The organism is Sphingobacteriales bacterium (genome assembly GCA_016711285.1).
Lineage (GTDB): Bacteria > Bacteroidota > Bacteroidia > Chitinophagales > UBA2359 > JADJTG01.
Genome location: JADJTG010000017.1, coordinates 115343 through 173013, shown reverse-complemented (window position 1 = coordinate 173013; position 57671 = coordinate 115343). Strand labels below are relative to the sequence as shown.

General features: G+C 42.3%; 47 protein-coding genes, 1 tRNA gene and 4 pseudogenes (2 of these 52 running past the window's edge). 30 read left to right on the top strand and 22 right to left on the bottom strand.

Going from position 1 to position 57671, the window contains the following annotated elements; genetic code table 11:
• Nucleotides 1-556, bottom strand: the 5' portion of a protein-coding gene (locus IPL35_16740; protein ID MBK8444945.1) for a hypothetical protein. 452 nt of this gene lie to the left of the window's left edge; only the first 556 of its 1008 coding nucleotides appear in the window; its start codon is at nucleotides 554-556; its stop codon lies beyond the left edge, outside the window.
• Between the two features lie 331 nt (nucleotides 557-887).
• Here IPL35_16740 and IPL35_16735 point away from each other — a divergent pair.
• The 3 genes from IPL35_16735 (at nucleotide 888) to thiL (ending at nucleotide 2908) form a co-directional block, all read left to right on the top strand.
• Nucleotides 888-960 (top strand) — tRNA-Phe (locus tag IPL35_16735).
• A gap of 91 nt (nucleotides 961-1051) precedes the next feature.
• On the top strand, nucleotides 1052-1825 hold the full coding sequence (locus IPL35_16730) for a cyclase family protein (protein MBK8444944.1): 774 nt from the start codon (nucleotides 1052-1054) through the stop codon (nucleotides 1823-1825).
• 48 nt (nucleotides 1826-1873) lie between these two features.
• Nucleotides 1874-2908, top strand: a complete 1035-nt coding sequence (thiL, locus tag IPL35_16725) for a thiamine-phosphate kinase (GenBank protein ID MBK8444943.1) — start codon at nucleotides 1874-1876, stop codon at nucleotides 2906-2908.
• On the opposite strand, the gene folP is transcribed toward thiL, so the two are convergent.
• The 5 genes and pseudogenes from folP to IPL35_16700 form a co-directional block, all read right to left on the bottom strand.
• Nucleotides 2909-3703 (bottom strand): dihydropteroate synthase, encoded by a 795-nt coding sequence (gene folP, locus IPL35_16720; protein ID MBK8444942.1) that lies wholly within the window; start codon nucleotides 3701-3703, stop codon nucleotides 2909-2911.
• 92 nt (nucleotides 3704-3795) lie between these two features.
• The gene (locus IPL35_16715) at nucleotides 3796-4731 is read right to left on the bottom strand and encodes a PKD domain-containing protein (GenBank protein MBK8444941.1); all 936 of its coding nucleotides are present in this window, start codon (nucleotides 4729-4731) and stop codon (nucleotides 3796-3798) included.
• A 122-nt stretch (nucleotides 4732-4853) separates the two neighbouring features.
• Nucleotides 4854-5087: pseudogene (locus IPL35_16710) on the bottom strand (PKD domain-containing protein).
• A 21-nt stretch (nucleotides 5088-5108) separates the two neighbouring features.
• Nucleotides 5109-5342: pseudogene (locus tag IPL35_16705) on the bottom strand (PKD domain-containing protein).
• 21 nt (nucleotides 5343-5363) lie between these two features.
• Nucleotides 5364-5885: pseudogene (locus tag IPL35_16700) on the bottom strand (PKD domain-containing protein).
• A 198-nt stretch (nucleotides 5886-6083) separates the two neighbouring features.
• Between IPL35_16700 and IPL35_16695 the strand changes: the two are divergent.
• The 8 genes from IPL35_16695 (at nucleotide 6084) to IPL35_16660 (ending at nucleotide 16570) form a co-directional block, all read left to right on the top strand.
• On the top strand, nucleotides 6084-6647 hold the full coding sequence (locus tag IPL35_16695; GenBank protein MBK8444940.1) for a peptide deformylase: 564 nt from the start codon (nucleotides 6084-6086) through the stop codon (nucleotides 6645-6647).
• Nucleotides 6648-6809: 162 nt separating this feature from the next.
• Nucleotides 6810-7238, top strand: coding sequence for an Hsp20/alpha crystallin family protein (locus IPL35_16690; protein MBK8444939.1), 429 nt, complete (start codon nucleotides 6810-6812; stop codon nucleotides 7236-7238).
• A gap of 231 nt (nucleotides 7239-7469) precedes the next feature.
• Nucleotides 7470-9878: a penicillin-binding protein gene (locus IPL35_16685; protein ID MBK8444938.1), complete on the top strand. Its 2409-nt coding sequence runs from the start codon at nucleotides 7470-7472 to the stop codon at nucleotides 9876-9878.
• Nucleotides 9879-10020: 142 nt separating this feature from the next.
• Entirely contained in the window at nucleotides 10021-11100 is a 1080-nt protein-coding gene (locus IPL35_16680; protein ID MBK8444937.1) for a hypothetical protein, read from the top strand.
• Nucleotides 11101-11131: 31 nt separating this feature from the next.
• Nucleotides 11132-11803 (top strand): DUF2490 domain-containing protein, encoded by a 672-nt coding sequence (locus tag IPL35_16675; protein MBK8444936.1) that lies wholly within the window; start codon nucleotides 11132-11134, stop codon nucleotides 11801-11803.
• Between the two features lie 184 nt (nucleotides 11804-11987).
• Nucleotides 11988-13085, top strand: coding sequence for a tRNA 2-thiouridine(34) synthase MnmA (mnmA, locus tag IPL35_16670; GenBank protein ID MBK8444935.1), 1098 nt, complete (start codon nucleotides 11988-11990; stop codon nucleotides 13083-13085).
• 221 nt (nucleotides 13086-13306) lie between these two features.
• The gene (locus tag IPL35_16665) at nucleotides 13307-15376 is read left to right on the top strand and encodes an OmpA family protein (GenBank protein MBK8444934.1); all 2070 of its coding nucleotides are present in this window, start codon (nucleotides 13307-13309) and stop codon (nucleotides 15374-15376) included.
• Nucleotides 15377-15634: 258 nt separating this feature from the next.
• On the top strand, nucleotides 15635-16570 hold the full coding sequence (locus tag IPL35_16660; GenBank protein ID MBK8444933.1) for a DUF58 domain-containing protein: 936 nt from the start codon (nucleotides 15635-15637) through the stop codon (nucleotides 16568-16570).
• Nucleotides 16571-16806: 236 nt separating this feature from the next.
• Here IPL35_16660 and IPL35_16655 read toward each other — a convergent pair whose 3' ends face one another.
• The 3 genes from IPL35_16655 to IPL35_16645 form a co-directional block, all read right to left on the bottom strand.
• Entirely contained in the window at nucleotides 16807-19254 is a 2448-nt protein-coding gene (locus IPL35_16655) for a hypothetical protein (protein MBK8444932.1), read from the bottom strand.
• 238 nt (nucleotides 19255-19492) lie between these two features.
• A complete protein-coding gene (locus tag IPL35_16650) occupies nucleotides 19493-20188 on the bottom strand; it encodes a T9SS type A sorting domain-containing protein (GenBank protein MBK8444931.1) in 696 nt (231 codons plus the stop codon).
• Nucleotides 20189-20229: 41 nt separating this feature from the next.
• Complete coding sequence (locus tag IPL35_16645; GenBank protein ID MBK8444930.1) at nucleotides 20230-21723, bottom strand: oligosaccharide flippase family protein; 1494 nt, start codon at nucleotides 21721-21723, stop codon at nucleotides 20230-20232.
• A gap of 69 nt (nucleotides 21724-21792) precedes the next feature.
• On the opposite strand from IPL35_16645, the gene rnr reads away from it, so the two are divergent.
• Nucleotides 21793-24030, top strand: coding sequence for a ribonuclease R (gene rnr, locus IPL35_16640; protein ID MBK8444929.1), 2238 nt, complete (start codon nucleotides 21793-21795; stop codon nucleotides 24028-24030).
• A 72-nt stretch (nucleotides 24031-24102) separates the two neighbouring features.
• Here the strand turns inward: rnr and IPL35_16635 are convergent, their stop codons facing one another.
• From IPL35_16635 to IPL35_16595, 9 genes and pseudogenes are all read right to left on the bottom strand, one after another.
• Nucleotides 24103-24651, bottom strand: a complete 549-nt coding sequence (locus tag IPL35_16635; protein ID MBK8444928.1) for a hypothetical protein — start codon at nucleotides 24649-24651, stop codon at nucleotides 24103-24105.
• A 31-nt stretch (nucleotides 24652-24682) separates the two neighbouring features.
• Nucleotides 24683-25123 (bottom strand): hypothetical protein, encoded by a 441-nt coding sequence (locus tag IPL35_16630; protein ID MBK8444927.1) that lies wholly within the window; start codon nucleotides 25121-25123, stop codon nucleotides 24683-24685.
• Between the two features lie 345 nt (nucleotides 25124-25468).
• A pseudogene (locus tag IPL35_16625) lies at nucleotides 25469-27977 on the bottom strand (copper-translocating P-type ATPase).
• A 323-nt stretch (nucleotides 27978-28300) separates the two neighbouring features.
• Nucleotides 28301-28684 carry a hypothetical protein gene (locus IPL35_16620; GenBank protein MBK8444926.1) on the bottom strand — a complete coding sequence of 128 codons (384 nt, stop codon included), beginning with the start codon at nucleotides 28682-28684 and terminating at the stop codon, nucleotides 28301-28303.
• Nucleotides 28681-30942, bottom strand: coding sequence for a hypothetical protein (locus IPL35_16615; GenBank protein MBK8444925.1), 2262 nt, complete (start codon nucleotides 30940-30942; stop codon nucleotides 28681-28683). The genes IPL35_16620 and IPL35_16615 overlap by 4 nt, the downstream gene beginning before the upstream one ends.
• A 317-nt stretch (nucleotides 30943-31259) precedes the next feature.
• Entirely contained in the window at nucleotides 31260-31586 is a 327-nt protein-coding gene (locus tag IPL35_16610) for a hypothetical protein (GenBank protein ID MBK8444924.1), read from the bottom strand.
• Nucleotides 31587-31640: 54 nt separating this feature from the next.
• On the bottom strand, nucleotides 31641-32198 hold the full coding sequence (locus tag IPL35_16605) for a universal stress protein (GenBank protein MBK8444923.1): 558 nt from the start codon (nucleotides 32196-32198) through the stop codon (nucleotides 31641-31643).
• Nucleotides 32158-32442 (bottom strand): universal stress protein, encoded by a 285-nt coding sequence (locus tag IPL35_16600; GenBank protein MBK8444922.1) that lies wholly within the window; start codon nucleotides 32440-32442, stop codon nucleotides 32158-32160. Before IPL35_16600 ends, IPL35_16605 begins: the two co-directional genes overlap by 41 nt.
• 141 nt (nucleotides 32443-32583) lie before the next feature.
• On the bottom strand, nucleotides 32584-33594 hold the full coding sequence (locus IPL35_16595) for a glycosyltransferase (GenBank protein MBK8444921.1): 1011 nt from the start codon (nucleotides 33592-33594) through the stop codon (nucleotides 32584-32586).
• Between the two features lie 347 nt (nucleotides 33595-33941).
• Here IPL35_16595 and IPL35_16590 point away from each other — a divergent pair, with 347 nt between their 5' ends.
• The 13 genes from IPL35_16590 to IPL35_16530 all read left to right on the top strand — a co-directional run bounded on the left by IPL35_16590 (nucleotide 33942) and on the right by IPL35_16530 (nucleotide 51497).
• On the top strand, nucleotides 33942-35381 hold the full coding sequence (locus IPL35_16590; protein ID MBK8444920.1) for a serine/threonine-protein kinase: 1440 nt from the start codon (nucleotides 33942-33944) through the stop codon (nucleotides 35379-35381).
• 138 nt (nucleotides 35382-35519) lie between these two features.
• Nucleotides 35520-36479, top strand: coding sequence for an FHA domain-containing protein (locus tag IPL35_16585; GenBank protein ID MBK8444919.1), 960 nt, complete (start codon nucleotides 35520-35522; stop codon nucleotides 36477-36479).
• A gap of 168 nt (nucleotides 36480-36647) precedes the next feature.
• Complete coding sequence (locus IPL35_16580; protein MBK8444918.1) at nucleotides 36648-37367, top strand: MotA/TolQ/ExbB proton channel family protein; 720 nt, start codon at nucleotides 36648-36650, stop codon at nucleotides 37365-37367.
• Nucleotides 37368-37504: 137 nt separating this feature from the next.
• Nucleotides 37505-38602, top strand: a complete 1098-nt coding sequence (locus IPL35_16575; protein MBK8444917.1) for an Mrp/NBP35 family ATP-binding protein — start codon at nucleotides 37505-37507, stop codon at nucleotides 38600-38602.
• Between the two features lie 171 nt (nucleotides 38603-38773).
• Nucleotides 38774-39037: a NifU family protein gene (locus IPL35_16570; GenBank protein MBK8444916.1), complete on the top strand. Its 264-nt coding sequence runs from the start codon at nucleotides 38774-38776 to the stop codon at nucleotides 39035-39037.
• Between the two features lie 127 nt (nucleotides 39038-39164).
• Nucleotides 39165-40184: an FAD-binding oxidoreductase gene (locus tag IPL35_16565; GenBank protein ID MBK8444915.1), complete on the top strand. Its 1020-nt coding sequence runs from the start codon at nucleotides 39165-39167 to the stop codon at nucleotides 40182-40184.
• A gap of 415 nt (nucleotides 40185-40599) precedes the next feature.
• Nucleotides 40600-41055, top strand: a complete 456-nt coding sequence (locus IPL35_16560; GenBank protein ID MBK8444914.1) for a hypothetical protein — start codon at nucleotides 40600-40602, stop codon at nucleotides 41053-41055.
• A gap of 496 nt (nucleotides 41056-41551) precedes the next feature.
• The gene (locus tag IPL35_16555) at nucleotides 41552-43042 is read left to right on the top strand and encodes a hypothetical protein (protein MBK8444913.1); all 1491 of its coding nucleotides are present in this window, start codon (nucleotides 41552-41554) and stop codon (nucleotides 43040-43042) included.
• 100 nt (nucleotides 43043-43142) lie between these two features.
• Entirely contained in the window at nucleotides 43143-44900 is a 1758-nt protein-coding gene (locus IPL35_16550; GenBank protein ID MBK8444912.1) for a hypothetical protein, read from the top strand.
• A 52-nt stretch (nucleotides 44901-44952) separates the two neighbouring features.
• The gene (locus IPL35_16545) at nucleotides 44953-46605 is read left to right on the top strand and encodes a hypothetical protein (protein MBK8444911.1); all 1653 of its coding nucleotides are present in this window, start codon (nucleotides 44953-44955) and stop codon (nucleotides 46603-46605) included.
• Entirely contained in the window at nucleotides 46547-46876 is a 330-nt protein-coding gene (locus IPL35_16540) for a hypothetical protein (protein ID MBK8444910.1), read from the top strand. Before IPL35_16545 ends, IPL35_16540 begins: the two co-directional genes overlap by 59 nt.
• A gap of 80 nt (nucleotides 46877-46956) precedes the next feature.
• Nucleotides 46957-47988, top strand: a complete 1032-nt coding sequence (locus IPL35_16535; GenBank protein ID MBK8444909.1) for a DUF11 domain-containing protein — start codon at nucleotides 46957-46959, stop codon at nucleotides 47986-47988.
• A gap of 608 nt (nucleotides 47989-48596) precedes the next feature.
• Nucleotides 48597-51497, top strand: coding sequence for a S8 family serine peptidase (locus tag IPL35_16530; GenBank protein ID MBK8444908.1), 2901 nt, complete (start codon nucleotides 48597-48599; stop codon nucleotides 51495-51497).
• A 146-nt stretch (nucleotides 51498-51643) separates the two neighbouring features.
• Here the strand turns inward: IPL35_16530 and IPL35_16525 are convergent, their stop codons facing one another.
• The 3 genes from IPL35_16525 to IPL35_16515 all read right to left on the bottom strand — a co-directional run bounded on the left by IPL35_16525 (nucleotide 51644) and on the right by IPL35_16515 (nucleotide 53801).
• Nucleotides 51644-52192: a hypothetical protein gene (locus IPL35_16525; protein MBK8444907.1), complete on the bottom strand. Its 549-nt coding sequence runs from the start codon at nucleotides 52190-52192 to the stop codon at nucleotides 51644-51646.
• Nucleotides 52193-52377: 185 nt separating this feature from the next.
• On the bottom strand, nucleotides 52378-53214 hold the full coding sequence (locus IPL35_16520; GenBank protein MBK8444906.1) for a PKD domain-containing protein: 837 nt from the start codon (nucleotides 53212-53214) through the stop codon (nucleotides 52378-52380).
• Between the two features lie 17 nt (nucleotides 53215-53231).
• Nucleotides 53232-53801 (bottom strand): hypothetical protein, encoded by a 570-nt coding sequence (locus IPL35_16515; GenBank protein ID MBK8444905.1) that lies wholly within the window; start codon nucleotides 53799-53801, stop codon nucleotides 53232-53234.
• A gap of 145 nt (nucleotides 53802-53946) precedes the next feature.
• Between IPL35_16515 and IPL35_16510 the strand changes: the two genes are divergently transcribed.
• From IPL35_16510 to IPL35_16490, 5 genes are all read left to right on the top strand, one after another.
• Complete coding sequence (locus tag IPL35_16510) at nucleotides 53947-55032, top strand: lytic transglycosylase domain-containing protein (GenBank protein ID MBK8444904.1); 1086 nt, start codon at nucleotides 53947-53949, stop codon at nucleotides 55030-55032.
• Between the two features lie 72 nt (nucleotides 55033-55104).
• Nucleotides 55105-55245: a hypothetical protein gene (locus tag IPL35_16505; GenBank protein ID MBK8444903.1), complete on the top strand. Its 141-nt coding sequence runs from the start codon at nucleotides 55105-55107 to the stop codon at nucleotides 55243-55245.
• A 44-nt stretch (nucleotides 55246-55289) separates the two neighbouring features.
• Complete coding sequence (locus IPL35_16500; protein MBK8444902.1) at nucleotides 55290-55670, top strand: hypothetical protein; 381 nt, start codon at nucleotides 55290-55292, stop codon at nucleotides 55668-55670.
• 186 nt (nucleotides 55671-55856) lie between these two features.
• Nucleotides 55857-56156 (top strand): DUF1905 domain-containing protein, encoded by a 300-nt coding sequence (locus IPL35_16495; protein MBK8444901.1) that lies wholly within the window; start codon nucleotides 55857-55859, stop codon nucleotides 56154-56156.
• A 34-nt stretch (nucleotides 56157-56190) separates the two neighbouring features.
• A complete protein-coding gene (locus IPL35_16490; protein ID MBK8444900.1) occupies nucleotides 56191-56901 on the top strand; it encodes an SIMPL domain-containing protein in 711 nt (236 codons plus the stop codon).
• Nucleotides 56902-57109: 208 nt separating this feature from the next.
• Here the strand turns inward: IPL35_16490 and pckA are convergent, their stop codons facing one another.
• Nucleotides 57110-57671, bottom strand: partial view of a phosphoenolpyruvate carboxykinase (ATP) gene (gene pckA, locus IPL35_16485; protein ID MBK8444899.1) — the final stretch only. Its footprint extends 1049 nt past the window's final position; only the last 562 of its 1611 coding nucleotides appear in the window; its start codon lies off the right edge, out of view; it ends in the stop codon at nucleotides 57110-57112.

Genomic DNA, 57671 nt, shown 5'->3' with positions numbered 1-57671 from the left:
CTTTGGTATATAGCGTAGGATTGGCGAGATAAATGGCGTTTTTTTGCGCTATATCAAAAGTAAGCTGCGAAATAGCGGAATAGGAAGAACTCACATACACCTGAAAATGAATATGTGCGATACGCCCATTGTACCAACCCGGAAAAATCGTCAGAAATTCCACTTCGCCGTTGGCATCGGTAAACTGGTATCCTCTCAAAAAAGTGCTACCCGCCGGTGCGGGGTTCATATTGCTGCTGTATCCCGAATAAAGTCCGTCTTTGGAACAATGCCATATATTCACGCGCACATTTTGCATCGGCTCACAATTATCCGTTCCGATAATTTTCAAACGAACCGTAAAAGGCACTCCTGTTTCCGTTTCGCGTATATCCTGCCTGAAAAAAGTAGTATTTTCGGTCAAATCCAACGGAAAAGGTCCGGCGGTTTCGGTCGGAATAAGGGTGCAACTGCTGCTGCCGGCAGGTACAGACGGAGCAGTAGCCGACAGACCGTCGGGTATTGCCAAGCCCAAACCCGCCAAACTCGCACCTTTTAAAAAATCCTTTCTTTTCATTGTCTAAAAAAATAAAATGTGATAATAGAATATGATAAATGAATATTGATAGATAAAAAAGCAAACCTTACTTACTTTAATCAAAGGTAGAATAAAAAAAGACACCTCTTTATATCTTTTAGTTTTAAAATAAACAAAAAAACATAAATAATTCTGCTGCCTTTGGTAGGTATCCTTTGTACCAAAGTAGAAGTAGATGATTTTTTTTAAAATAAATTTGCTCAACTATTGGGTTTTAAAAAAAACAGTGTAACTTTGTGCCGCTTTTGAAAACAAACCTATTGCTTGTAGGTCAATTTCAAAAAGGTGTTATGATATGTCATAGCGAGCTGGTACCTTAGCTCAGTTGGTAGAGCAAAGGACTGAAAATCCTTGTGTCCCTGGTTCGATTCCTGGAGGTACCACTTTTTCATTTTGTCATTTTTTGTTTTTTTAAGTGTCGGCAAAAAAAATTTGTTGACACTTTTTTGCTTTTATTGCTACGCTACGTTTTTTATGCAAGCCACGCTTCATCATCAGCACCGTGCCTATACCATTGATTTGAGTTGCCCGCTTTGTATTGCGCTGCCTTTGCGGGCGGGTTTTCAAAACCCCAATTGCTTTTACGCACCCCTGCCCGAAATTACACCCGTCAAAAGTGGCGATTTTGTCGGCGATACGCAGCAGGGCGGTGCGGTGAATTTCAAAAATGTACGCCTTAATCCGCACGGCAATGGCACACATACCGAATGTGCGGGGCATATTGCCAAAGAAAGCTGGGTATTGAGCGATTGCTTACAGCAGTATTTTTTCAAGGCAGAGTTGATTTCTTTATACCCACAGCTACTCGACAACGGCGACCGCCTCATTTTGCGCGAACACCTCGAAGCATTTTGCAGCGATTTGAATGCCGAAGCCCTCATTATTCGCACTTTGCCCAACAGTGAAGACAAAAAAACGATGCAATATTCAGGTACTAATCCGCCCTATTTAGATGCTGCCGCTGCCGCTTTTTTAGTAGAAAAAGGAGTGGAACATTTGCTCTTGGATTTGCCTTCCATTGACCGCGAAGAGGACGGCGGCACATTGGCGGCACACCATATTTTTTGGCAATATCCACAACATACGCGCCGTCATTGCACCATCACCGAACTCATCTATGTACCCGACTTCATCAAAGACGGCAGCTATTTTTTGCAAATGCACATCACACGCCTGCAATTAGATGCCAGCCCTTCTATGCCGGTATTATATACCATTTTGGAGGAGCAGGTGGCAAAAATGAAATGAAAAACCAAAGACTTTTACGCAATTTTTAATTCATAACTTATAATTTATATGTCGCTCACTCCCATTAGCCAACTCGGCGAATTTGGTTTGATAGAACGCCTCACTACCAATTTTCCTCACCGCCAGCCCTCCACTGTTTTGGGCGTAGGCGATGATGCTGCCATTCTCGATCACCGCTCGCATTTGACGCTCATTAGCACCGATTTATTGATGGAGGGCGTACATTTTGACCTCACTTATGCGCCCCTGAAACATTTAGGCTACAAGTCGGTAGTGGTTAATCTGTCGGATATTTATGCTATGAATGGCACGCCGCAGCAGGTGTTGGTGTCTTTGGCATTGTCCAGCCGTTTTACGGTAGAAGCGATAGAAGAACTGTATGATGGTATTCGTACTGCTTGCAAACTTTATCAGGTGGATTTGGTAGGCGGCGATACAAGTGCTTCGCAGCGCGGTTTATTTATCAGCGTTACGGCTATTGGCAGCGGCGAAGCTGAAAATATAGTGAGGCGCAGTGGCGCGCAGCCCGACGATTTGATTTGCGTAAGTGGTGATTTGGGCGCAGCTTATTTGGGCTTGCAGGTATTGGAGCGCGAAAAGCAGGTGTTTTTGGAAAACCCGACAATGAACCCACAATTAGACGAATACGCCTATTTTGTAGAGCGACAACTCAAACCCGAAGCCCGCCGCGATATTATTGCTCAACTAAAAGCCTTGCAACTCGTGCCTACCGCGATGATGGATATTTCAGATGGTTTGTCATCGGAGTTGCTCCATATTTGCCGCCAATCACGCACAGGCTGCATCATATTTGAAGAAAATATCCCTTTGCACGCCGATGCTACGGCTTTGGCGATGCAATTCAATTTGTCGCCGGTAACTTGTGCCCTCAACGGCGGTGAAGACTATGAATTGCTTTTTACGGCAAAAAAAGAGGCACTACCGCAGATAGAGCAAATGCCGAATGTGCGCGTCATCGGAAAAATACTGCCCGCCGAGCAAGGAAAAACCTTCGTAGCCCGCGATGGCAACCGCTACGAACTGATAGCGCAGGGTTGGAACGCCCTACGCAAACCATCATAGCTATTCGGCGGCAACAGAAGAAGGATATAATTGTTGATACAAAGCGATGGTTTCGCGGGCAGCCCATACATCATGCACTCGCAAAATTTTAGCTCCTTGCAGTAGGGCAATCATGTTCAGGGCGGTCGTTCCGTTGAGGGCGGTTTCGGGGCTGCCGTGCAGGGTACGCCATATCATAGATTTGCGCGACACACCCGCCAACAGTGGATATCCCCAAACCGTAAATTCCCGCAGGCGGCGCAATAATTCAAAATTATGGACGGCAGTTTTTCCGAAGCCGAAACCCACGTCCAAGATAATATCCTGAATATCTAATTGCTGTAACTGCTGTATTTTTTGGATAAAATAATCGGTAATATCCAATACTATATCATCGCCGTAGGTGGGATTTTTCTGCATAGTTTGCGGTGAACCCTGCATGTGCATCAAAATATAAGGCACTTGCAATTCGGCAACGGTAGGCAAAAGATCTTTATCTAATACCCCCCCCGAAATATCATTGACGATACTTGCACCCACACCAACGTCGGCTCGTGCTACGGCAGCGCGATAAGTATCAATAGAAAAAACAGCATCGGGAAAAGAACGCACCAATATTTCTATCAAAGAAACACTGCGCTGCAACTCCTCTTCGAGGCTCACCGCCTGTGCCTGTGGGCGCGACGATGCCCCGCCGACATCTATAATACTTGCACCTTCAAGCAGCATTTTTTCACATTGTTTCAAAGCGGCATCGTGCTGCATCACACGGCTGCCACTATAAAAGGAATCGGGCGTTGTATTCAAAACCCCCATTACCAAAGGCTGCGACACATCTAAGAGCTTTTCTTTGCAGCGCAACAATGTTTTTTCGGTGTATATCAAAATAAAGGCGAATGAGTATGGATTTAGGGCAGTTTATAAAACTTGTTGGTCGCCATTTTATTTTTACCAAAATCTATTTTAATAATATAGCAGCCTTGTGCTAAAAATTTCGTATCCAATTCGTATAGCTGTAGTCCGACTGATTGATAATTTAGCTTTTCCTGATAAATCAGTTGCCCCAAAGTATTGTAAATCTGTAAAGAAGCAGTTTTGTTTTCGTTGGCGGTTGACCAGTTCAGATTCATTTTTTCCTGAATCATATTAACGGGTAATTCTATGGCATCGGCGGCGGGTATCTCTACAGCTTCGCAAATCATGTTGGTGCAGCCCTCAGTGTTCGTAACACTTAAACATACCGAATTTACACCGGATTGTATTTCGGTAGCAGGGGTTGAATTATCGGAGAAAACCACATTGTTCAATGTCCAAAGCCACGATGCAGCGTTGGCAGTGGTGGATTGCAGCGAAATGATATTTCCATTGATTTCGTAAGTAAAAGCGGCTACAAAGTTGGTACAATTGATTTCAGGAATTTGCACGGTAATCATCTGACAAAATTCATCTTCGCAGTTGTTGGCATCATTCCACACGACCAAACACACATTATACACGCCGCTTTGTGCGTAAGTGTGATGAGGAGTTGCACCGTCGCTGGTCGTTCCATCTCCCCAATACCAAATATAGCCCTGTGTGCCGCCCGACACTTGGCTGCTTGTTCCATTGACAAAAAGCTGTCCGAGGTTGGAGATTTCATATACAAAATGAGCGGTACATTCGGAGGTAGGAATTTGCACGGTAATCATCTGACAAAATTCATCTTCGCAGTTGTTGGCATCATTCCACACGACCAAGCACACATTATACGCGCCGCTTTGTGCGTAAATGTGATTAGGAGTTGCGCCGTCGCTGATAGTTCCATCGCCCCAGTGCCAGACGTAGCCCTGCGTGCCGCCCGACACTTGGCTGCTTGTTCCATTGACAAAAAGCTGTCCGGTGTTGGAGATTTCATATACAAAATGAGCGGTACATTCAGGAGTTCAGGAACTTGCACGGTAATCGTTTGACAAAATTGATCTTCGCAGTTGTTGTCATCATTCCACACCACCAAGCACACATTATATACGCCGCTTTGTGCGTAAATGTGATTAGGAGTTGCGCCGTCGCTGGTCGTTCCATCTCCCCAGTGCCAGATGTAGCCCTGTGTGCCGCCCGACACTTGGCTGCTTGTTCCATTGACAAAAAGCTGTCCGAGGTTGGAGATTTCATATACAAAATGAGCGGTACATTCGGAGGTAGGAATTTGGACGGTAATCATCTGACAAAATTGATCTTCGCAGTTGTTGTCATCGTTCCACACGACCAAGCACACATTATACGCGCCGCTTTGTGCGTAAATGTGATTAGGAGTTGCGCCGTCGCTGGTCGTTCCATCACCCCAGTACCAGATGTAGCCCTGTGTGCCGCCCGATACTTGGCTGCTCGTTCCATTGACAAAAAGCTGTCCGGTATTGGACATTTCATATACAAAATGAGCGGTACATTCGGGAGTAGGAATTTGGACGGTAATCATTTGGCAAAATTCATCTTCGCAGTTGTTGGCATCATTCCACACGACCAAGCACACATTATACGCGCCGCTTTGTGCGTAAATATGATTAGGAGTTGCGCCGTCGCTGGTCGTTCCATCACCCCAGTGCCAGATGTAGCCCTGTGTGCCGCCCGACACTTGGCTGCTTGTTCCATTGACAAAAAGCTGTCCGGTGTTGGATATTTCATATACAAAATGAGCGGTACATTCTGTTTCAGGAATTTGCACGGTGACTAATTTGCAGGTTGTACTGTTGCACCATTCCGATTGAATTGTAAGGCATATTTCATATTGTCCACTTTCGCTGTAAATATGCGTGGGATCAAACAGCGATGAAGAAGTGCCATCGCCAAAAGTCCATAGACTTTGTCCGAAATTTCCACTTGAATTGTTATCAAAAATCAAGGTGTTGCCGTTGCTGATTTCAAAAGCAAAATTTGCAGCAAAATTTGCGCAAGGGTCGCCTTGTGCGAATAAGGCAGTACTCAAAAACAGGTAGAATATAAGGTGTAAAGTATATTTCATAAAACATTAAAAATTGAAAGAATACGAAAAATAGGACAACTCAAATATAAAATCATTTTTTGAATGATATGTCATATTTTATATTTGTTGCTTATAGAAGCACAATTTTCGTATATTTTTTGCACAAAAAATCATTTACCTTTGCATTTTTCATTTTATTCATCACACTTTTTAGAAGCGTATTGTTTTATAAAAAATATGACCTATCCCATTGTAGCACTCGGCGACCCTATACTCAGAAAAGTGGCACAAGCCATCAATCCCGACGACCCGAACATCTCCGAAATTATTGCTAACATGTACGAAACCATGTATAATGCCAAAGGCGTAGGGTTGGCGGCTCCGCAGGTGGGTTTGTCGCTACGGCTGTTTGTGATTGACAGCACTCCAATGATGGACGAGGAGGAAGAAGAGCAGCAGGAGCAACCCCTAAAGAAAATTTTTATCAATGCACAAAAAATAGAGGAATATGGTGAAACGTGGTCTTATGCGGAGGGTTGTTTGAGTATTCCGGGTATTTCGGAAAATGTGATGCGCCCCGATACCATTCGTTTGCGCTATTATGATGAAAATTTTCAGCAACACGAGGAAGTGTTTACCGGCTTAAATGCGCGGGTCATTCAGCACGAATACGACCATATTGAAGGCATTTTATTTATTGATTACCTCAAACCACTCAAACGCCGGCTTTTACAAAGCAAACTGGAACGCATTACCAAAGGTATTGTAAGCACGAAATACAGAATGCGTTTTGCCAAATAGACCTATTTTTAAATGTTTTTGTCATTTTGACATATTTGTTTTTGTAAAAAAGACAATTTGTCATTAAAAATCAGCCCCAAAATCCATTGGCACGCCGATTGAAGCAGAAAGGGTATCAAACAAAAAATAATTGTTTAACCCTTTTAAATATTAATTAAAACTATGTCTTACATTGCAAAAAGAGGTCATTATGTTCCTGCCTTATTCAATTTAGCAGATGATTTTTTTCGTACACCTGCAAATGCATGGGAGCAAAGAAGTAAAATAGCTCCCTGCAATATCGTTGAAAACGAAGGTAACTACGAAATTAAATTAGTTGCTCCGGGTTTTGCCAAAGAGAACTTTAATTTGAGTGTGGAGAAAAATATGCTCTCCATTAAAGGTATAATTGAAAATAAACAAGAAGAAAGCAACGAAAAATTCACCCGCCGCGAATTTGTGGTTCAATCTTTTGAACGCTCTTTTACCTTGCCCGAAATCGTAGATGGTGACGCTATCGGTGCTACTTACGACAACGGTATTTTGAGCGTTGTGCTTCCTAAAAAAGAAGAAGCCAAAGCCAAAGAACCCCGTGCTATCGTAGTAGCCTAAGAAAATATTCGGACGATAAAATAGCGGATTAAAAAAGCGAAAAGGCAGCCTCACGAGGCTGCCTTTTCGCTTTTTGTTCGACAAATACAAAACAAGACAGCGAAAGAGACAGAAGAATAATTGCTGCTGCAATTATTTTCTCTACTGCTGTTTTATTTTTCCATAGCAGAAGCAAAATTTTACAACTAACTTTGTCGTTCCAATAAAAATATCGGCAGTTTTCAGCGTATGATGAATCGCATCTATCAATATCTCACGGCTTTATTTCCCAATAATGCACCCACTCCGCAAGCGGCAGCACGGTATCGCCGCTTCAAACGTTATTTTTGGGGGCTGCTCGGCTATGGCATTATCGGTATATTTTTGTTTTTTCTTGCCATTCGTTTGGGGCTGTTGGGTGCTTTGCCCTCCTTCCGCGAATTGGAAAATCCAGACAGCTCTCTGGCAACACAGGTATATACGATGGACGGAAAGGAATTGGGGAAATTTTATATACAAGACCGCACCAATGTGCGCTACGAAGATTTGCCCGTACATTTGGTAAATGCGCTCATTGCCACCGAAGACGAGCGTTTTTATCAGCACTCCGGTATTGACGGCAAAGCCTTGGCGCGGGCGGTGTTTCGTTTTGGAAAAGACGGCGGCGGCAGCACCATCACCCAGCAACTCGCACTCAATTTATTCCATTCGCGCGCCAGCAACAAACTGATGCGTATTATTCAGAAATTTAAAGAATGGATTATTGCCCTGCAATTAGAGCGCAATTATACTAAAGAAGAAATTATTATGATGTATCTGAACACTGTGCCGTTCAGCTACAATGTACATGGCATCAAATCGGCAGCGAAAACCTACTTTAATACCACTCCGCAAGAACTTACCATTCCGCAGGCGGCGGTGCTCGTGGGTATGCTCAAAGGCAACACACTTTATAATCCAGTGCGCAATCCCGAAAACGCCACCAAACGCCGAAATGTGGTAATAGACCAAATGCACAAAGCCGGACTTTTGGGCAATTTTGATTTGGACTCCCTCAAACGCGAGCCGCTTATCGTGAAATTTACGTCATCGGCACACGACGAAGGCAGCGGCACTTACTTCCGCGAGCACCTGCGCGCTTGGCTCAAAGACTGGGCTGCCAAACGCGCCAAAATAGACGGCTCTGACCCTTTGGACGTACACAAAGACGGGCTTAAAATTTATACTACCATCGACTCCCGCATGCAGGCTTATGCCGAAGAAGCCGTAAAAATCCACATGGCAGATTTGCAAAAAGATTTTGACGAACACTGGAAAGATAAAGACCCTTGGTTTGATGACGAACCTTCCAAAGTATATAAAGGAGAAACCGAACTCATTGAGCGCGCCATTAAAAACTCCAACCGCTATCAGGAGCTAAAAAACCTAAAAATGAGCGAAACAGATATATGGAAAAACTTTAATACACCTATCCCGATGACCGTGTTTGAATATAAATACGAAAAAGAAAAAAATGAAAAAGGGAAAATGGTGGATAAATTTATAGATACAGGCGGCAAAGATACCACGATGAGTCCTTTGGATTCTATCAAATACTACAAACGCCTCTTGAATACCGGATTTTTGGCAATGGAGCCGCAAACAGGCTATGTAAAAGTATGGATAGGGGGGGTGGATTATAAATATTTTAAATACGACAATGCCCGCGAAAGCAGCAAAAAACAGGTAGGCTCTACTTTTAAGCCTTTTGTATATACGGTTGCCATACAAAACGGCTGGTCGCCCTGCCAATATGTTGCCAATGTGCCGGTGACCTTCAACAAAAAAGACTGCAACTTGGATTTGCCCGAACCCTGGACACCCAAAAATGCCGACAACTCGCTCAATGGTCAATCGCTGACGCTCAAAAAAGGACTGGCAAAATCAGTCAATTATATCACCGCCTACTTGATGAAAGAAGTGTGCCCGCAAGCGGTAGTGGATCTGGCACACAAAATGGGTATCGTGAGCCATTTAGATCCTTATCCCTCCATTGCTTTGGGAACAGCAGATATTTCACTCATAGAAATGATAGGGGCTTACGGCACTTTTGCCAACAAAGGCACTTGGATAGAACCCATTTTTGTAACGCGCATAGAAGACAAAAACGGCATCGTGTTGGAAGATTTTACACCAAAAATGAAAGAAGTATTGAGCGAACAAGATGCTTATGTGATGATACAGATGTTGCGCGGCGTGGTGGATATCGGTACAGCCATTCGTTTGCGTGGCAAATATGCTTTCAGGGCAGAAATAGCGGGCAAAACCGGCACCACCAACGACCACTCAGACGGTTGGTTTATGGGGGTTGTGCCGAAATTGGTAGCCGGTGCGTGGACAGGCGGCGATGAAAAACGGATTCACTTCCGCGAATTGAGTTTGGGGGCGGGCAGCAATATGGCATTGCCCATTTGGGGCGAATTTATGCAGCGCGTATATGCCGACACCACTTTGGGCATCACCGAAGATGATGTATTTGAACAACCCAAATATTTAGGTATAGAACTCAATTGCGGTGCTTATGAAATGTATGACCCTACGAGTCCGTTTCGCAGTGCGCCTACCGAAACTACCAACGAATACAACGACCGCACCCCCGATGCAGAAGAGGATTTCTTTTAAAGAAAATAAAAAATATTGTTGTTGTTTATTGTAAATAAAAAAACAATAAATAAAGATAAATATAGCGTTTTGTATTATAAAAGAGGCTAATTTTATGGCTTGTTAAAGTTTATTTTTCACCTTTTTTCTATCATAAATAAAAATGAAACTACAAAAAATCTTTATCGCTGCTACCATTTTAGCCGGTATAGCCGCCAATACTTCCTGCAAAAAAGATCACGAAAAAGTATATGAAGTGCCTGCCATTATTCAGCCATACGTAGATGATTTTAAGGCGGAGGCGGCAGCACGCGGCATCAATTTGGTGGTAGATGATTTGATTGTAGAATTTAGAGAAAATTTAGAAAGTCAAGGTAATGAAGCGGCGGGATTGTGTCATTTCGGCACTAAAAACAGCTCGCCTTTTGTGGAGTTGGATACCACCTCCAACAACTGGACAGCCGGTGCAAACTCGCGCGAATTGCTTGTTTTTCACGAATTGGGGCATTGCCTACTCAATCGTCAGCACAAAGAAGACCTGCTGCCCAACGGACAATACGCCAGCCTGATGAAAGCGGGTGGCGACATTTTATACGCCGATTTCAGCAATTACAAACGCGATTATTATTTGGACGAACTCTTTCACGAAAACACACCTACTCCAGATTGGGTACTCAATCTGCCCGCTTACAACGATTATTCTGATTCTCAAAAAACCGACATTTTCGACGAAGAATTTACCAACAATTTCGGCGGTTGGGGTGTAGGAACAGGCGTATCTATCCGCAAAATAGAAAACGGTACTTACTATTTTGAATCTACCAACAGCACTATGTTTTATACCGCTGTCACCAAAAACATCAATACCACCCGCGACTTTGAAATAGAAACCAAATTTAAAATAGAAAAAGGCGATTATTTAGCCTCTTTACTTTTGTGGGGCGGCGATGATGCACCCAATCTGGATTTTATGTTTATCGGCAACAACGCCCAAAAAGCCTCGCTCATCGGCACTTTTACTACACAGGAAGAGGTGGGCAGCCTCAAAAACCCGCTCAATGACACCGGCGAATACAACACTTTTACGGTGCGCAAAGTGGGTGACCAATATCAGTTTTTTATCAACGAAACTTATTACGAACATTTTCCTTTTTTGGCTTTCAACGGCAACCAAATTGGTTTTGCAGTAGCACCCGAATCAGCCATACGCATTGAGTATGTACGAGCCGCTTATCTGGATTAAAAAAATAAAAACTCGCACAACATACTTAGCAGTGCTGTTATGGTATTGTTGGGTGCAGCCTTTTGTAGCACAGTCGCAAGAACTCGGTTCTTGGAGCAGTTGCGGTATCAAATATAACCTAAACGAGCGTTGGAGTGTATTTGCCGAAGCACAATTGCGCTCCCTGCATTTTTATAATAATTTTCATTATTACGAATACAAAGGCGGCATCAATTACAAAATTACACCTCATTTTATCATCACCTTTGCTTTGGGTGATTACGATACTTATCAAGAAGGCGGCAACTTTATAGTACCCAAAAACAACGATGAATTTCGGATATGGAATCAGTTGGTTTTATTGCAAAATATCGGAATATTTAAAATAGAACAACGCTATCGTTTAGAGGCGCGTTATACGCAAAATGGCTATCGCAATCGTTTTCGCTATCGTGTGCAAGTGGCATATCCTTTTGGCAATACTACCCGCAAAGGATATGCACCATTTCAGGTGGCGGCTGCCAACGAGATATTTTTTACAGACAAAGAACCCTACTTTGAGCGCAATCGTATCTCAGCAACTTTGGGCTATAAAATTGCTCCTTATTGTACTGTCTCTTTGGGGTATTTACAACAATTTGATTATAAAATTAATGACAAAATCGGGCGCGATTTTTTGCAGGCATCTGTGTTGTTTGAATTTTCAGGCGCAAAAAAAAATTAAATAATTCCGACTGCTTCAAACAAGATTTTTGCAACTTTGTTGTTTCAATAGCTCTATTTTTTTGGTAGTGTTAAATATTGAATGATCATCAAAGATATAAATCATTGAAAATTGCATACTTAACTAACAATTAATCATTAAAAACTAAGCACTATCTGTTTTTTTTTACACTACACGAAAAAAAATGCAAAAAGAAAAAGTATTGGTAGCTATGAGTGGCGGCATTGATAGCACAGTGGCGGCGATGCTCCTGCACGAACAAGGCTACGATTTGGTGGGCATTACCATGAAAACGTGGGACTATGCAAGCAGTGGCGGCAGCAAAAAAGAAACCGGCTGCTGTAGTTTGGACGCTATCAACGATGCGCGGGCAGTGGCGGTGGATTTGGGATTTCCGCACTATATTATTGATATACGCGATGAATTTGGCGAGTCGGTGATAGATTATTTTGTGAATGAATACATTGCAGGGCGCACCCCAAATCCTTGTGTAATGTGCAATACGCATATCAAATGGAACGCTTTGCTCAAACGTGCCGATGCACTCGGCTGTCGTTATATTGCCACCGGACACTACGCCCAAACCCGCCTGCTGCCCTCCGGTCGTTGGGTTATTGGCTGCGGCAACGACCGCCACAAAGACCAAAGCTATGTGCTGTGGGGCTTGAGTCAGGAGAATTTGTCGCGCAATCTTTTTCCGGTGGGTAAATACGAAAAATCGCAAATCCGACAGATGGCTGCCGACCGAGGCTATACAGATTTGGCTAAAAAAGCCGAGAGCTACGAAATTTGTTTTGTTCCCGACAACGACTACCGCAGTTTCCTCAAACGCCGCATACCCGACTTGCAGGAGCGCGTAGCAGGCGGTAATTTTGTAAACAGCGCGGGCGAAATTATCGGCAAACACGAAGGCTATCCTTTTTATACCATCGGTCAGCGTAAATTAGGGCAGGCTTTCGGCAAAACGATGTATGTAAAAGAAATTGTTGCCCACACCAATACCGTAGTGTTGGGCGAACTCCACGAAATAGAGCGCAACGGTATGTGGGTGGGGCAGGCGAATTATATCAAATACGCCGACTTGGAGCAGGGAATGGAAGCCATTGTAAAAATACGCTACAAAGACCCCGGCACGCCCGCTTTGATACGGCAGGAAGGCGATAAAATACGGGTAGAATTTTTTGATAAAGTAAATGCCATTACACCCGGGCAAAGTGCTGTTTTTTATGAAGGCGATGATGTAATCGGTGGAGGCATTATTGAAGGGAGTTTTGAAATATAATGCAGAAAATGATTATTTTGCACTGCCGAAAATAGCCGTTTTAAAAGAAATATTTGATGGTTTTGTGTGAATAAAAATACTTGATAATCAAATGTTTATATCAATTTATAGCTTGTAATTAGTCATTTGCGGCTACTTCTAAAAACCCGTTTGCGGGTATATTACAATGGAATAAATTCGGTGCGGATACGTTTTTTTATAAAAATACTTTTTTAAGTTATTTGAAAATCATGCCCTCCATCAAAATAAATACTGTCCGGCTGTACAGCATAACAGCAGTCATCTTATTGCTATGCGGCAATATTTCCTGTACCAAATTGTTTGTACCACCTGTGGACGGACAACAGGCTTTTGACAATAAAAGCTACCATTTGGCGGCGCAACTTTTGGAAAACGACTACAACAAAAGCAGCGACAATACAGCGCGCGCCACCTTAGCCGAAACCATCGGCGATGCCTGCCGCCTCAGCAACCAAACCGCCGCCGCCGAAAGTTGGTACGCCAAAGCCGCCGAACACAGCAGCAACCCCGAACTGCCTTTTAAATACGCTCTGATGCTCAAAAGCAACGAAAAATACGAGCAAGCCCTTCAACAATTTAAAGAATATGCCGCCAACAACCCCGTTGAGCGCGCCAAAGCAAAAGCGCAAATCATCGCCTGCCAACAGGCTTTGCAGTGGCTCAAAGAAAAAAACGCTTTCATCAGCGACAACCTCATTTCTGTTAATTCGCCCGCTTCCGATTTTGCACCTGTTGTTTATAATCGCAACAGCCTCGTATTCACTTCGGCACGCGCCACCGCACAAGGTAGTACCTACGACTGGACTGGCGAGCAACACAGCGACCTCTTCGTTGCCGACCGCAACGGTGCTGCCGACCTCTATACGGCGGCGGTGGCTTTTGGCGATTCCCTCAATACACCCTACAACGAAGGTACGGCGACTTTTAGTGCCGACAACAACACTGTATATTTTACCCAATGCGGCAGCGAAAACAAAAATGACGACTATTGCCATATTTACCGCGCTTTCCGCAAAGAAAACAACCGTTGGAGCCGCCCCGAACTTGTACTGCTTTTTGAAGCCGACAGCATCAACACAGGGCAACCTTTTTTGAGTACCGATGGCAAACTGCTGTATTTCGCCGCCGCCCCCCCCGATGGTTTCGGCGACAAGGATTTATACGTCAGCGAATTGCTCAAAGACGGTTCGTGGGGCTATCCGCGCAATTTGGGAGCTGATATTAATACGGCGGGCTACGAAGGATTTCCGTATATAGACAAAAACGGTACGCTCTATTTTGCTTCGGACGGACACGACGGTATGGGTGGTTTGGATATTTTTTCGGCAGAAAAAAACGGCAAACGCTGGACAAATGTTCAAAATCTCAAAGCACCCCTTAATTCGGGGGCAGATGATTTCGCGCTCACGCTCATTGCGCCACTCAATACGGCTGCTCTTGCCAATAAAACACCTTTGGGCTATTTTTCTTCTTCGCGCAGGGGCGGTATGGGCAATGATGATATTTATGTGCTCTCTAATCAAATTCCTGCCACGCCGCCGCCCACAGATACCATTCCGGCAAAAATAGATACTTTGCCGCCGGCTATTGCCATTTATTTAAAAGGAGAAATACTGCAAAAAGTATTTGAAGACGATACCAACCCGCAAAGTCGTTTTTTGCACAATGCTCCTTTGCCAAATGCAGCCGTACAAATATTGGGGCTGAATTTGGAAAGCACCTTATCCACACGTTTTACAGCTGACGAAAACGGACGTTTTTTTCTGCCCGTAGAAGCCAATAGTGAGTATCGCGTGTTTGCCGAAGCACCTACTTTTTTCAGTCGTTCCGAAACCGTAAAAAGCGGCGCACAGAGCGATACTATTGAGGTACAAATTGTTTTGGACAGAATATTCAAGCAGCAGCAAGTCGTTATTCCCAACATTTACTACGATTTGGATAAATCCGATATTCGTGCCGATGCGCAACCAGTTTTAGATGAGGTGGTGAAATTGCTCCAGGAAAACCCGCGCATCGTGGTAGAGTTTGGCTCACATACCGACTCGCGCGGCTCTGATGCCTACAACGAGGAGTTGTCGCAGGCGCGGGCGCAGGCGGTGGTCACTTACCTGAGCAGCAAAGGCGTTGATGCCCGCCGATTGTTGGCACGCGGCTATGGCGAAACACAATTGGTGAATCGTTGTGCCAATGGTGTTGCTTGCAGCGAAGAAGAACATCAGGAAAACCGCCGCACCACTTTCAAAGTGTTGTCGGACAATTTCAGGGAATAAAGTTGCTGAAATTACGGGTGAAATACTGATGTGGAAAAAAACTTGATACCTTTAAATGAAATGATAAATATTAACTACTCATCTAAGGGGATATTTTTTTTCTTCTCCTTGTTGAAAAATATTTTCAATCTTTCTTTAAACTGTATTTATTGAATTTAAAAGTAAAAAAAACAAATACCAATTAAACATGGCAAGGATTTAGCGGTTTTTTTTGAAACCGTGCTTTTTACAGCCTTGTTTTTTTGATTTATATATAATATGAATACCAATTTCGTCACCCTCAACGAACTGCACCAATTTGACAGCCTCGAACTGCTTGCCCGTCAGGTAGTGGAAGGATTTATGATAGGTTTGCACAAAAGCCCTTTTCACGGTTTTTCGGTGGAATTTGCCGAGCATCGTCTGTATAATATCGGCGATTCGCTCAAAAATGTAGACTGGAAAGTGTATGCCCGCACCGATAAAGTATTTGTAAAACGCTACGAAGAAGAAACCAATTTGCGTTGCCAGTTGGTGATAGATTGCTCCTCTTCTATGTTTTATCCCGAAAATCCCGAGCAGCCGCATTTGAAACCCATCAATAAATTTCGTTTTTCGGCGGCGGCGGCGGCGGCGGTGATGCACCTGCTCAAAAAACAACGCGATGCGGTGGGCTTGTCTTTGTTTTCGGACGAAGTGGAGGCACATACGCCCTGCAAGTCTACGACCATACACCACAATTTGCTCATAAGTACCTTGGAGCGATATTTGGAGAAGCCGCCCACACAGCGAAAAACATCAGCCGCCAAATGCCTGCACGAAATAGCCGATAATATCCACAAACGCTCTTTGGTACTCATTTTTAGCGATATGCTCGATGAAGGTACTGAAAATGAAGCCTTATTTGCGGCTTTGCAGCATTTGAAATACAACAAACACGAAGTAGTGCTTTTTCATGTAGTAGATGGCAAGCACGAAATAGAGTTTGAATTTGAAAACCGTCCTTATCGTTTTATTGATATGGAAAACGGCGAAGAAGTGCGTCTGCAACCCAATCAGGTGCGAGGTTTTTATGTGGAGCAAATGGAAAAATTTAAGAAAAATCTACAGCTCAAATGTGCGCAATATCGTATAGACTTTGTAGAAGCCGACATCAATAAGGATTTTACACAAGTGTTGTTGCCATATCTGTCCAAGCGTACTAAATTGGCATAATACAAAAAAACAAAAAAGGGCTGTGAGTTTTTTTACCTCACAGCCCTTTCTGTTTTTTTAATACTATACCTCTTTCATAATAGGTAAGTGCTAATTCACATTTATTTGCGATTTATTTAATTGATGACTAAATAATTTAACTAACTGAAAATCAATTTTTTGATAGTAAAATTTTGATTAAAAATAATATAAACTAAATAAAACCAACTACTTATGCTAAAATATTTTCGCTTTAATCAAGGATTATTTTGTTGTATCTGAACAGTGCCGACAGCTCCGTTGTTCCATAATACTTCTATGGTATTAGTACCTTGCCCCGACTGAATAGTACCTCCACTCACTGTCCAATTGTAAGTAGCACCCGATACCGCCGCTACTTGATAAGTATAAAATTGATTGGCACACACGGAACTGTTGCCGGAAATAGCAGGTTCAGGGGCTATACAATCTATATTGCCTACACGCAACCCATTGCCAAAATTTGTAACCCAAACTTCGGTTTCCTTATATGGATTAAAAAATACACGTTGAGGATGGTGGAAAGGATAATTTGTTTGGGTAAATGTGGGATTAGTATCATTGATGTTTTCCGAAAACCAAAGCCCCTCTGTTTCCGTACAAACATACATTTGGTTGGAATTGTTAGGATTGATAGAAGCAGAACCTACATATTCAAATGCGCCGATTTCTGTCCATGTAGTACCGCGATCGGTTGTTTTAAACAGCCCGCCCGGTCCGCTGGTCGTACCCCAACTTTTATAAACACAGGCATACCAAGTATTTTGTAAAGTATCAAAAGGATCTATCACCACGTCTCTTGTCCAGTAGCGCATAACAGAAGTGCTTTTATCTTGCCAAGTATTGCTGACAGGGTCATATAAGAAAATACCGGAACTGGAAGTAAAATCAGGGTTGCGGCGTGCTGAATACGAAACAAGAACTTTATCGTCATTTAAAACTATGATATTAAAAGGTCGTCCTTGTGTATTCGGAGGATTGGGCAATTTGCTCCAAGTGCTGCTTGCACCTAAATTAATGTTATTGGATACCCACACTCCGCCATTGCCATTTACGCTATTAACTACACTTGCATACAGTTGATTTGAATTATTCGGATTGGTAGCAACCCAGGCAACAATATCGCTGAAATTATGCAGGGTTTGCCAAGTAGCCCCATTATTGCTTGAATAGAGCACTTCGCCCGTGTTGGCAGTAGCATCTAAGGCACTGCCCAATCTTGTGCTTTCATAAAGGTCGTGTACGGATGAGGTAGCAAGATACAAGGTATTGTTGGCGATATTTTTGACAACACGATAAGAAGAATTATAGGGCTGTCCTGTATAATTAAAATTGTGCGAATAAGCCCCGTCATTGCTTCTAATGCCGCGAATGTCTGAATAACAAGTCCATGTATTTAAGCTGTCAATCCAAAATATTTGCCAACTGCTTGTATTTTCCAAGCCGATAGAGTGATAATCACTTCCCTTAGGAGTAATACTACCCACCGCATTTTGGTCGGCTGCATCGTTATAAGCTTGCTGCCATGTAATTCCTCCATTGGTACTTGTATGTACAAAACCATAATCTGCTATTACTATTTTGTTCGCATTATTAGGAGCAACATCCATTGTTAGAACCAATTCAGCCCAACCCCAAGCAAAATCACCATTTTGACCGCAGTAGCCGGTGGCAATATTTTGATTATTGGCACTTAAGAATATGTGAGACCAACTATTGCCACCATTAGAAGTTTTTAGAACAATAGGATTGCTATTCCCTCCTCCAACATACGCAATAGACGTGTCATTGACAGCACAGCGTATAAAATATAGCATATCAGCAGACTGTACGCCTGTGTTTTTTAAGGTCCAGTTGCTTTGATTTGATTTTTTTGTATAAATTTTTGATACTTGATTGCTAAAATCATAAGGCACGACACCTGCATAAATATCACCTGCACTGGCGGTCACACACCAAAATTTAGTTTCTGTACCTTCTTTGGCAGCGGCAAACGATAATAATACTTCTCCGGCACCAAAACCAGTGGGAGCACTTAAAGAAAATGTTGTTCCTCCATTCGTGGACGTTATTATTCCAAAGGTAGTGGCTATATAAATATTATTATTGTTGTCCCAAAAAGCACCCCCCACATGGATACCTGCACCTGCACTTTCGGTACTGTTGGTAGTATATTTCAACGAAAAGGTGCTTCCGCCATCGTTTGAAAAGTATAAATTCCAATAGTCTGTAATAATAAGCTCGTTGGTGTTATAAGGATTTGCCAACAAATGATATGCACTATTGTCGCCGGTGGGGTCGGTAATAGTGCTCCATGTAATACCTCCATCTATGCTTTTTTTAGGAAAATGTCCACCATTTACAGGGTCGCTGCTTAAGATATAGCGCACCAAAGGGTCGTTGGTATATTGCACGACAGAAAGCGGATTTGCTCGTACCTCTTCAAAATGTACCATTTCGTAGCTTAATCCAAAATTATCGGTGCGATATAAGCCGGTCATATCCGTGCCCAAACAAAATTCGTTATCATTTTGAGGGTTGATGCTGACACCAAACCAAGCTCCGCCACCACCTATACCACGCGCTTCCCAAATTTGGGGATAATTTTGCGCAAACAAGGCAATAGATGACAGATACAGAAAAAACGAGAACAAAATCTTTTTCATTTTCATTAATTTATTTTTAGTGTTTTGAAGAAATAGCAAATAGTGGATAGTTTTTAGTAATTAATTTTTAGTTTTTACAAATAATTGATTTGCAATTATTTGTAAAAAAATATACTATAAACTAAATTTAAATGATTGCTTATGAAAAGTACATATACCGTTACCAAGGCAACCGCGATACTGGTCACCACAGTTGTTTTGGCTTTATTAGGAAGATAATCTTAAAAATATAAAATCTTTAAGGCTGCTGCACTATCAATTTCAGGTTTTTAACAATATTTTCCTGTACATAGCGCACTACATACACACCCGAAGGCAGCGATTTGAGGGGTACTTGAAACTGATGTATGCCGGCTTCTGTATTGCCCGAAAATATTTCGCGTGTCAGTTTTCCTTGTATATCGAAGAGTTGCACCAAAGCAGTACCCGCCTCCTGCACCGTAATGCTGATGTTTACTTCATCGTGGGCGGGGTTGGGGAAGGCAGACAAGGCGGCAGTTGTTGGTGTTTCGGCGGCAGGGTTTTGTGTTTTGGCGACGGCAGGCACTTCACTCAAAATTGGTTCGGCGGTATCGGTGGGTTTGAGCACACCGCCGCAACCATCGGGATAGGCACGGAAAAAACTGCCGGATTTTGCCCAGAACCCCGGATTGAGGCGCACATAGGAAGTAATGCCGCAATCATAAACGATAGTAGCTCCGGCATTGATAACGTTGGTTGCCGTGATATTGCCCGAAGATTCATTTTCTACATTGTTGCCACTGATATAATCGTTGGAGCCATTCACAAAGTTGAGGCTGGCAGGGCAGGTGCAGGGCGCAATGCTTACAGTGAGCGTGGCAGTGCCTACACAGGTTTGTGCTGTCACTAAAGAATGGCTGGCAGCAATACTCAATAAAGTAAATAAACTATTATGTAAAAATAATTTTTTCATATAAAAAAGAAGGTTATGAGGTTAATTATTTTAAATATGCTTTATATGTTTAATAGAAAGTGATATATTTTTTTTCCTTTCGGAAATTTTTCAATCACTTGTCGGTACATCGTAATATCTAACCAACGGATTTTTAACAAAAATACATAAATTAAAGATATGTAGATGAAAAAGGATAAAAATATCATATAAAAATTTTCAGAATACTGGTAATTAATCTGCAAAGAAACCCAAGAAAGCAGCAATGCGATGAATATCAGAAATGAAAGTTTTTTAATATCTGCAAAAAAATACAGCGCAATGCCCGTATGAGCCGCTACTGATAATAAAAGTATGATTAAAGCAATGCCGTTGGCAAGTGTTACTGTGATAATAGCTCCTTTGAGTGCGTAGTGCTGTACTGCAAAATATCCCGCCACGCTCACCATCGCCACTATCAGGGCATACACCGCCATAATCCGCGAACTTTTGTGTAAGGCAATTAATATATCATTAAAATCCCAAAGCCTGATAAAAAGAATAAAATTGAACACAATGAATATAAAAACCGAAGCCTGAAAAGCAGTGCCCAAATATAAAGGGATCAAATATTTTGCAAAAAATAAACACCATATAATAATAGGGTAGGCGAGGAGAGCCGCCTGCATGTAGCCGCGCTTTTTCAGTGCGATGGCGGCGGCGTATTGCTCTGCTTTGATTTTGGCGGCGATGTCGGGTCCCAGCGAAGTATTGACGGCGTTGGAAAAATACGAAACAAAAAACACCTCCATCGCTCCTGCCCGAAAGAGTGCGTATTGCTCCGTACCCCACCAATAGCTCACCCAAAAACTCATCACATACAAAGGCAGCAGCTGCAACAAAGAAGCTACACCCAAAGGCAGGGCGGTGCGCAGCGAATGAGCCACTATCTTCGGCGAAAAAGCCGCCGCCCTTTTGAAAGAAGCGGGCAACAAACTCAAAAACCACACACACTCCAAAAGCCGCAAAGCTACCAACACCAAAAAAACACCATTTAAGCTGCTGAAAAAATATATACTGATAAATACCAGCACAATGCGCAGCACATTGGTGGTAATAAACACGCGCATCGTTTGGCGCATCATTCCCTGAAAAAACAACATACCCACCAGCACATAATTGATGGTTTGCAATAATACCGATGGCGAATAAACCCAATTGAGTACCGCCAACTCTGTATTGCCTTGCAGGTACAAAATAACAGCCAACAGCCACCACAGCAGCATACAAGCACCGCCCGCTATAACAGCTGCCCATTTCATATTAAAATAAGCGGCGGCTTGCCGATGGGCGTAGTGTTGCATCATAAAATTGACATGCTGCAAAAAACCGTAAGAAGCCAGCACCGCAAAAGTTTCGCCTATCATCACCGCTTGCCCATACAAACCGTAGTCGTGCAAAGGGAGCGTGCGTGCCAAAAACGGCGCGAACAAAATACTGACAACAATGTTTATTATCTGACCCGCAAAATAGAAAAAAGCATTCAGCGAGCGCGAAGGCGTATTTGTTTGAGACATTACAAATGCAAAAGTGCAAACTTTGCCTTAATTTGCGCGCTAAATCTCTTCAGCACCGATAAAAATTACATGAGAAATAAAAAAAGAGCGACTCCTAAATCTACCTCTCCGCAACAATTGCGCGAAGCCATACGACAAGTTTTTAAAAAATACCCTACCGAAGGCTGGACATTTCGCCAACTTATCAAGCAAGTTGCTTTGCCCCAAGTATCCAAAGCCGATATTGCCAATATATTGCAGGCGATGACACTAAAAGGCGAAATATTTGCTACAGATGACAGCCGTTTTTATGTCAATATTCATAAGAACCGTCAGGCACAAATGTTTCAGCAAACCCTGAAAAACAATACCAAAGCAGGCTCTAAAAATGCTAATCTTTTAGAGGGAATCATAGAAGTTACACAAAACGGCAATGCTTTTTTGACGGTAGAGGGATTAGAAAGAGATATATTTATTTCTTCTTCCAAAGTACTCAACGCCCTTGATGGCGACCGCGTGCGTGCCCGTTTGTTGCCACAACGCCGCAACAGCGACCGCCGCGAAGGAGAAATTGTGGAAGTGGTGCAGCGCAAAAGCAGATTGTATCCCGCCACTTTGCGCGTATTCCGCAGCAAAACCATCGCCATACCCGATAATCTGCGTATTCCCTACGATTTTATTATTCCGGCAGACAAAGTAAATCAAGCCAAAAACAACGACAAAGTAGCCGTTCAGCTCCTTGAATTTGCACCGCAACAAAAGAAACCCACCGCCGAAGTGGTGCAAGTGCTGGGCAATAAAATATCGCCGCATTTTGCCAAAATGGAGGCTATCCTCATTACACATAATTTTCCGCTTGCTTTTCCGCCCGAAGTGATGGAATTTGCCGACAATATTCAGGTGCGCTTAGATGAGCAGGAAATAGAAAACCGTGTGGATTTCAGAGATATTACCACTTTTACCATTGATCCCGCCGATGCCAAAGATTTTGATGATGCCCTCTCTATCCAACGTCTCGAAAACGGCAACTGGGAAATAGGCGTACACATCGCTGATGTATCGTATTATTGTCCCGAAGGCTCTGCTTTGGATGCCGAAGCCTACGAGCGTGCCACTTCGGTGTATTTGGTGGACAGGGTGCTGCCGATGTTTCCCGAAAAACTATCCAACGAAGTATGTTCGCTGCGCCCGCACGAAGACAAATTTTGTTTTTCCGCCATTTTTGAAATGAATACCAATGCACAAGTACTGCGCACCCATTTTTCGCGCACGGTTATTCATTCACAAAGGCGTTTTACTTACGAAGAAGCACAGGCAATTATAGAAGGCGGCGAAGGCGATTTGGCTTCTGAATTGCGCACCTTTGATGCTTTAGCTGCTAAATTGCGCAAACGCCGCTTCAAGGCGGGTTCTATTTCTTTTGAAACCCCCGAAGTAAAATTTAAATTGGACGAAAAAGGAAAACCGATTGATGTGTATTTGAAAGAGCGCAAAGATGCACACATGCTCATTGAAGATTTTATGTTGCTCGCCAATCGCGCGGTGGCGGAATTTTTTATGCAGCAAAAAGAAAAAAATAAAAATGCGCAGCAAACTCTGGGTGTATTTCGCAACCACGCCCTGCCCGATGAAGAAAAATTGGAAAAATTTGCGCTGATGGCGGCGCGTTTCGGCTACCGTGTAGATGCAAGCAGCCCACAGCGTATTGCACAATCGCTCAATAAATTATTTGAACAGGTAAAAGGGAAACCCGAACAATATCTATTGGAAAATTTAGGAGTGCGTACCATGGCAAAAGCAGATTATGGCGTAGAAAATATCGGTCATTACGGATTAGCTTTTGATGATTATACCCATTTTACTTCGCCCATACGCCGCTATCCTGATGTGTTGGTGCATCGTATTTTGTGGAAATTATTGCACAAACAAACTTTGCCCAACGCCAAAGACCTCGCCGAGCAAACCAAACATTGCTCCTTGCAGGAGCGCAACGCCGCACAAGCCGAGCGCGATTCGGTAAAATACAAACAGGTAGAATACCTCACTTCGCGCATCGGACAAGAGTATGACGGCGTAATTTCGGGGATTATGAACTACGGTATGTTTGTGATGCTCGAAGCCAACTACTGCGAAGGATTAGTACCTATCGAAAGCCTCACAGACGACCAATACTATCACGACGAGCGCGAAATGGCACTCGTGGGCGTGCGTCGCAAGCGTATATATCGTTTGGGCAGCCGTGTGCGGGTGCGCGTGATGTCGGCGGATTTGGAGAGCGTGCGCTCCGAATTTGAGTTGCTGGAGAAAAAAAACACCAAAGGTGCTTGATGAGATAAACGTTTTTGGTGTGTTTTTCTTGTAGAGAAAAGGGAGGTTGAAGTCTGTTTTATTTCATAAGACTTATTTCAACTTATATTCTTTTACTTTTTTAGATGTTATTCTGTAACTCAATCCAAGCTCCACCATCGCTCCTGTTGCTTCTTTAAGTGATAATTTTATATATCTTAATCCAAAATGCAGATTCAAATTGTGTTCTAAAAGGGTTGGAGATCCGTAGTAATATTGTGGTTTCGATTTACCTAATTTAATTGGGTAATTTATTACCACTCCGGAAGTCCAACCTTTAAGTTGAACCCAATCTTTATCATATTCTCCCAGATTTTCTGTTACATTTTGAATAATGGGACCCAATTCTCCTTGAATGTTAAATTTATCAAACCATTTACCGAATATAAGCCCGACAAGTAAGGTAGGCGGGGCATCAAATTGTTGTCGGGTTGTATTTAATGGATACTTTTCTTTTAGTTTATTGATGTAAAAATTCATATTTATTCCATATATCAGCTTGTTTTTTCCACTATATGCAATATCAATTTTCATACCTCCACCCAATGCCAAGTGCTTTGAAGGGTTGCCAATAAACTGATTCATCAGCCCTCCCGCTGTCATATCAAGTCTTTGACCTGATTCATTGATATATTCAAAGTCTTCGAGTTTTGCTTCGCGGTATGTATTTCCTTGAAAAAAGATTAGGTATTTGCTGCGTAAATGAATAAGTTGGAAAAGTGAGTTTTATAAAATAAATAGACGGTACAGGAATGCCATCTACTATTTGCGGATTAAATAATCCAATCTCTGATGTCTTATTTTTCAGGCTGTCTATAATATGTGGATTTGAAATTCCGTTAATTTCCGAAAGTATTGGGTTTCCAAATTCATCTATGGAGTAGATGATCTCAATTTCAACATTTCCGATTTCTTTTCTTTGCTCTTTTGTAAAATTAATTCCGTAATATTTGATGGCAAGTTGGTTTACCCCACCTTTCGGGCATACTTGCTGATTGAGACTATCAACCACTTGAGCGTTCATTTCCAAAAAGAAGCTGATTAGCGTAAATATTGTTGCAATTGCTTTTTTCATTTATGTATCTATGTAATAGTTGTGCGTTTGTATTGAGTTTGTTTGGTTTGCAAGGTTGTATATGCCCTCAAATATACAAGCATTTTTTTGAATAGAATTATATAACGGTATTTTTTTACCCTACATAAATTTTATATGCTGCCTGAAATTGCCAGAGTGACTAATATAACCCGCTATTCACCATATTTTAGCAGAAATTCAGTGTTGATGGCTTTAAAACTTACACGACCATTATTGAGGTTATTATTTACAAGCTCCATCATTTTTGTACTGATAGTGCGTTGTGAGTCACTTATATTTTTGTCATTTTTGACTATCTTTTTGCCACAGCATTTGATATAATTATCAGACATTGCCAATTTTTATTGATCTTAGCCTTAAAGCATTGGCTATTACTGAAACGGAGCTAAAACTCATTGCCAGTGCTGCTATCATAGGCGATAATAATATTCCAAAAAAAGGAAATAATACACCGGCAGCTATGGGTATGCCTAATGTGTTATAAATAAGTGCAAAAAACAGGTTTTGCTTGATATTTCTCATCACGGCATCACTTAAATTTTTTGCTTTCACAATAGCTTGCAAATCGCCTTTTACCAGAGTTATCATGGCACTTTCAATAGCTACATCAGTTCCTGTTCCCATAGCAATGCCTACATCACTTCGGGCTAATGCAGGTGCATCATTAATACCATCTCCGGCCATTGCTACTACTTTGTTATTTGCTTGTTGTTTTTCCACTTCTTTGAGTTTGTCTTCCGGCAGCATACCGGCTTTAAAATCCGTAAGATTTAATGCCTGTGCCACTGCCTGTGCGGTGTCGTAGTTGTCGCCTGTAAGCATCACCACATCAATGCCTTTGTTTTGGAGTGCTTCAATTGCTTTGGCACTGGTTTCTTTTATCTTATCGGCAATAACCACATAGCCCACGATGTTTTTATCTATTGCTAAATAAGAAACTGTTTTGCCTTGTTGCTGAAAGGTTTTAGCCTCTTTTTTCATTTCATCGGTGATTTCCGCTTTGGCGTATTCCATCATTTGGGGATTTCCCAACGCTACTTTCTTATTACTAATCTCGGCTTCCACTCCTTTGCCGGTTACAGCATTGAAATTGTCCGATTTCAGTATTTCTGCCTGATGCTCTTTTCCGTATTTCAAAGTTGCTTGCCAAAGGATGTTCGCTATTCGTATTTAGCGAAACAATAAATTTTAGTATTTCTGTCTCATTGAGCTTATCACTAAAACTCCCCACTTTTTCTACCGTTGGTTTTCCTTCGGTTATTGTGCCTGTTTTATCTATAATCAATGTATTGATCTTATTCAATTTTTCGAGTGCTTCTGCATTTTTTATCAATATACCATTTTGAGCACCTTTGCCTACGCCTACCATTACCGACATAGGTGTTGCCAACCCCAATGCACAAGGACAGGCAATGATTAGAACAGCAATGGCATTTACCAGCGCATATACATAAGCAGGCTCCGGTCCCCAAACAGACCATATTATGAATGTGATTGCCGAAATAATAACCACAACCGGCACAAAATAACCGGAAACCTTATCTGCTAAATTTTGAATAGGTGCACGACTGCGACCGGCATCATTGACCATACGAATGATTTGAGCGAGCAAGGTGTCGCTCCCTACTTTTTCAGCCTTCATTAAAAAGGGGCGGTTTCCATTGATTGTTCCACTGCTAACTTTATCTCCTTTATTTTTATCAACAGGAATCGGTTCTCCTGTAATCATTGATTCGTCTATACTTGTTTCTCCTTCGGTGATAGTGCCATCTACAGGAATTTTACCCCCGGGTTTTACTTTAAGAATATCATTCAATTCAATATCATCAATACTTACTTCAACTTCTTTGCCCTCTATGATTTTAGTCGCTTTATTTGGTGCTAATTTTAATAATTCTTTTACTGCCGAATTGGTTTGGCTATGGGCACGCGCTTCTAACAGCTGACCTAAAAGCACCAGCGTTAATATGACCGTTGCCGCTTCAAAATAAACGTGAACCGCACCGGATTCGGTTTTAAACTGCTCAGGAAACACATCGGGGAATAACATTCCAAAAACACTAAACAACCAAGCTACACCAGCACCAATACCTATAAGTGTGAACATATTGAGATTTCCTGTTCTGATACTTCTGTAAGCCCGTTCAAAAAACATCCAAGTGGCATAAAAAACTACCGGAATGGATAGCGCAAACTGCACCCAATTCCAATATTTTTGTTCCATTATGTTATACAGTGGATTACCGGAAAGCATTTCGCTCATTGCAATTAAGAAAATTGGCAATGTGAATGCTGTTGCTATCCAAAACTTTTTCGATAGATTTTTATACGTTTTCTCTTCGGCAGAAAGATCCGGTTTCAGTGGTACCAAATCCATTCCGCAGATAGGACAGGAATCTGCTTCATTCCTTATAATTTCGGGGTGCATTGGGCACGTCCATTGTGTTTCTGTTATAGCAGAGAGGTTTTGTTCCTCCACTAAACTCATTCCGCACACCGGACAATCTCCGGGCTTATCATAAGTTTTGTCGCCTTCGCAGTGCATAGGGCAGTAGAATATACCTGTGCCTTTACCTTTTTGCGGTTTTTCTTTTTTTATTTCGGAATGATGATAATGCTCCCCTTGCTGATGGATATTATAGATGCCTCCATCTTCTTTTAAAGCTTTTTGAAAAGTTTCTAAGGGAATATGATTTTCCATTTCAATAGTTGCTTCAGCTTTTTCCAGATTAACGGTAGCTTTGGAAACCCCTTTTACTTTTGATAACACTTCCTCTACATGACTGCGACAACCATTGCAAGTCATTCCGGTAATTTTATAAGTATGTTTCATTTTTCCTGATTTTTATTTATTAAATTTTCTAAAAATAATTAAAGTGAAAGCAAACATTTGCTTTCAAAGAGGGCAGGGACAAAATCTATGGCTGTCAAAAAAAAAGAATTATACTAAAATCAGATAAAATAGGCATAGATTAGAAAAATGGAACGCCGCAGGTGTAAAATTTTTATAGAAAAAAATAATGCCGAAAAACCTGAGACCTTCTTTCGAGGTTCTTAGTACCGATTTTCACAAACTCGCTTTTTTATTAAAAAACAAACGACTCCTGCGTAATGTTAAATATCGGTTGATAAATAACATTCCCCGAAATTTTACCGCTAAGGCACAATTTGTGTAACGCCGACAGTGCCGCTACTGCCATTGTCCCATTGCACTTCTATACTGTTTCCGTAAGGTGCGACAGATAAAATAGTACCGCCACTCACCGACCAGTTATACACCGTACCCGCCTCGCCGCTTGCCGGAACACTGTATATATTTACATAATTGCTGCAAGCGGTGGCATCGCCGCTGATGAGGGGCTTAAACACGCAAAAGCGCAGAACTCCCTGCGCCGATGCAGCAAAAGCACCTCCGGTAGCTGCATTCACGCTCACCGCCGAGCCATCGTAGGTGATGTTGTATGCACCCGAAGGAGTCATTCCCAACAAAGTATGGGTAGTTTCGCTGCCGCCGTTGAAAGTATAAGAAGTGCTGCTCACCGCGTTTGCAAGGATAAAGTATCTGTATTGAACATTACAATTTGTGCTGTATTATCTGCCAAAGTAACTTTTGTGCCTTTCATGTTATTGGTGGCAGAAGCCAAAGCGGTGCTGCTCATTTCTACAGTGGCGGTGGTGCCGGGCTGAAAAACACTCATAAATTCGGTATATAAAGGATTGGAAGGGTGGCGAATTTCGGCACGCCAAGTATCGCTGTTGAGGGCATATTCATCGCTGTCGGGATTGGGGTTTTCGAAGGCGGTGCTGATAAGGGGCGAAGCGGGCAATACTATATGCGTATAAAGGCGTTTGTCGCCGTAGGTGCTTTGTAAATGATTGCCGCTTACTGTGGGATTTGCCGTAAAATGCCAACGTTGTGCTTTGTCGTAAGCACCGTTGGGGTGCGTGGAAGTGCGTGCTTTGGCTTGGTCATATACCACAAATATATTCGCAGAACGCAGATATAGGAAATTGCGGTAGAAAAATCGCAGCGGGCGCAGCGAATAATCATAATAATTTTCGGGCATGGTGTAGGCATAAGTGGCATCGGTGCGGATATAAGTAATTTGATTCCCCATTTGTACCGCTTTTATATCGTCCCAGCCCCAACTCGTCTGCCCGCCGATATACGAAGAACTCATATTGCCGCCGCCATCTAACAATAATTCATATACATCGCCGTAGTCGCTGAAAAACAACGTATTTGCCTGCCCCGAATTGTAGCCCTGATTGCTGCCGCCGCCTATACCATTTTCATCAACGTTGCCGAATTGGTTGCCGTCCACGAGCAGATAGCGGTCGCCTTGTTTGATTTCCAAAGCTCCGGCGGCATTGTGTTGGTGGTCGTCCCAAATAGCACCGCCGCCTTTAAACGAAGCCCAAGTAGCGGTGCTGTCCCAGCTGTTGCGCATCAAAAAATAAGTGTAGGCACCATTTCCATTGCCAAGATTATATCCCGTATTATTGAAACCGCTGTAAAAAAGAGGTTCATCGGTGAAAGGGGCGGAGGGGCGATTTTCATCTAAATAATAAAAAGACTCCCAATTGGTCAGATTAAAAACAGAACCCCAAGTCGGGTGAACAAGAATTTCGGTATTGGCTAAATATTGTGCTTCTTCGCCCCAGGTAGTTCCTGCCAAAATATATGACAAGCGGTGCGCCAGCGACAAAGGGGCAATGCCCACCACATCACCACCCCAATCGCCGATGTGGTCAATTTCGTAGCGGTTGGGCAGCAGCGAGTGTTTGAAAGCCTGCAACAAATTGGGCATCCAAGTCGGGTGTGCCGCAAATAAATCTTCGTTGGTGGCGGTTTGTACTATTTTCATATATTCAATAATGCGCGACATCGTTCCTGCCCCATACGCCCAGCCCTGTATTTGCAAACCGCCTTTGTTGGGATTTCCTGTAACGTTTACCGCACCGCCCGTAAATACAGTAACAGTAGCTTCGTAGCCGCCTTCAAAAGGTTCTTCCAAATTATCGGAAGCAATATGTTCGGGGGCTGATAAAGCTGAAGGGGTACCGTCAAAGCGAATACGCGCAAAATCAATCATTTCGGCGGCGCGTGTATTATCTCCGGCACTCGCATAGCCCATTGCGGCACTGCAAATCACATGTCCGAAAAAATAATTGCCCGTAGCGCGGTCGTTGATTTGATAGGCATTGGTACGCAGCGAATCGTAATATTCGTTCATCAAATTAATGATGTCGTTTTTGAGTGTTGCATCTAATTCGTCATAGCAATAATCGTAAATAATGCCGATGGTCATTCCCAAAAATCGCGAAGGAAAATATTGGTCTATTTCTAAGGGCAACGAACAGCCTCCGCAGGTATTGGCGGGGTCGCTTTGTGCCGAAATCATCTCTTCGGCGAGTTCAATGAGTTTGTCGGAATAAGCGGTAGGAAATGCACCGGCGGTATTGCCTTTGGTCATTTGGTGTGCAAATGCCAAGGGCAGAGCTGCATCATACCAACCGCCGCCTTCGTAGGTATAAAAAATGTAATTGTTGTTCCAAGTGCTGATGGTACTTTGGTTAAAATCCATTACAGGGCGGGTTGCCAATTCATCGGCTTGCGCCTTTAAAGCGAGCCAGTCGGGGTGGTTGGCATTTTTTTTGGCGAGTAGTTGGTTTTTGATGGTGCTGTTTATCAGGAGGCGTGGGTGCGTGCCGATAACAGGATTTTGTGCATCTGCGCTTTGACAGCACAAAAATATGCAGCACAATAAAAGGCAAACGGGGAAAAGATGTTTCATGGTTGTTGAAGGAGAAGAAGTGAAGAAGATTGATTGATTTATCAAAAATAAACCTTTTAAATATAAGAAACAAATCTAACTATACGACAGTTTTTTTGAGGATAAGAAAAACAACACGGCAACCTAAAAAAAGTGTAAAAATGTAAGGTTATTTCAGGATTATGCTAATTAATACATTTAAAAAAGTAAGGCGAACATTATTTTTCTTTGCGGCTCTGCGTCTTTGCGGTTAGTATTTTTTTTTCACCGCAAAGGCACTAAGGCGCAAAGTTTTTTATAAAACCCCTTATTTATAAGGTAAATATTAATAACTCGTACTACCTCCCCAACTCGGCTGTAACCCTCCCCAACTCGGCTGTAACCCTCCCCAACTCGGCTGTAACCCTCCCCAACTCGGCTGTAACCCTCCCCAACTCGGCTGTAACCCTCCCCAACTCGGCTGTAACCCTCCCCAACTCGGCTGTAACCCTCCCCAACTCGGCTGTAACCCTCCCCAACTCGGCTGTAACCCTCCCCAACTCGGCTGTAACCCTCCCCAACTCGGCTGGAACCCTCCCCAATTCGGCTGGAACCCTCCCCAATTCGGCTGGAACCCTCCCCAATTCGGCTGGAACCCTCCCCAATTCGGCTGGAACCCTCCCCAATTCGGCTGGAACCCTCCGAAGCCCCACCCATCGCCTCTGACGTGGGTGAGTAGTTCACTCTTTATAAATCAATACGGGGACTTTTCCATGAAACGCCATTTTTTGCGTAAAACTCACCTCAAAAAAACGGTTGAGCGAAGATTGTTTTTTGCGCAGCATAGCCAGCACATCTACGCGATGCTCGCGGGTGTAATTTTCAAGCCCCTCCAAAATGCTGTCGTTTTCTATCAGCACAAAATCATAATTATCTTCGCCCAGCACTTCATCTACATACGAGCGAAAATGAATGATATGGTCGTGGTACTTGCTCGCATCATCGTCTGCTACATGCAAAAAAGTAAAACGACACTCAAATAACTGTACAAAATCGTGTAATTTGGCAATGGCGGCGTAGCCCTTTTCGCTTTCTTCGAGGTCGGTGGCAAATACGATGTTTTCAATAGTATTGCTGGGGGCGGCGAGTGGTACTGCTAAAATCGGCACATCTACTTTTTCAATGAGGGTTTGTGTATTGCTGCCAAAAAAACGTTCTTTCAGCCCCGAAGCTCCTTTGGTACCCAATACCAATAAATCAAAATGCTGGTGGTGCGTACCTGCGATGATTTCGTCCAACGCCGAACCCTGATGTAGATGATATTCTATTTGGATATGCTCTTTTTGATGCTCGGCAAGCGGTGTGCTGTGTGGAGGGTGCTTTCCAAAAATGCTGCAAGATTTCCTGCATATTTTCCGGTGGCTTATTATTTACATGCATCAATGTAACCGTACCCCCCGAAATAGCGGCGATTTGCGCTGCATAGTGTAGTGCGGTGCGCGAGTAAGGAGAAAAATCAGTAGGAACAAGAATGTTTTTCATTCGTCAAAACACTAAAACCTTCGGCAGTGCCAAAATTTTGTATTGACGAATTTAGTACATATTTTTTTGGTTAGGAAATTTTTTGTGGAAGAATAAGATTATGTAGCAGCAGGTATTTTAATTTTACCCCAACTTTGCCCCTCATTCAAAGTCTTGTTTTTTTAAAATCAACTGCCGCCACACGCCCTGCAAAAATCCTAAACCGTAGCCCCACAATTGTACAAAAGCCGCCGCCACCGACAGCAGCGCAATATGCACGTTTTTTTCGAGGCGCAGTGCATCTGCAAAAAACACCGCCGCCGCCAACAAAGGCAAAGCCAGCCACCGCCACTGTTGCATAAACAAAGCCGCCGCTACACACGCCAAACACGCCAGCACAAACAAAGCAGGCAGCAAATGCACCATTTTGAGTGCGCCCCGATTGCGGCGGTGCAAGCTCACCCGCGCCACTCCGAAATTAAACGTCTGCCGAAAAAAACTCCGCCATGTGCTGCGCCGTTTGTGATATACATAAGCCTGTGGCACTAAGCACACCCGAAATCCCTTTTGCCTGATGCGCATACTCAATTCAATATCTTCGCCGGCGGCTTTGGCAGCAGCAAAACGCACCTCCGGAAAGCCCCCCACCGCCTCAAACACCTTGCGCGAAAAGCCCATATTAAAACTGCGTGGCACGAAATTATCCATTTTTTCGCTGCCGCCGCGAATGCCGCCGGTTGTAAAAAAACTCGTCATGGCGTAGTTGATGGCTTTTTGAAGCGGCGAAAAAGAGGCGTGGGCACGGTCGGGACCGCCGAAAGCATCACAAGGACGCTCCCGCAAAGAGGCATTAAGCGCGGCAAAATAAGTAGCAGGCAGCAGGCAGTCGGAGTCGAAGAAAAGAAAAAAATCGCCCTGAGCACGTGCCGCACCATAATTGCGGGCAATACCGGGACCTTCATTGGGCTTGAAATAATACGAAAAAGGAACACCGACAACAGGAGCAAATTGCTGCAAAACGGCTTCGCAAGGCTGCGAAGAGCCATCTTCCACCACTACAATTTCAAAATTTTTTTCGCTCTGTTCGCTCAACGATTGCAGCAATTCCTGCATTTCGTCAGGGCGATTGAACACCGGAATAATAACAGAGTAGAGGAGGGGCAATATGGGCATAAAAGATGAAACAAATACAAATAAAGTAATTTAAAAAATAAGCAGTTCAAGGCGCAAAGTTAGCAGCGAAGTATAAAATTCTCTTTTATTTTTGTGTTTTTTGCGGATTAAAATAAATGTATAAACGACAAGAAATAAAAAATAATCGGCTATTTTATAATTTTTTGCCTGCAAAAACTTGTTGCTATAAGAAGTGTCTTTATCTTTAATCTTTTAAATAAAAACAGCGTCAAAAAAAACACGATGCCGCCTTGATGTATCGTTTTAGAACTTTTGATATGATATATCCGTTATTTTTTTGTTTTAAATTAAATACTTGACAATCTTTTTTTTGATAATTTTCTCGTATGATGGAAGATTATAAAAAGCGTTATACTTTTGATGTCAATAAAGACCTCATCGGCAAAGGCGGTTTTTCAAAAGTATATCGCGCTATGGATAACTACCGCAAACGCCCCGTTGCGCTGAAATTTTATTATGGAATATGGTCGGAAAAATACGACATCATCAGCGAAATCAACCGTATGGAAGACATCATACACCCGAATTTGATACGCTACTACGATGCCACCATTATTGAAACCATTGGAGCTTTGGGCGACCAAGAGCGTATTCAGGTAGGAATTATGGAGTATGCCGATGCGGGAGATTTGACCTCGGTGTATTCCAAAAACGACCCGATACTATTTAAAAAATTGATTTTGGATATTTTGGAGGGTTTGAAATACTTGCACCAAAAAGGCATTGCCCACCGCGATATGAAACCGAAAAACATACTCCTGTCGCACGCTTTGGAAGAGTTTGGATTGGTGGCAAAAATAGCGGATTTCGGTATCAGTAAAAAAGTGGGGATTGAGGAAACGGGTGCTTCTACACAGTTGCTCGGCAGCATTGAATATATGGCTCCCGAACAATTTAATACGCGCCGTTTTGGAATAGACAATAAATTGCACACCAATGTTGATTTGTGGGCTTTGGGAGTTATTGTGTATGAAATGTTGGTGCATCAAACGCCTTTCGGCACGCGCTCTACGGGCTTCAGCAATGAGGATATTTTAAATAATATCGTATTTGCCGATTTAAAGATAGATTATTCCAAATTAGAAGAACCTTTTAGAACGATAGTGCAGCGTTGTTTGGTAAAAAATGCTGCCGAGCGCGTAAAAACCGCCGATGAACTCATCGCTTTGCTCAAAGAAAAAACGCCGGTAACTGCCCCGCCGCCTGTTGTGGCAATACCACCTGCCGAAAAAACGCCTCCCGCCGTTGTAAGCAAATCCGCTGCCACACAAGAAACGGTTGTTATTTCCAAAGTGCCCTCTGAACCGCCCGCCGCTACCGTGCCCAAAGTTGCCGCCGAAAGCACCAACGACAAAGCCACACGCATTTTGGAGCGCGTCAATGCCGGTTTACCTTCGCAAAAAAGCGGTCATTCGCAGCCTACATCGCCTGCTTTGCCTTCGGATATTTTCAGCGGAAGTACCTATATTCCGCCTACACCGAAGTACAATCCCAACAACGGCAGGCATAACCCGACTTTGGAATCGGGCAAGGAGTATTTTAAAAGACGTGATTATGTACACAGTTTTCAGTATCTAAACAGCGTAGCCGAAAATACGTTGGATACCGAAGCTAAATTTTATAAAGGCTTTATGTTCTACAACGGCAAATGCGGCGGCGCACACGACCCCCTGCACGGCAGACGCTTGATGGACGAAGCTAAATCCGAAGACCGCGCCTTAGTAGTAGATTTGATGGTAAAATATGTATTGACCGATTACCGTTGATAAAAAATTATAAGTACCTGAGTAGCATTAATTTATACCATTTTTTTATAAAATATTGACTTTTAATTAGTTATTGCATTTGTTGTTTGCAATTAAAAATTAATCATTACTTACGACTCATTCCAAAATAAAAAATACATGACCCATAAAATAGAATGTTATAACTGCAAGCGGCTCACCGAAGTAAGTCCGCCGAAATATCGTTGTACGCATTGCAATTATCCGCTCCAACGCCTTGTAGAAGGTGAAGTGCCACCGCCCGATGCCAAAACTATTGGTCAGATACAGCAAAATGTAGCAGAAATCAAACAAAAAATACAACAAGACCTCAAACCCGCCACACCACCCGACATAGCTATCACCATTAAAGATATGAGCGGAGGCGGCAATGCGCCCAAAGAGGCATCGCCTGCAACCAAAAAAGAAGAACAGCCGCCGCTTTCGGCACCGCCCAAAACAATACCGATAGAGGAGAAAAAAAACGAGTTGCCCAAAACAATACCGCCACCGCCACCCGCAGTGGCAGCACCCGCCAAAACGCGTGAACAATTGCTCAAAACACTTGAAACGCTTTTGAGCCAGAAAAAACCCGATGTAGAAAAGGCAACCCTGCAAAAATTAGAAAAAATAGAAGTGGTGAGCAGCCACCGCCCCGAAAACAGCGACAAGCCCATTGCCGGTTGGCTCGTAGTACATACCGAAAACAAAATCCCCATCACTTACGAACTCTATGAAGGGAACAACATTATCGGTCGCGCCGATACCAACCACAAAACCGACATTCCGGTGCGAGATGATAAATATGTGAGCCGCACACACTGCCGTATTGAAGTAAAAAAAGATTTTTTACACCGTTTTTTATATGTTTTAAGCGATGACGACAGTGGCGACACCAAAGCCAGCACCAATGGCACCTTTGTAAACGGACTCAGTGAGCGACTGCCCGCCCATACCGTTATTTATTTGCGCGATGGCGATATTATTCAGGTAGGCGAAACCAAACTCGCTTTCAAAGATACTTACCAATCCGACAACTTCGCCGATGCCGCCACAAGTGTAGTCGTCACCAATTATACCAAAACTATTCCTGTAAAATAATAAAACTGTTCGGGTTTTTAAGTCGGCTTTTTTTTATAAAACGAAACGCTTACTTTTGCCAAAAATAAAACCAATACAACCCTTCTTTTTTTTTCTTGAATATCTCATCAACACCAATTATTTAGGCTATTACACATGGTAAAAAAATTTAAAAACGTCGCATTTGCCTTGGTTCTAACCATCATCGTAGGGATCATTGCACACACCTTATTTTCTTATTTTCCTTACGGAGGCTTTAGCAGTCGTATCGGTCAAATATGCGGTGGCGAATTGCCGCACGGTATGATACAACTCTTTATTTTCTTTTTGTTCTTTTTGGGATTGTTTGAAGTATATGACCGCTTCCGCAAAATCAGTTACGAACGCCAGAGTTTAGGGCTTAATTTTTTACCCGAACAAGAACACTGGGTATTGTCGCCCGATGATGTGAACGACCTCAAACTCAAAATGATTGACTACGAAAAACAACATAAATTTCTACTCACAGGTATTTTGCGCAAAGCCGCTACCAAATTCCGCACCGAAAAGTCGGTATCCGATGTAATGCAAATCGTGAGCAGCCAAGTCAATATCAACTTCAAAAAATCGGAAAGCGCACAAGCCATTGTCCGCTATATCATCTGGGCAATTCCATCTATCGGTTTGATAGGAACAATTTTGGGGATAGCGCAATCCTTGGGTTTAGCCGACCGCGCCAACGACCCCGTTATCATGAAACAAATCACCAGCAGCATGTATGTAGCCTACGATGCTACTTTGGTCGCTTTGATTTTGAGTTTGATTATTATGTGGTGGTTTCATCAATTGCAAGAGCAAGAAGAAGAACTCCACAATGATATGGAAGAATATATCATGGAGAACTTTGTGAACCGTATTCACGTTGAATAATATGTAATGAAAAATATTTTTTATTAAAATATTGATGATTAGCGAGTTGCACAATGAAGCCGGATAGATTTTTTTTACAATAAAAAAAACTATTCGCTATCAAAGGCTGCGCTTGCTGTTATTATTTTTAATCTCTTATGCAAAGTATCACTTACGAGCTTATTATCCAAGCACTCAGCCGAGTAGAAGACCCCGACTTGCACCGCGATTTGGTGTCGTTGGGAATGGTTCGCGATGTAGCATTTGAAAGCAGACGCATCGCTTTTACGCTGGTACTCACCACGCCCGCCTGCCCCTTGAAAGATTTTTTGCGAAATCGCTGTATAGAATCTTTACAACAAACTTTCGGCGAAGATATAACCGTGGAAATAGAAATGACCGCTCAGGTGAGCACTTTGCGTCAGGAGCAGGAGAGCGTATTGCCTTATGTGAAAAATGTGATAGCGGTGGCTTCGGGCAAAGGTGGCGTAGGAAAATCAACGCTGGCGGCAAACTTGGCACTGGCATTGGCAAAAAAAGGAGCGCGTGTGGGCTTGTTAGATGCCGACTTGTACGGACCCTCTGTGCCTACGATGTTCGGTTTGCAGCAGGCTCGCCCGCAAGTGATAGAAGAAGACGGCAAACACAAAATGGTGCCCATTGAACGCTATGGCTTAAAATTGCTCTCTATTGGTTTTTTGATGGACGATAAGCAAGCCGTAGTGTGGCGGGGCCCGATGGCATCTTCTGCACTCAAACAATTGGTCAATGATGCTGTTTGGGGCGAATTAGATTATTTGTTGTTTGATTTGCCCCCCGGCACCGGCGATATTCATTTGACATTGGTGCAGCAAGTGCCGCTCACCGGAGCTGTTATTATTACCACCCCACAAGAAGTGGCTTTAGCCGATGTGCGCAAGTCTATTGCAATGTTTCAGTTGCCGCAGATAGCCGTTCCTATTTTGGGCGTTGTAGAAAATATGGCATATTTCACTCCACCCGAATTGCCCGACCACAAATATTATATTTTCGGCAGAGGCGGCGGCGAGCAGTTGGCGGAGGAGTTTCAAGTGCCGTTTTTGGGTCAGATGCCTTTGGTGCAAAGTGTGCGCGAAGGCGGCGACATCGGCAATCCCGCGCTTTTGAGCAGCGATGCCCTCACCGTTTCTTTATTCGATGATTTGGCAGGGCGCGTAGCGCGGCAGGTGGCGGTTCGCAATGAGCAGTTTAATCCGCGTTTGGTGAATTTTTATTAAAAATAACCCGAAACAAGGGGGCTTTTTTAAAATGAAATTACAAGTGTATTTTTGCTTTATATCATTGATTTTTAATTATTTATAATAGCTAAAAATTAATCACTAAAACCGACCGCTTATCTTTAACTAAAATTTTACGTTTATCAAAGATAAATACATCAACGATAAAAAATGAACAACGACGACATACAGCAGCAGCATTGTGACGATTTGCTCCAAAAAGCCCGCGAAGCCTTATTGCCTTTGCAGCCCTATTTTGAGGCAGACGGCGGCGCAGTAGAAGTATTGCGCCTCACCGAAGAGGGAGTATTGCAGGTAAAATTGCTGGGAAATTGCGAGTCGTGCCGTATCAGTATGATGACTACCGCAGGTATGGAGCAGGTAATAAGAGCCGCCGTACCTGAAATAAAAAGGGTAGAGGCGGTAGCAGTATAATATCTATATTTTCTTCTTCATTACCGCCGTTTTTTTATTGATTTATTGATGAAATACTAACTTTTGCGGGGCATTTTTTTCTTTTCATGCTTGATTTTTTAATTGTCGGACAGGGTATCGCCGGAACATTGTTGTCGTATGCTCTGCTGCAAGCCGGATTTTCGGTGCAGGTGATAGATATGCCCCAAGCCGAGCTGCCTCGCAAGCCGCCGCCGGTATCATCAATCCGGTAACAGGCAGGCGCATTGTGAAGTCGTGGCTCGCGGATACGGTATTGCCCTTTGCCACCCGCACTTATACGCAATTGGAAAAAGAACTGCAAATCTCCTTTTTTCAGCCTTTGCCCTTTTTGTGTTTGTATGAAAAGACTGAAGAAAAAAACGATTTTTTGATAAAAAGCGGCGATGCAGCTTATCGCGCTTATTTGCAGGAATGGAAAGAGCCTTTGCCCGTAGGTGTGCGAGCAGGAAATTTTGCGGGAAAAATAATGCAAAGTGCTTGTGTACACCCTTCGATTTTATTGCCCGCTTATCGCCGTTTTTTGCAGCAAAAAGGGTATTTGACAGAGGATATTGTAAATAAAGAAGAAATTGAAATTGGAAAAAACGATATTCGCTGGAAAGGCTGTCGCGCCCGCGCCCTGATTTTCTGCGACGGGCATTGGGGGGCAGAAAACCCTTTTTTCCCCGATTTACCTTTTTTATTATCCAAAGGAGAGGCATTATTGTTGCGCAATGAGGCTTTTTCGGCGGCGTGTTTTGTGAAAAAAGGAGCAACCCTCTGTCCGCAGCCCCAACGCCACACTTTTTGGATAGGCTCTACTTATTCGTGGAACGATTTGGAGCGCGGCACTTGCAGCGAAACAGCACGCGCCGAGTTGTTGGCAAAAGCTGCCGCTATGATAGATACGCCGTTTGAAATATACCAAGCCGTGAGCGGCATACGACCCACTGTGCGCCACCGCCGCCCACTCATCGGGCGCAGTGATTGGTGCGATAAGGTGTATATTTTCAATGGTTTTGGCACTAAAGCCTTTATGCTTGCACCCTATTTTGCGGCACATTTCACTGCGTATCTGCAAGGCAAAAACCCACTTGATGCGGCGATAGACATTGCTTGTATATCGCAGAATTTTGGCAAACCCTGAAACAAAAGAAGTCCTTTTTTATTGCTCAATTTTTTTATTGCTAAGGTGGCACTTGAAGTCGTTCTTAAAAAGATAAATAACCTATGGTTAGCGCAATGATAACTTGCTAATATTTTCAAAAATCTTAATTATCGCCTATTTATACCATTCAAATATCTATTTGTCATAGTTGTTTTACAGATTCAATTCCCATTCAAAGTGACTTATATTATTGCTAATATCAGCCATATCATTACAAAATGGAAGACTTTACTCACTATGTCATTTAGATATTTATTTGGTATTACAATCAACATATTTATGTTGATTGTAAAATATCTATTACAGGTTCAATTCCCATTCAGAGTATTTTATATTAGCAATAATATCAGCCACATCATTACAGAATAAAATATTTGGTACTGATTAAGAATGTATGCTGGTGATTTTTGCAAAAAGTTGTCATATTGACAACCCAAAAGGGCAAAACCAACTTAAATTAGTATGTCTGAAATACTGGTTCAAGTGGTTTGAACCTCATTGTGAGGATACAAGTGGTTCAGACAAATACAAGAGCCTATTGTTCAAGGATTTTAAGAAAGTCCAAATTGATGAAATGTGGACTTTTGTCAAACATCGCAAACAAGGCAAACGCTGGCTTTGGTATGTTTATGACGCAGATTCTGGTCAAATTTTAGCTTTTTACATCGGAAAACGCAATAATTCGGCTTGCAAAGCTCTGATGAGAAAACTCGCTCATTTACAAATTGATTCCTACCGAACCGATGATTGGAAGTCTTATAAAAGTACATTGCTCCTCAAAAGCATATTATCGCAAAGGCTAAAACTACCCATATTGAAAGGCGAAACCGAGATTTCAGAACACATTTAAAAGGCTCTGTCGCCAAACCGTTTGCTTTTCTAAGAAAGATGATATGCACTACGGTATCATTAAAACTTATATCTTTCTTAGAAACAAGTTCCGTACCTCTCTTAATATTCAGCATACATTTTAAATCACTACCAAATATTTGATACAGGGTGTTATCCAGATATTTATTCGTTATAGTAGGAGGCTAACCTTTTTAGGTTAGCCTCTTTTTTTATAGGTAGTGAATGACTATGATTTAATCATATTTTTTAGACACTAATGTCTATTTTTTATTGAATTGCAGGGTAAAAAAAATAAAATGTATTCTAAAAAATAACATATATCAATAGAAAAACACATAAATGCTATAATTACAAAAATAGAAATGCTTATGGCATATAATTTGATAGTTAATAGTCACTAAGTCGGATATAGTTTATCGGTTATTTATAATTAACTTGATTTAAAAAGGTGATTGCTAAAAAACAAAATATTTATTTATAATATAATTAAACGTATGAAACAATTTAAACAAAAAAGTCTTAAACAAAAAATATTGAAATACAATATTTTTATTCTCAAATATTTATTATTTTTTGGGATGTTGTTTATGCCGATTATTCTTAATGCTCAAATATCTGGCATTGTTTATTTTGATGGAAATAATGATGGCATCAAACAAAGCAGTGAGGTTGGTTATGAGTACTTAATCGTTACTGCATACGATAGTTTTGGTGGTACTTTTTCAGGAGTTACAAATAACTCAGGTGCTTATGTCATCAATGGTACATCAAGTGCTACTATGTATAGAGTAGAATTATCTCTGCCATTTGGGTACAATGATGGATCTTTTGGAAACCAATCTGGTTCATCTGTGCAGTTTGCTGCGGGTAATACCACAAATTTGGATTTTGGAATTTACTTGCCTGATAAATGCGATCCCGATCTATCCATTAGAGTGGTAACAGGTATGGGTTTGGAAGATAGCGACTATTCTGTAAAATCCTGGGATTATTTTACAGATAGACGACCAGTTGACAATATGGGTGATGATGGCGATACTACACCTCACACCGAGGATATTACATATCAGGAAGTAGGGGTTCCTTTCGGAGTAGCTGTTCAAAAAACAACGAAATTGCTTTATTTTAGTACATTAGCTGCTACGCTAAATGATATATTTCCTCTCGCACCTGATGGAATTGATGCTATTTATGTGGCAGACTATTCAGGACCAAATAATACTTATGTGGGAAATAAATTATTGACAAATTTGAGTAATTACGGAATTAGTACCTCCGCATTAAACCCTGTTGCCAATGAAATGGGGGAATATGGCTTGGGTGGAGTTGCGATTTCAAGCGATGGAAGGTATTTGTATGTTATAAATATGGGTAAAGGCAACATAGTAAAAATAGACATATCAAGTGTTACTTATGGTTCAATACCTAGTGGAGGATACACGAACCTTAATGTAAGTGAAATAAGTATAACTGGAGCTAATTGTTCGGGAGGTATATTTAGACCTTCAGCTTTATCAATAGAAGGAGAAAATCTATTTGTAGCAGGGGTATGTGATGCGTCTAATTCCTCTAATCTATCAGATTTGCGTCTGAGAGCATTAATGACTAGTCTATCCAATATTTCTTTTGTTCAAGTATTAGATTATGACCTATCCACTTTTACGGGAGGGGGACTAAGAGCAGTCGGCTGGCCACAGCGTAAATGGAGTAATACTTGGAGTGGTACAGATAGTCAAGGCAGTTCTGGTGTGATACAGCCCTTAGTACCGTCTATTGCTTTTGATGATAATGGTGCTATGATAGTAGGTGTAACGAACAGGCAAGTTTTTGTAGATGGAGAAAGCGATAGAGAAACTGGGTATATGTTGCGAACCTGGCGTGAGAATAATGGTACTTTTACGGTTGAAAACGGAGGCGTATCAGGTCCTTATACTTGGCGGCTAAGGGTTCATCAGCAAATGATGGAGGTTTACCTGCTACTATGACGGAAGTGATGACCCTTCTACCGCAGGACCTGGTGATGATTGGTTTTTTGAGGTAGGGAGAACATCAAGTCACCCTTATCTATATAATGGAGGTGCTTTGGTGGTTCCCGGTACTGGATTGGTGCTAGGGGGATTTGGTGATCCGGGAGAACCAGCCTCCCAAACGGGAGGGCGATACTTGGATTATACTACAGGTGTATCCATTTATGGAACTAGCATGGTAGGCGCGAAGGCTTCTGTTATGGGAGATGTGGATGCAATATGTAATGTAGCACCCATAGAAATTGGTAATCGTGTGTGGTTAGATAGCAATAGTAATGGGATACAAGATGGAGATGAGTTGGGGATTGCTGGTGTTCGCATAGAACTCTATCAAGAAGATGGTACATTCTTGGCTTATGCTATAACAGATAGTGAGGGCAATTATATTTTTTCTAGTGAAAATAAAACTTCTACAATTAGTGCCATTTATGGTATAGCAGGACTCAGCCAACTCTCTAATTATACGATTAGAGTACCAGATGTAATAGGTGGAAGTAAGCAATCTGCATTAGGAATTAATGAAATAACTTTAAGCAACCAGAGTGGTACGACGAATGATGAAACAGACAGAATAGATTCTGATGGAATTTTAAGTGGCAATCATGCAGAAGTATCTTTTACTACTGGTGCTTTTGGTAAAAACTCACACGTTTTCGATTTCGGTTTTAGAAATGCTCCTTGCACTGTGTCTGTAGACAGTGCTCTACCGACTGCTTGCAGCAATAATTTGTATAATGTAGATGTTACTGTATCATATACCAACCCACCAAGCGGCGACATTACCATCAATGTAGGCGGCATCGATTATACCTTCACGCCCGACGGCACCAGCCCCGATACCTATACTGTGATGGGTTTGACCAGCAACGGCACACAGGATATAGATGTATCAGCTACGTTTGTAGGCGATGAAAATTGTACCGATGTGTTGGTAGATGCTTATGATGCGCCTTGTGCTTGCGTAGTAAATTGCGATGATAGCAACTGTACGACAATAGACAGCTACGATACAGCTACTTGTACTTGCGTGAACACACCAACACCTCCTCCAAGTTGCGATGATAGCAACTGTACGACAATAGACAGCTACGATACAGCTACTTGTACTTGCGTGAACACACCAACACCTCCTCCAAGTTGCGATGATAGCAACTGTACGACAACAGACAGCTACGATACAGCTACTTGTACTTGTGTGAACACACCAATACCTCCACCAAGTTGCGATGATAGCAACTGTACGACAACAGACAGCTACGATACAGCTACTTGTACTTGTGTGAACACACCAATACCACCACCAAGTTGCGATGATAGCAACTGTACGACAACAGACAGCTACGATACAGCTACTTGTACTTGCGTGAACACACCAATACCACCACCAAGTTGCGATGATAGCAACTGTACGACAACAGACAGCTACGATACAGCTACTTGTACTTGTGTGAATACACCGATACCACCTCCAAGTTGCGATGACAGCAACTGTACGACAACAGACAGCTACGATACAGCTACTTGTACTTGCGTGAACACACCAATACCACCTCCAAGTTGCGATGACAGCAACTGTACGACAACAGACAGCTACGATACAGCTACTTGTACTTGCGTGAACACACCAATACCACCTCCAAGTTGCGATGACAGCAACTGTACGACAACAGACAGCTACGATACAGCTACTTGTACTTGCGTGAACACACCAACACCTCCTCCAAGTTGCGATGATAGCAACTGTACGACAACAGACAGCTACGATACAGCTACTTGTACTTGTGTGAACACACCAATACCTCCACCAAGTTGGTGATGATAGCAACTGTACGACAACAGACAGCTACGATACAGCTACTTGTACTTGTGTGAATACACCGATACCACCTCCAAGTTGCGATGATAGCAACTGTACGACAACAGACAGCTACGATACAGCTACTTGTACTTGCGTGAACACACCAATACCACCACCAAGTTGCGATGATAGCAACTGTACGACAACAGACAGCTACGATACAGCTACTTGTACTTGTGTGAATACACCGATACCACCTCCAAGTTGCGATGATAGCAACTGTACGACAACAGACAGCTACGATACAGCTACTTGTACTTGTGTGAATACACCGATACCTCCTCCAAGTTGCGATGACAGCGACTGTATGACAACAGACAGCTACGATACAGCTACTTGTACTTGCGTGAACACACCAACACCTCCTCCAAGTTGCGATGATAGCAACTGTACGACAACAGACAGCTACGATACAGCTACTTGTACTTGCGTGAACACACCAACACCTCCTCCAAGTTGCGATGATAGCAACTGTACGACAACAGACAGCTACGATACAGCTACTTGTACTTGCGTGAACACACCAATACCACCTCCAAGTTGCGATGATAACGACTGTAATACAGCAGATGTTTACAACACAGCTACTTGCCAATGTGAACACAATGCGATAACTCCCGGAGCTTGCGATGATAGCGACTGCACGACAGATGACAGCTACGATACAGCTACTTGTGCTTGTGTGCATACACCTATCACCCCACCAAGTTGCGATGACAGCGACTGTACAACAACAGACAGCTACGATACAGCTACTTGTGCTTGCGTACATACACCCATCACCCCACCAAGTTGCGATGATAACGACTGTAATACAGCAGATGTTTATAATACAGCTACTTGCCAATGCGAAAACAATGCAATAACTCCCGGAGCTTGCGATGATAGCGACTGCACGACAGACGACAGCTACGATACAGCTACTTGTACTTGTGTGAATACACCCATTCCCCCACCAAGTTGTGATGATAGCGACTGTACAACAACAGACAGCTACGACACAGCTACTTGTGTTTGCGTGAATACACCCATCACCCCACCAAGTTGCGATGACAGCGACTGTACAACAACAGACAGCTACGACACAGCTACTTGTGTTTGCGTGAACACACCTATCACCCCACCAAGTTGCGATGATAACGACTGTAATACAGCAGATGTTTATAACACAGCTACTTGCCAATGCGAAAACAATGCAATAACTCCCGGAGCTTGCGATGATATGGACGCTTGTACGGCTGATAGTTATGACGCAGCCGCTTGTCAATGTGTACACACCCCTATTTGTATTTATTCAGTAGGTAACCAAGTATGGAGCGACACCAACAACAACGGTTTGATAGATTCAGGCGAAGCAGGTATAGACGGAGTAACGGTTTACTTGTTGGATGCAACGGGAACTCCGATAGACACGACAGTAACCTCCGGCGGCGGTCTGTATTTGTTTGATGGTTTGGCTGCGGGCGACTATATCGTATCGGTTGAAATACCCACAGGTACACAGAGCAGTGCAGTAGATGAAACAACTCCTGACACAGACGGCAACGACAACGGCATCGCAGTAGTAGGAACTACCATTCAAAGCGGTCTAATCACTTTGGGTGATGGCGAGCCTACAGGAGAAAGCCCTGATAACGACCCCTGCCACAACAGATACGAATGAAAACTTGACAGTTGATTTCGGATTTTATCCAATACCTGCGGATACTTATTCAGTGGGTAACCAAGTATGGAGCGACACGAACAACAACGGTTTGATAGATTCAGGCGAAGCAGGTATAGACGGCGTAACGGTTTACTTGTTGGATGCAACGGGTACTCCGATAGACACGACAGTAACCTCCGGCGGCGGTCTGTATTTGTTTGATGGTTTAGCTGCGGGCGACTATATCGTATCGGTTGAAATACCTACAGGTACACAAGCAGTGCAGTAGATGAAACAACTCCTGACACAGACGGCAACGACAACGGAGTTACGGTAGTAGGCACTACCATTCAAAGCGGCGTAATCACTTTGGGAGATGGTGAACCTACAGGAGAAAGTCCTGATAACGACCCTGCCACAACAGATACGAATGAAAACCTGACAGTTGACTTCGGATTTTACTGTTTGCCTTGTTCCTTGAACAGCTTCGGATTGTCAGCAGTAAAAGATGACAAAGGTACTGCCGATACAGCAGATGACGAATGGCAAATCTATTCAAATCCGACAGGAACAAACTTATCCTCAACTTACGATGTGAGCGGCGATTTGACAGCTAATGATTTGCCTTATGGCAGTGCTCAATTAGTGGGTACAGTACCTGCGAGCAACAGTTTTGTAACGCTGAGTATCACGAATACAGGTACTTGTAATGTGTGCGAAATATCAGATTTCTTGTTTGACATCAATCCGGGCGGAGCGGATTCAATAGATTTGGCATTGGATAAATCGATAGACAAAACAATCGCCCAGATAGGCGAACAGGTGACATTCACGATAACGATAACGAATGAAGGCGGCACAGATGCAAGTGGAGTTTCGGTGAGTGATGTATTGCCAACGGGTATATCGTATGTGAGCAGTTCAGCGAGTCAGGGCAGTTATGATTCGGCTACAGGCGTATGGACGGTGGGCGATTTCTTGGCGAATGATGCACCGAAAACGCTGACAATAGTAGGAACGATATTAAGCGAGGGCGTACACTACAACACGGCAGAGATCAGTGTGATGAATGGAACGGACATAGACAGCACACCGAACAATGGCGTAGTCGGAGAAGATGACATAGATAAAGTATGCGTGAGTGTACCGATGCAAATCTGTGATGACGGTAGTCAGAGTGTCACCTTATTTGCAGAAACAGGCTTAGTAAATGTAATGTGGTACAAAGACGGAGTACAAGTAGGAACGGGTAGTTCTTATACGACTAATCAGGCGGGCAGTTATACTTACACGGCTGATAACGGAGGCTGTACAACAGGCACTTGTTGTGCAGTGATTTTAGAAGCTATTCCTTGTTGTCCGACAAATGCTTGTCCTACGATTGATATTCTACACAGATAATTTTAACATAATAAATATTTAATAAGTATAAAGGAAAGAGGTTATTAACCTCTTTCCTTTTTTATGGTGGTATTTCACAATACCATTCAAATATCTATTTGGCATAGTTGTTTTACAGATTCAATTCCATTCAAAGTGGCTTATATTAGCAATAATATCAACCATATCATTACAAAATAGAAAACTTTACATATTGTGTCATTTAGATATTTATTTGGTATAACTTTTTACTAATAGACCTTTTTCATAATAGATAGTTACAAATAGCTGCGATTAAATTTAGTCTTAAGAAGAACCTCTGGTAATGTTTTTTAATTATTCCTTTTATGACGATATTTTCGTATTATTTTTTATTACAAATAATTAAAAATCAATATTTTATAACTAATAAATTGTGCGATTTTATCAATCAAAAGGGAATAAGATTGAGAAACTGCAAATATAAGCCTATCGGGTAAAAAAGTTTTTGTCATGTACTTAGAAAAATGTTGATAAAATAATTATAAAAACATATATTTGTATATAATTATATTGTTAAACCTCTAAATTTATTCAAAGACATGTTAAAATATTTTTATGCGACATTTTTTTGTTTGCTATGGATTTGTATGATAAGTACCTCAATTCGGGCACAAGTGACTACTTCTGACCATTTTTCGGGCGAGTTTTTGGTCATTTTGGAAAAAAGCGTTGATGTAAAAGACGTATGCGAAGATTTTCGCTTTTTCAACGGCAAAGAAGTGGATTTAAAAGCAGGCAGACGCTTGGCACGAAGTATGAACATCTGGCAATTGTATTTCCGCGCCGAATCAGCCGATGAACGCGCCTTGCTCGAAGCTCTGCGCCTGCATCCGGCAGTACATATAGCCCAATTCAACCACCACAATCTCACTTCACGGGTTACACCCAACGACCCCCAATTCAGCAGCCAGTGGGATATGAACAGTGCAGGTGACATAGATATAGATGCACCCGAAGCGTGGAATATCACCACCGGCGGCACTACTACCGATGGCGATGAAATTGTAGTGGCAGTGGTAGATGGCGGTTTTGATTTAACTCACCCTGATTTGACAGCTAATTACTGGAAAAATACCGATGAAATAGCCGGCAACGGTATTGATGACGATGGCAACGGCTACATTGACGACCGCGATGGCTGGAATGCTTATAACAACAATGGCACTATTAGCAGCGATAGCCACGGCACGCATGTGGCAGGTACAGTAGGCGCAAGAGGAAACAACAGTATTGGTGTTACTGGTGTAAACTGGAACGTAAAAATAATGCCTGTGATGGGTTCTACAAGCAGCGAAGCTACCGCAGTAGCCGCTTACGGCTATATTCTTGATGAAAGAAAACTCTATAACCAAACCAATGGCGCACAAGGATCTTTTGTCGTTTCTACCAATGCTTCCTTTGGAGTAGATTATGGTCAGCCCTCTAACTATCCGCTTTGGTGTGCTATGTACGATTCTTTGGGTGTGGCGGGTATTGTGAGTTGCGGAGCTACTGCCAATCTCAACATTGACATAGATGCACAGGGCGATATTCCTACAGCTTGCGCCAGCGACTATTTGATTTCTGTTACCAATACTACCAGCACCGATGCCAAAAACGGCGGTGCGGCTTACGGGCTTACCACCATTGATTTGGGTGCACCGGGTACTAGTATTTTATCCACCCTCCCTAGCAGTAGTTATGGCAACTTAACCGGAACTTCTATGGCTACGCCGCACGTTGCCGGAGCAGTGGGCTTGATAGTGGCCGCCGCCTGCAATGATTTTATCGTTTCTTACAAAACAAACCCGGGCAACGGAGCATTGGCACTCAAAGCAGCCATTTTAAACGGTACTGACCCCATATCAGCCCTTAACGGCATTACGGTTACAGGCGGTCGTTTGAATTTATACGGTGCTATTATGGAATTGGTGCCGGGTGGTGTATGCAATTCCTCTTTTACGCTTACACCCACTGCAAGCAGCAGTTCTGTGTGTAAAGGATCAACAGGCAATGTATCGGTGAATGTGGGTGCTGTTGCAGGTTTTAGCAATCCGGTTACTTTGAGTGTCAGTGGTTTACCAAGCGGAGTTACGGCTTCTTTCAATGCCAATCCGGTTACGCCGGTCGGTGCTTCTACACTTACATTCAATGTAACAAACGCCGCCGCTGTCGGAACTTACACGCTTACCATTAGCGGTGTTAGTGGTAGCATCACCCAAACAGCATCTTATCAACTGGTTGTTGTGAATGGCGCACCGACCGCTGCTACCCTTAGCAGTCCTGCCAACGGAGCTTCTAATCAATCCACATCGCCTGTTTTAACTTGGAGCGCAGTAAGCGGCGCAACTTCTTACACAATACAAATAGCCACAGATGCCACATTCAGTAATATGATTGTCAATCAAAGCGGTATTGTTGCTACTTCCTATACAGCGAGCGGTTTATTACCTTCAAGTACCTATTATTGGCAGGTGATAACCTATAACGGTTGCGGCAACAGCACTTCCGCCGCTTATAACTTTATTACACAAAGTGTAAGCTATTGCGCTTCTGCTGGTACTACCTTTAATGAAGAATGGATAGCTTCGGTTACAGTGAATGGAACTACTTATACTTCTTCCAATCCGGCGGGCTACGAAGATTTTACATCAAATACATTTACTGTTTGGCAAAATACTTCGCCGACTATCAGCCTTGTACCTGCATTTAGCGGTACTAGTTATGGAGAATATTGGCGGATATGGGTAGATTGGAATAATGACGGCGATTTTGATGATACCGGTGAACTGGCATTTGATGCGGGTGCTACTTCTACAACCACAGTAACAGGCAGCCTTAGCGTTCCGCAAGCGGCGAGCAATGGCACGCACCGTATGCGTGTAGCTATGAAATGGAATGCCGCCTCCACTGCCTGCGAAACTTTTCAATACGGGCAGGTAGAAGATTATAGTATTGATGTTCAGTCCACTTGTCAGGAAACAATTATTTTGACCGAACCGAATTACACCTATTTAGATGAGCCTACTTGGATACAATCTTTTTTATACATACAAGCATCTAATACGATTTCATCGGGTGCGGAAGTAATTTATACTGCTGGGGAAGCTGTTTATTTAGTGCCGCCGTTCCACGCGCAGGCGGGTGTCGATTTTCAGGCTTCTATTTATTATTGCGGCGGAATAACTAAGGGTGGTAATGAACAACAAGAAGAAAAGAATATTTCCATCGCTGAAAACATTAACAGCACACAACCTTTGCAGGTCGTTTGTGCGCCTAATCCCTTCAATTGGCAAACCATCTTTACTTATCGCCTGCCACAAGATGGTATAGTTTCTTTGCAGGTATATGATACAATGGGGCGTTTGGTAGCCAAAAGCGGCGTATTGCCACAAATGAACGGTTTGCAACAATTAGCTTTTGAGCGCAAAGATTTAAGCGCAGGAATGTATGTTTATACACTTCAATACAATGATACTTTGGTAAGCGGAAAAATGATAATAGAGTAATTTTATTTTATAAAAAGCAAAAAATCCCTCTGAATTGCAATTCAGAGGGATTTTTTTAAGTAGGTATAAAAAAAGACAGTGTTTTTTAAATACAAAAACCGAAAAACCGTCTGCTTTCTCAGTTAATTAAAAAATAATAGGCAATTTTATTTGATTCTGTCGGCATCAAAAAGCAAAGAAACACCGACATTCAGATAGCCCCAACCGCCTCTGCCGCCTTCTGCAAAAACTCCAAGATGTGGTTTTGCCAAATAACGAAAGCCCAAAACAGGTGACAAAAAAGGACGTGTATCCAAATCATATTCATCTTCCAAACCAATAATAGATGAGTTGTCTTCGCCATCATATTTCCAACGGTTAAATTCCAAGCCGAAGCCCAAAGCCGCATAAATATCGAATTTATCTGCATTTATATTGCTATCAAAAACCCGATTAATGTCGGGTGTGAGATGAAATACCGCCCGCGGCATCAGTGCCGTGAAAGAGTAGCGAAAATCTTTGTCGGCTTTCAGGCGGCGTGTTTGATGCGACACCGCCAACCCCACGCCAATGCGGTTGTCGATACCATATTCGCCACTGACGATGATAGGCGGCGCAAATGTTAAACCTGAGTAGGCATAAGCACCCAATGCCGTACCTGCCGACACGATAATTTTGCCTTTGCGAAAAACGTCACTTTGTGCTTGTGCTGCCATATATAAGCAACAAAGAACCCAAACAAAAAACACATTTTTTAATACTTGCATAACTTGGCTTTTATATATACATTAAAATTTTTATGTAAAAAACAAATAATTTTAATTTATCAATAAATGAGCTGTTAAATAAATGAAAATCATTGTTTTATATTGTGATAATATGATTTTTTATTGCTAAAAAATCAATACCAGATTACCTGTAATTCAAATTTAAAATCTCCATCAGTAACCAATACTGTGGTCGGCTTGTCGGCACTGTACAATTTCATATTTACAAACACATCACTACTTATGCCGTGATGTGGATTACTACTGCCTTCGGACATATCATTATCAAAAAAATCAAATACCAAAGAAGGGATTGTGTTATAGTTGATAATAGGAAAATCACTGTTGCTCAATGTCCAAGTGCAAGGCACTATAGCATCTGTAATGGTAGTACTTTGCGCAATAACAGGGGTCAAAGAAGAAGAATAAACAGGTACAGTTTGCTGGGTACTCTTATCAAGAGAAAAAGTTAAATCGGCGCGACGTGCTGCCGACCCTTCGGGATAATATTCATAATCCCAGTCGTAGTCGGGGTCTAAATCGCTGCGTGCCGGAAATTGCAACATCTTAATACTTGTAATGCGATATGAATTATTCGCCAGTACCTGTATTTGCACGCTGTCTTTATATACTTTATTATCCGCTGTAAAAGCCTTGACACTCGCCCAGTAATAACCGGGCTCTTGGTAAGTGTGCCATCGGTCAAAGTTTTGGAAGTTGGTAGAGATAGAATCACCGTCTCCGAAATTCCAAACCAAATTTTCTACTTCCACAGAGCTGCTATTTTGCAAAGACAGGGTAAATTTGAATTCTTCTTGTACCTGTCCGAATAATTTATCAACAGTAAGCGAAAGTTCAATCGTTGGCTCTTGCGTATCGGGGGTATCATTATCTTCATCTTTTCCGCAACTGTTGCCCAAAAGCAGCAATATCAAAAAAAAGATGCCAAAAAAATGATCGTATTTTTTCATATAAAAACAAGAAAAAATTAAGAAGACAAAGAGCTACTGCTCACGCCGATTTTTTTATTTGCCCACGCATAAGCACCAAACAGCACGAAACTGTACAACATATCGCCTAACAAGCTATACCCGAAAAACGGAATAGCGGCGATGTAGCAAGTGAGCAAACCATCGGCGGTAGGGGCATACATACCACTGCTTTTCCACACACCGAAGTTGGATACCAAAAAGAAAATAACTGCCGACAGTAAAGAAATCGGTGCAATTTTTTTCCAACTGAATGTATTTAAAAATCGTGAGCCTGCCATATAAATTATCGCCATTGCTGCCGCCGACCACCAAAAGCTGTCGCTTGCCCACACAAAATTTGGATAATATTGGGCATATACGACATTATTGAGGAGCAGGTCGCTCAACCAAAATCCTGCCAAAGGAATGAGCAGTGCCGCCACACCAACAGAACGATGCAGATGCGCCGCACCGAGCAGAGTCAGGGCTGCCAGAGGCGTAAAATTGGGGGGGTGAGGCAACACGCGCGACAAGGCTGCCAAGAGAATCAAAGCTGTTATTAAGCTGATATTTTTTATATTTTTCATAAAAAACATTTTTTTTGCACAATATTTGAAGTAAAAAATCGTTTTTCGCTGCAAATATATAGTATTCAAACGATAATTTTTCTTGTAATCATTAATTATAATCATGCTTTTGGAAAGACACCTACTGAACTATTATAAAATTTTCATGTTAAAAACAAAAACTTTTCGTCGCACCACGCTGGCAGTTGGCATAGTGTTGTTGTTGAGTGCGGCAAAGGGAACAGCTCCTCAGAATTACCCGATGAATGCCAAAGCGGTGGAGCAAGAAATTAGAAAAAAATCCTCAGAACTCAAGTATTCCTACCACCGCACGGTGTGGTATCAACTGCAATATTTGTACGACCACGTAGAACGATACAAAGTGGAGCAGGTACTGGCACGCTCGGAAGAGTATTTCCCGATGATAGAAGAAGTATTTACGCTCTACGAATTGCCTTTGGAATTGAAATATATGGCAGTGATAGAATCGTGGCTCAATCCGCTTGCCAAATCGCCGGCGGGAGCAGTGGGTTTGTGGCAATTTATGCCCACTACCGCCCGCAACTATGGTTTGGAAGTGAGTAATTGTATTGACGAACGCCGCGACCCCTACAAATCAACCATTGCCGCCGCCAAATACTTAAAAGATATGGAGCGCAACTTAGGCGGCAACTGGCTGCTCGCTATTGCCTCCTACAATTGTGGCGAAGGACGCATGCAGGAAGCCATTGAAAAATTAGAACAGAATGGAAAAAAAATCCGCCGCCGCAGTTTTTGGGATATACGCGAGCAACTGCCCACCGAAACACAGGGCTATGTGCCGGCTTTTATCGCCACCGCTTTTTTGATGGAACACTACCAGCAATGGGGTTTTTGGGGAAAATGGATAGATGACGAGCCGATACACGCCTACACACTGAGTATAGAAGAACCCGCCCTGCTCACCGAAATAGCGATGGACGCAGGCGTTGATTATGACGATTTAAAGAAACTCAACCCCACTTTGGTCAGCAACCGCCTTGAATGTGTGAGTTTGCCCCTAGATATAAAAATGCCGATGAAAAACCCGAATTTGGAGATAGATGCATTGCCCGAACTGCAAATAGACGAGGTGTTGTCGCATATTGATTACGACTATTTAGATGCCTCGCCGCTACACCCCAGCGTAGTGCAGGCTGTGGAGGAGCATTTTACTACTTTTCTGGATTTGCCCCTGATTGAAATAGAAAGCGAAGAAGCAGTTGTTGAATAAAAAAAATTGCGCATAGCTTTGAGATGTGCGTCATTGTAAAAAGACACCGTAAAATTTGTAAATTAATAGAAAATGGAAATAGAAAAACTATCAATAGCAGACTTGAAAGCAGCTTGGGACTTTGTAAGGGAAGACCTGAAAGATTTAGAGAATGTAGCAATGAAAAAAAATGTAAGTCCTTACCAAATTCCAGCGTATAACGAAGAAAAATAAATTTTATCACAAACTTTTAAACTTAACAAGATAATTAAAATAATATGAAAGCAGATGTATCATACAATGACTTTGTCGGAACTGCAGCAGCTGACATTTCTGATTTTTTAGGTTCAAAATATGGCGACAATCTTGAAAGTTTTGGAAAATATTTTAAACTTGACTTAAATAGGTTTAAAGTAATTGGACTTTCAATTTATGGAACTGAAAATCACTATATTTCATTATTATGTGTTGACAACAAAAAGTCGACAGATGAAAAAGAACACATAACAAGTATATCTATTGATATTAAAGATGACAAAGACTTTTTAAGTTTTTTATTTGAAAGACTGCGCATAGTCTTATACTCACGCTTTGACGACAGGTATCCAAATTTGAGTTATGACGAAGAAGCAAATTATGAGGACTACCACGAAAGTTAAGAAATAAGCAACGAACGCACACTGCGGTTTGGCAAAATGGTGCGTTTAGTGCTAAATTCAACCGCAGTTCTTTGAACATTTGAGCTTCGATTTCCGCTTCTTCGCAAAGCCCCAAAACGATGAAATTACACTTACGCTACTGATACCTAAAAGGTGTCGGTAGCTTTTGCCGTATTCTAAAAAAAAATGAATGATAAAATAAAATATGAGTTTTCTGCAAAAGTGTGGAAACATTCTGCGTCGGGCGGCTGGCATTTCGTTTCACTTCCGGCAGCAATGGCAGCAGAAATAAAAGAAAACCTGAAATGGCAGCAAGAGGGCTGGGGGCGGCTAAAGGCAACTGCAAAAATCGGCGGCAGCCAATGGGAAACGGCTCTTTGGTTTGATACTAAACACAAAACATATCTGCTGCCGCTAAAAGCCGAAATAAGGAAAAAGGAAAAAATTGAAATAAACCAAGATGTTTTAATTGTTGTCTGGGTTTAATCGTTTAAAATCAATCATTTAAATATTTGAAAAAATGAAAAACACAAAACTGTTATTTTTTCTTCTGTTTATCCTGACTTGTAGCACTCAATTACAAGCACAGCAAAATTTTGATAACAGAAAATTTATTGAAGTGACCGGTAGTGCCGAAATGACCATTCAACCGGACGAAATTGAGTTAAAAATTACATTGGTAGAGTACGAAAAAAACGGAAAAAGAACAGTGGAGTTAAAGGAAATAGAAAAGGAATTTTATGAAATTTTAAAAAATAATGGTATTAATACGAATAGTCTGACACTAAATAATTCTGATTCGTGGTGGCATTGGTGGCATTGGTGGAGTTACAGAAGTAGCTACCAAACAAGAAAGAATGTTAGTTTGAAACTAAATAAAGAAACTAATTTCTTAAACTTAGTAAAAGATTTGGATAAACCGTGGGTACAGAATATTAGTATCGCAAGCACAAGTAATAGTGATATTCAGAAATACAGAAAAGAAGTAAAAATAGATGCTATTAAAGCAGCTAAAGAAAAGGCAACCTATTTATTAGAAAGTGTTGGAGAACAAATAGGAAGTGTTATCTCCATTGAAGAGATGCCAGACCACAGTAGTTATTGGTATGGAGAACCTAATGCGTATTCAAACGTTTATCGTAGTACCACAAATGACGATAAAGATGCTATTGAAAATGTAGCAAGCATCAAATTGCGATACGAAATTAAAGCCAAGTTTGAAATTAAGTAGTGCTTAGTTGTAAATGATAAATCATTGGTTAAATACATCATTTTCAATGTTTTATATCATTTGCTGTTCAAAATTTAACACTGCCTGAAATTACAAAGCGTTGAAAATTGCCGCTTTATTATGAAGCCTATAACTATTCACCTCAAAAAGAAAGAGGAGCGAAATTTTCGCTCCTCTTTTTATATGTATATTACAGAAAAAATACAAATTATACCAGCACGGTACGCGGTGCAGCCGACAAAATAGCATCGGAGGTTTCGGCTTCAAATTTTCTGAAATTGCTCACAAATTTTTCGGCTAAAGCCAAAGCCGTTGCGCGATAGGCATCTTTATCTGCCCAAGTATTTTCGGGGTTGAGCATGTTGGAATCTACATTGGGGCATTGCATAGGTACTTGCAAACCAAAGATGGGGTCATCAATGTAGGGTACATTGTCTAATTTTCCTTCCAATGCTGCCTGAATGATAGCGCGGGTATCGCGCAATTTGATGCGATAGCCCACACCATAAGAGCCTGCTGTCCAGCCGGTATTCACCAACCACACATTTACGTTGGAGTTTTTAATTTTTGCGCCCAACATTTCGGCGTATTTAGAAGGGTGCAAAGGCAAAAACGGTGCGCCGAAGCAAGCCGAAAAAGTAGTTTGCGGCTCGGTGATGCCCACTTCTGTACCTGCTACTTTGGCGGTATAGCCCGACATAAAGTGATACATGGTTTGTTGGGGAGTGAGGCGCGAAATCGGAGGCAGCACGCCGAAAGCATCGCAGGTG

What these genes read in the sequence shown, in the direction of transcription:
- IPL35_16645 (MBK8444930.1), bottom strand. Translation starts at nt 21,723, where the DNA reads ATGTCTCAAACAAATACGCCTTCGCGCTCGCTGAATGCTTTTTTCTAT.
- IPL35_16495 (MBK8444901.1), top strand. Translation starts at nt 55,857, where the DNA reads ATGAATGATAAAATAAAATATGAGTTTTCTGCAAAAGTGTGGAAACAT.
- IPL35_16555 (MBK8444913.1), top strand. Translation starts at nt 41,552, where the DNA reads ATGAAACAATTTAAACAAAAAAGTCTTAAACAAAAAATATTGAAATAC.
- IPL35_16685 (MBK8444938.1), top strand. Translation starts at nt 7,470, where the DNA reads ATGAATCGCATCTATCAATATCTCACGGCTTTATTTCCCAATAATGCA.
- IPL35_16655 (MBK8444932.1), bottom strand. Translation starts at nt 19,254, where the DNA reads ATGAAAAAGATTTTGTTCTCGTTTTTTCTGTATCTGTCATCTATTGCC.
- IPL35_16595 (MBK8444921.1), bottom strand. Translation starts at nt 33,594, where the DNA reads ATGCCCATATTGCCCCTCCTCTACTCTGTTATTATTCCGGTGTTCAAT.
- IPL35_16590 (MBK8444920.1), top strand. Translation starts at nt 33,942, where the DNA reads ATGATGGAAGATTATAAAAAGCGTTATACTTTTGATGTCAATAAAGAC.
- IPL35_16585 (MBK8444919.1), top strand. Translation starts at nt 35,520, where the DNA reads ATGACCCATAAAATAGAATGTTATAACTGCAAGCGGCTCACCGAAGTA.
- IPL35_16690 (MBK8444939.1), top strand. Translation starts at nt 6,810, where the DNA reads ATGTCTTACATTGCAAAAAGAGGTCATTATGTTCCTGCCTTATTCAAT.
- folP (MBK8444942.1), bottom strand. Translation starts at nt 3,703, where the DNA reads ATGGGGGTTTTGAATACAACGCCCGATTCCTTTTATAGTGGCAGCCGT.
- IPL35_16630 (MBK8444927.1), bottom strand. Translation starts at nt 25,123, where the DNA reads ATGAAAAAAGCAATTGCAACAATATTTACGCTAATCAGCTTCTTTTTG.
- IPL35_16570 (MBK8444916.1), top strand. Translation starts at nt 38,774, where the DNA reads ATGAACAACGACGACATACAGCAGCAGCATTGTGACGATTTGCTCCAA.
- IPL35_16680 (MBK8444937.1), top strand. Translation starts at nt 10,021, where the DNA reads ATGAAACTACAAAAAATCTTTATCGCTGCTACCATTTTAGCCGGTATA.
- IPL35_16575 (MBK8444917.1), top strand. Translation starts at nt 37,505, where the DNA reads ATGCAAAGTATCACTTACGAGCTTATTATCCAAGCACTCAGCCGAGTA.
- IPL35_16600 (MBK8444922.1), bottom strand. Translation starts at nt 32,442, where the DNA reads ATGAAAAACATTCTTGTTCCTACTGATTTTTCTCCTTACTCGCGCACC.
- IPL35_16615 (MBK8444925.1), bottom strand. Translation starts at nt 30,942, where the DNA reads ATGAAACATCTTTTCCCCGTTTGCCTTTTATTGTGCTGCATATTTTTG.
- IPL35_16650 (MBK8444931.1), bottom strand. Translation starts at nt 20,188, where the DNA reads ATGAAAAAATTATTTTTACATAATAGTTTATTTACTTTATTGAGTATT.
- IPL35_16515 (MBK8444905.1), bottom strand. Translation starts at nt 53,801, where the DNA reads ATGAAAAATATAAAAAATATCAGCTTAATAACAGCTTTGATTCTCTTG.
- IPL35_16525 (MBK8444907.1), bottom strand. Translation starts at nt 52,192, where the DNA reads ATGGCAGCACAAGCACAAAGTGACGTTTTTCGCAAAGGCAAAATTATC.
- IPL35_16635 (MBK8444928.1), bottom strand. Translation starts at nt 24,651, where the DNA reads ATGACAGCGGGAGGGCTGATGAATCAGTTTATTGGCAACCCTTCAAAG.
- thiL (MBK8444943.1), top strand. Translation starts at nt 1,874, where the DNA reads ATGTCGCTCACTCCCATTAGCCAACTCGGCGAATTTGGTTTGATAGAA.
- IPL35_16510 (MBK8444904.1), top strand. Translation starts at nt 53,947, where the DNA reads ATGTTAAAAACAAAAACTTTTCGTCGCACCACGCTGGCAGTTGGCATA.
- IPL35_16660 (MBK8444933.1), top strand. Translation starts at nt 15,635, where the DNA reads ATGAATACCAATTTCGTCACCCTCAACGAACTGCACCAATTTGACAGC.
- rnr (MBK8444929.1), top strand. Translation starts at nt 21,793, where the DNA reads ATGAGAAATAAAAAAAGAGCGACTCCTAAATCTACCTCTCCGCAACAA.
- IPL35_16730 (MBK8444944.1), top strand. Translation starts at nt 1,052, where the DNA reads ATGCAAGCCACGCTTCATCATCAGCACCGTGCCTATACCATTGATTTG.
- IPL35_16540 (MBK8444910.1), top strand. Translation starts at nt 46,547, where the DNA reads ATGGCGAGCCTACAGGAGAAAGCCCTGATAACGACCCCTGCCACAACA.
- IPL35_16695 (MBK8444940.1), top strand. Translation starts at nt 6,084, where the DNA reads ATGACCTATCCCATTGTAGCACTCGGCGACCCTATACTCAGAAAAGTG.
- IPL35_16560 (MBK8444914.1), top strand. Translation starts at nt 40,600, where the DNA reads ATGCTGGTGATTTTTGCAAAAAGTTGTCATATTGACAACCCAAAAGGG.
- IPL35_16500 (MBK8444902.1), top strand. Translation starts at nt 55,290, where the DNA reads ATGAAAGCAGATGTATCATACAATGACTTTGTCGGAACTGCAGCAGCT.
- mnmA (MBK8444935.1), top strand. Translation starts at nt 11,988, where the DNA reads ATGCAAAAAGAAAAAGTATTGGTAGCTATGAGTGGCGGCATTGATAGC.
- IPL35_16520 (MBK8444906.1), bottom strand. Translation starts at nt 53,214, where the DNA reads ATGAAAAAATACGATCATTTTTTTGGCATCTTTTTTTTGATATTGCTG.
- IPL35_16530 (MBK8444908.1), top strand. Translation starts at nt 48,597, where the DNA reads ATGATAAGTACCTCAATTCGGGCACAAGTGACTACTTCTGACCATTTT.
- IPL35_16505 (MBK8444903.1), top strand. Translation starts at nt 55,105, where the DNA reads ATGGAAATAGAAAAACTATCAATAGCAGACTTGAAAGCAGCTTGGGAC.
- IPL35_16490 (MBK8444900.1), top strand. Translation starts at nt 56,191, where the DNA reads ATGAAAAACACAAAACTGTTATTTTTTCTTCTGTTTATCCTGACTTGT.